The sequence below is a fragment of the Clostridium sp. NkU-1 genome (assembly GCA_001312405.1).
Window position 1 is genome coordinate 401,552 of record BBDR01000003.1, and the last position, 44,881, is coordinate 446,432.

Annotated in this window: 39 protein-coding genes, 2 tRNA genes and 13 pseudogenes; 47 read left to right on the forward strand and 7 right to left on the reverse strand. The window is 46.5% G+C overall.

What is annotated here, in order from left to right:
* Positions 1–140 precede the first annotated feature (140 nt).
* From JCM10519_RS07420 to JCM10519_RS27530, 24 genes and pseudogenes are all read left to right on the forward strand, one after another.
* Positions 141–2,072: a thiamine pyrophosphate-dependent enzyme gene (locus JCM10519_RS07420; RefSeq protein ID WP_054738435.1), complete on the forward strand. Its 1,932-nt coding sequence runs from the start codon at positions 141–143 to the stop codon at positions 2,070–2,072.
* A 92-nt stretch (positions 2,073–2,164) separates the two neighbouring features.
* Positions 2,165–3,112: an NAD-dependent epimerase/dehydratase family protein gene (locus JCM10519_RS07425; RefSeq protein WP_054738436.1), complete on the forward strand. Its 948-nt coding sequence runs from the start codon at positions 2,165–2,167 to the stop codon at positions 3,110–3,112.
* Positions 3,113–3,155: 43 nt separating this feature from the next.
* Complete coding sequence (locus tag JCM10519_RS07430; protein ID WP_347843446.1) at positions 3,156–4,142, forward strand: class I SAM-dependent methyltransferase; 987 nt, start codon at positions 3,156–3,158, stop codon at positions 4,140–4,142.
* Positions 4,070–4,348 (forward strand): hypothetical protein, encoded by a 279-nt coding sequence (locus JCM10519_RS27490; protein WP_347843447.1) that lies wholly within the window; start codon positions 4,070–4,072, stop codon positions 4,346–4,348. Before JCM10519_RS07430 ends, JCM10519_RS27490 begins: the two co-directional genes overlap by 73 nt.
* Positions 4,349–4,357: 9 nt before the next feature.
* Positions 4,358–5,005, forward strand: coding sequence for an alcohol dehydrogenase catalytic domain-containing protein (locus JCM10519_RS27495; RefSeq protein WP_347843448.1), 648 nt, complete (start codon positions 4,358–4,360; stop codon positions 5,003–5,005).
* Positions 4,897–5,424 carry a zinc-binding dehydrogenase gene (locus JCM10519_RS27500; RefSeq protein ID WP_347843449.1) on the forward strand — a complete coding sequence of 176 codons (528 nt, stop codon included), beginning with the start codon at positions 4,897–4,899 and terminating at the stop codon, positions 5,422–5,424. The genes JCM10519_RS27495 and JCM10519_RS27500 overlap by 109 nt, the downstream gene beginning before the upstream one ends.
* Before the next feature lie 4 nt (positions 5,425–5,428).
* A pseudogene (locus JCM10519_RS07440) lies at positions 5,429–6,437 on the forward strand (glycosyltransferase family 2 protein).
* Positions 6,427–6,561 (forward strand): hypothetical protein, encoded by a 135-nt coding sequence (locus JCM10519_RS27505; protein WP_347843450.1) that lies wholly within the window; start codon positions 6,427–6,429, stop codon positions 6,559–6,561. The pseudogene JCM10519_RS07440 and the gene JCM10519_RS27505 overlap by 11 nt, the downstream one beginning before the upstream one ends.
* A complete protein-coding gene (locus tag JCM10519_RS27510; RefSeq protein ID WP_347843451.1) occupies positions 6,551–6,685 on the forward strand; it encodes a hypothetical protein in 135 nt (44 codons plus the stop codon). Before JCM10519_RS27505 ends, JCM10519_RS27510 begins: the two co-directional genes overlap by 11 nt.
* 97 nt (positions 6,686–6,782) lie before the next feature.
* Positions 6,783–8,618, forward strand: a complete 1,836-nt coding sequence (locus JCM10519_RS07445) for a glycosyltransferase (RefSeq protein WP_347843452.1) — start codon at positions 6,783–6,785, stop codon at positions 8,616–8,618.
* 1 nt (position 8,619) lies between these two features.
* Positions 8,620–9,465, forward strand: a complete 846-nt coding sequence (locus tag JCM10519_RS07450; protein WP_347843453.1) for a glycosyltransferase family 2 protein — start codon at positions 8,620–8,622, stop codon at positions 9,463–9,465.
* A gap of 246 nt (positions 9,466–9,711) precedes the next feature.
* Positions 9,712–11,129, forward strand: a pseudogene (locus JCM10519_RS07455) (undecaprenyl-phosphate glucose phosphotransferase).
* 36 nt (positions 11,130–11,165) lie between these two features.
* Positions 11,166–12,659: an LCP family protein gene (locus JCM10519_RS07460; protein WP_054738437.1), complete on the forward strand. Its 1,494-nt coding sequence runs from the start codon at positions 11,166–11,168 to the stop codon at positions 12,657–12,659.
* 43 nt (positions 12,660–12,702) lie between these two features.
* Positions 12,703–13,449, forward strand: a complete 747-nt coding sequence (locus tag JCM10519_RS07465; RefSeq protein ID WP_347843454.1) for a hypothetical protein — start codon at positions 12,703–12,705, stop codon at positions 13,447–13,449.
* 181 nt (positions 13,450–13,630) lie between these two features.
* Complete coding sequence (locus tag JCM10519_RS07470; RefSeq protein WP_054738439.1) at positions 13,631–15,100, forward strand: trypsin-like peptidase domain-containing protein; 1,470 nt, start codon at positions 13,631–13,633, stop codon at positions 15,098–15,100.
* Positions 15,101–15,296: 196 nt separating this feature from the next.
* Positions 15,297–15,473, forward strand: a complete 177-nt coding sequence (locus JCM10519_RS27515) for a hypothetical protein (RefSeq protein WP_347843455.1) — start codon at positions 15,297–15,299, stop codon at positions 15,471–15,473.
* Between the two features lie 379 nt (positions 15,474–15,852).
* Positions 15,853–16,134 carry a DUF2325 domain-containing protein gene (locus JCM10519_RS07475; protein WP_054738440.1) on the forward strand — a complete coding sequence of 94 codons (282 nt, stop codon included), beginning with the start codon at positions 15,853–15,855 and terminating at the stop codon, positions 16,132–16,134.
* 11 nt (positions 16,135–16,145) lie between these two features.
* A complete protein-coding gene (locus JCM10519_RS07480; RefSeq protein ID WP_347843456.1) occupies positions 16,146–16,676 on the forward strand; it encodes a DUF3793 family protein in 531 nt (176 codons plus the stop codon).
* Between the two features lie 59 nt (positions 16,677–16,735).
* Positions 16,736–17,161: a flavodoxin gene (locus JCM10519_RS07485; protein ID WP_054738441.1), complete on the forward strand. Its 426-nt coding sequence runs from the start codon at positions 16,736–16,738 to the stop codon at positions 17,159–17,161.
* A gap of 276 nt (positions 17,162–17,437) precedes the next feature.
* Positions 17,438–18,844: pseudogene (gene clpX / locus JCM10519_RS07490) on the forward strand (ATP-dependent Clp protease ATP-binding subunit ClpX).
* Positions 18,845–18,921: 77 nt separating this feature from the next.
* Positions 18,922–19,320, forward strand: coding sequence for a signal peptidase II (locus JCM10519_RS07495; protein ID WP_347843457.1), 399 nt, complete (start codon positions 18,922–18,924; stop codon positions 19,318–19,320).
* A gap of 230 nt (positions 19,321–19,550) precedes the next feature.
* Complete coding sequence (locus JCM10519_RS27520; RefSeq protein ID WP_347843458.1) at positions 19,551–20,033, forward strand: CNNM domain-containing protein; 483 nt, start codon at positions 19,551–19,553, stop codon at positions 20,031–20,033.
* Entirely contained in the window at positions 20,023–20,370 is a 348-nt protein-coding gene (locus JCM10519_RS27525; protein ID WP_347843459.1) for a CBS domain-containing protein, read from the forward strand. The genes JCM10519_RS27520 and JCM10519_RS27525 overlap by 11 nt, the downstream gene beginning before the upstream one ends.
* Positions 20,371–20,414: 44 nt before the next feature.
* Positions 20,415–20,804 (forward strand): transporter associated domain-containing protein, encoded by a 390-nt coding sequence (locus tag JCM10519_RS27530; RefSeq protein ID WP_347843460.1) that lies wholly within the window; start codon positions 20,415–20,417, stop codon positions 20,802–20,804.
* Positions 20,805–20,923: 119 nt separating this feature from the next.
* Here JCM10519_RS27530 and JCM10519_RS07505 read toward each other — a convergent pair whose 3' ends face one another.
* Positions 20,924–21,283, reverse strand: coding sequence for a TIGR04086 family membrane protein (locus tag JCM10519_RS07505; RefSeq protein WP_054738442.1), 360 nt, complete (start codon positions 21,281–21,283; stop codon positions 20,924–20,926).
* A gap of 228 nt (positions 21,284–21,511) precedes the next feature.
* On the opposite strand from JCM10519_RS07505, the gene scfA reads away from it, so the two are divergent.
* The 4 genes and pseudogenes from scfA to yajC all read left to right on the forward strand — a co-directional run bounded on the left by scfA (position 21,512) and on the right by yajC (position 24,758).
* On the forward strand, positions 21,512–21,658 hold the full coding sequence (scfA, locus tag JCM10519_RS07510) for a six-cysteine ranthipeptide SCIFF (protein WP_002601553.1): 147 nt from the start codon (positions 21,512–21,514) through the stop codon (positions 21,656–21,658).
* Between the two features lie 134 nt (positions 21,659–21,792).
* Positions 21,793–23,186: pseudogene (scfB, locus tag JCM10519_RS07515) on the forward strand (thioether cross-link-forming SCIFF peptide maturase).
* 88 nt (positions 23,187–23,274) lie between these two features.
* Positions 23,275–24,413 (forward strand): annotated as a pseudogene (gene tgt, locus JCM10519_RS07520) (tRNA guanosine(34) transglycosylase Tgt).
* 48 nt (positions 24,414–24,461) lie between these two features.
* Positions 24,462–24,758, forward strand: a complete 297-nt coding sequence (gene yajC, locus JCM10519_RS07525; RefSeq protein ID WP_347843461.1) for a preprotein translocase subunit YajC — start codon at positions 24,462–24,464, stop codon at positions 24,756–24,758.
* Between the two features lie 145 nt (positions 24,759–24,903).
* Here yajC and JCM10519_RS07530 read toward each other — a convergent pair whose 3' ends face one another.
* Positions 24,904–25,635 (reverse strand): 3-oxoacyl-ACP reductase FabG, encoded by a 732-nt coding sequence (locus JCM10519_RS07530; RefSeq protein ID WP_054738443.1) that lies wholly within the window; start codon positions 25,633–25,635, stop codon positions 24,904–24,906.
* Between the two features lie 199 nt (positions 25,636–25,834).
* Between JCM10519_RS07530 and trxB the strand changes: the two are divergent.
* A pseudogene (trxB, locus tag JCM10519_RS07535) lies at positions 25,835–26,751 on the forward strand (thioredoxin-disulfide reductase).
* 112 nt (positions 26,752–26,863) lie between these two features.
* Here the strand turns inward: trxB and raiA are convergent.
* A pseudogene (gene raiA / locus JCM10519_RS07540) lies at positions 26,864–27,392 on the reverse strand (ribosome-associated translation inhibitor RaiA).
* A 637-nt stretch (positions 27,393–28,029) separates the two neighbouring features.
* On the opposite strand from raiA, the pseudogene secA reads away from it, so the two are divergent.
* The 5 genes and pseudogenes from secA to JCM10519_RS07565 all read left to right on the forward strand — a co-directional run.
* Positions 28,030–30,581 (forward strand): annotated as a pseudogene (gene secA / locus JCM10519_RS07545) (preprotein translocase subunit SecA).
* A 92-nt stretch (positions 30,582–30,673) separates the two neighbouring features.
* Positions 30,674–31,808, forward strand: a protein-coding gene (gene prfB / locus JCM10519_RS07550) for a peptide chain release factor 2 (RefSeq protein ID WP_347843462.1) whose coding sequence is annotated in 2 segments (ribosomal slippage) — positions 30,674–30,748 and positions 30,750–31,808 — 1,134 coding nt in all. Because the reading frame shifts where the segments join, the coding sequence is not laid out codon by codon here.
* Positions 31,809–31,937: 129 nt separating this feature from the next.
* Entirely contained in the window at positions 31,938–32,393 is a 456-nt protein-coding gene (locus JCM10519_RS07555; RefSeq protein WP_054738445.1) for an ACT domain-containing protein, read from the forward strand.
* Positions 32,394–32,399: 6 nt separating this feature from the next.
* Positions 32,400–33,624, forward strand: a pseudogene (locus tag JCM10519_RS07560) (homoserine dehydrogenase).
* A 78-nt stretch (positions 33,625–33,702) separates the two neighbouring features.
* Positions 33,703–34,899: pseudogene (locus tag JCM10519_RS07565) on the forward strand (aspartate kinase); the annotation flags it as partial.
* Between the two features lie 365 nt (positions 34,900–35,264).
* Here the strand turns inward: JCM10519_RS07565 and JCM10519_RS27535 are convergent.
* Entirely contained in the window at positions 35,265–35,540 is a 276-nt protein-coding gene (locus tag JCM10519_RS27535; RefSeq protein ID WP_347843463.1) for a hypothetical protein, read from the reverse strand.
* Positions 35,495–35,659, reverse strand: coding sequence for a hypothetical protein (locus JCM10519_RS27540; RefSeq protein WP_347843464.1), 165 nt, complete (start codon positions 35,657–35,659; stop codon positions 35,495–35,497). Before JCM10519_RS27540 ends, JCM10519_RS27535 begins: the two co-directional genes overlap by 46 nt.
* A 383-nt stretch (positions 35,660–36,042) precedes the next feature.
* On the opposite strand from JCM10519_RS27540, the pseudogene JCM10519_RS07580 reads away from it, so the two are divergent.
* From JCM10519_RS07580 to ispD, 9 genes and pseudogenes are all read left to right on the forward strand, one after another.
* Positions 36,043–38,183: pseudogene (locus JCM10519_RS07580) on the forward strand (Tex family protein).
* Between the two features lie 84 nt (positions 38,184–38,267).
* Positions 38,268–38,465 carry a hypothetical protein gene (locus JCM10519_RS27545; protein ID WP_347843465.1) on the forward strand — a complete coding sequence of 66 codons (198 nt, stop codon included), beginning with the start codon at positions 38,268–38,270 and terminating at the stop codon, positions 38,463–38,465.
* Positions 38,465–38,773, forward strand: a complete 309-nt coding sequence (locus JCM10519_RS27550) for a YcxB family protein (protein WP_347843492.1) — start codon at positions 38,465–38,467, stop codon at positions 38,771–38,773. Before JCM10519_RS27545 ends, JCM10519_RS27550 begins: the two co-directional genes overlap by 1 nt.
* Before the next feature lie 3 nt (positions 38,774–38,776).
* Positions 38,777–39,202: a tRNA (adenosine(37)-N6)-threonylcarbamoyltransferase complex ATPase subunit type 1 TsaE gene (tsaE, locus tag JCM10519_RS07590; protein ID WP_054738449.1), complete on the forward strand. Its 426-nt coding sequence runs from the start codon at positions 38,777–38,779 to the stop codon at positions 39,200–39,202.
* Positions 39,203–39,916: a tRNA (adenosine(37)-N6)-threonylcarbamoyltransferase complex dimerization subunit type 1 TsaB gene (tsaB, locus tag JCM10519_RS07595; protein WP_054738450.1), complete on the forward strand. Its 714-nt coding sequence runs from the start codon at positions 39,203–39,205 to the stop codon at positions 39,914–39,916.
* Positions 39,906–40,208, forward strand: a complete 303-nt coding sequence (locus tag JCM10519_RS07600; RefSeq protein ID WP_347843466.1) for a GNAT family N-acetyltransferase — start codon at positions 39,906–39,908, stop codon at positions 40,206–40,208. Before tsaB ends, JCM10519_RS07600 begins: the two co-directional genes overlap by 11 nt.
* Before the next feature lie 655 nt (positions 40,209–40,863).
* A pseudogene (locus tag JCM10519_RS07610) lies at positions 40,864–41,774 on the forward strand (ribonuclease Z).
* A gap of 10 nt (positions 41,775–41,784) precedes the next feature.
* Positions 41,785–42,823, forward strand: a pseudogene (tsaD, locus tag JCM10519_RS07615) (tRNA (adenosine(37)-N6)-threonylcarbamoyltransferase complex transferase subunit TsaD).
* 7 nt (positions 42,824–42,830) lie between these two features.
* The gene (gene ispD, locus JCM10519_RS07620) at positions 42,831–43,547 is read left to right on the forward strand and encodes a 2-C-methyl-D-erythritol 4-phosphate cytidylyltransferase (RefSeq protein ID WP_054738451.1); all 717 of its coding nucleotides are present in this window, start codon (positions 42,831–42,833) and stop codon (positions 43,545–43,547) included.
* A gap of 28 nt (positions 43,548–43,575) precedes the next feature.
* Here the strand turns inward: ispD and JCM10519_RS27555 are convergent, their stop codons facing one another.
* Together JCM10519_RS27555 and JCM10519_RS27560 are read right to left on the reverse strand one after the other, a co-directional pair.
* A complete protein-coding gene (locus JCM10519_RS27555; RefSeq protein ID WP_347843467.1) occupies positions 43,576–43,725 on the reverse strand; it encodes a hypothetical protein in 150 nt (49 codons plus the stop codon).
* Complete coding sequence (locus JCM10519_RS27560; protein WP_347843468.1) at positions 43,722–43,904, reverse strand: helix-turn-helix transcriptional regulator; 183 nt, start codon at positions 43,902–43,904, stop codon at positions 43,722–43,724. Before JCM10519_RS27560 ends, JCM10519_RS27555 begins: the two co-directional genes overlap by 4 nt.
* Before the next feature lie 118 nt (positions 43,905–44,022).
* On the opposite strand from JCM10519_RS27560, the gene JCM10519_RS27565 reads away from it, so the two are divergent.
* From JCM10519_RS27565 to JCM10519_RS07640, 4 genes are all read left to right on the forward strand, one after another.
* Positions 44,023–44,172, forward strand: coding sequence for a hypothetical protein (locus JCM10519_RS27565; protein WP_347843469.1), 150 nt, complete (start codon positions 44,023–44,025; stop codon positions 44,170–44,172).
* On the forward strand, positions 44,162–44,428 hold the full coding sequence (locus JCM10519_RS07630; RefSeq protein WP_054738452.1) for a hypothetical protein: 267 nt from the start codon (positions 44,162–44,164) through the stop codon (positions 44,426–44,428). Before JCM10519_RS27565 ends, JCM10519_RS07630 begins: the two co-directional genes overlap by 11 nt.
* A 188-nt stretch (positions 44,429–44,616) precedes the next feature.
* Positions 44,617–44,702 (forward strand) — tRNA-Ser (locus JCM10519_RS07635).
* Positions 44,703–44,747: 45 nt separating this feature from the next.
* Positions 44,748–44,836: transfer RNA gene (locus JCM10519_RS07640), tRNA-Ser, on the forward strand.
* Positions 44,837–44,881 lie beyond the last annotated feature (45 nt).

The window sequence follows — 44,881 nt, forward strand, 5'->3', positions numbered from 1 at the left end:
TGCGGACTAGAGGTCCACACTGCGAACAAGCAAGCTACGCTACGGACTAAAACAAAAAATAAACATTCCTCCAAAATACCCAACAGGTATACCTATAAGCCCAAGAGCACGGGCGGGGAAGAGGAAAGGAGAGAAAATCCATGAGAATGAAAGTATCCAACTACATCTCCCAAAAGCTGGTAGATTCCGGGATTACACAGGTATTTACGGTTACCGGCGGCGGAGCCATGCATTTAAACGATGCTTTAGGACATCAGGAGGGAATGCACTGCTTATATAACCATCACGAGCAGGCATGTGCCATTGCTGCAGAATCCTATGCCAGAATAGAAGGCCGCATAGCAGCGGTCTGCGTTACCACAGGCCCTGGAGGGACCAATGCCATTACCGGAGTGCTTGGAGGTTATCTGGATTCTATTCCCATGTTAATTTTATCAGGCCAGGTGCGTTATGACACAACGGCCAGATGGTCGGAAGTCGGGATCAGAGCCATGGGAGACCAGGAGTTTGATATAACAAAGGCTATTGACTGTATGACAAAATACAGCGAGATGGTGATTGACCCCATGAGGATCCGTTACACTCTGGAAAAAGCCATTTACCTTGCCTTATCCGGCCGCCCCGGCCCCACCTGGCTGGACATCCCGTTAAACGTCCAGGGCGCCTATATTGAAACAGATGGCTTGATCGGCTTTTCAGCGAAAAACTATGAGCAGGGCGGAGACGGCTGGGCTTGCGAAAGCGAAGCGAAAATAAAAGAGGATGAAGCAGGCTCCGGTGAAAAACGCCAGGTCCTTCCCCCAAAGATAACGTCAGATGTTGCCCGCACCATTTTAGATAAAATAAAATCTTCTTCCAGACCAGTAATCAATGCAGGCAACGGAATCCGCATCGGACAAGCCCATGAGGTATTCATGCGGGTAGCAGAAAAGCTGGGAATCCCCGTTGTGACAGGCTGGAACAGCCAGGACTGCATAGAGGATGAGCATCCTTTATATACAGGACGAGGAGGCGGAATGGGAGACCGTGCAGGAAACTTTGCCATTCAAAACAGCGATCTGGTTCTTTCACTTGGAAGCCGCTTAAGCATCCGTCAGGTAGGGTACAATTATACTACATGGGCCAGGGAGGCCTATGTGATCGTCAATGATATCGATCCTGAGGAACTAAAGAAGCCTTCCATTCATGCCGACATGAGAGTCCACGCCGATGTCAAAGATTTGCTGACAGCTTTGGAGAAGCTTCTGGATTCAGAATACCAGTCTTCCTCTAAACACCCTCTGTTTTCCGGCGGAAAAGGTCTTAATAACATGACCTGGAATGAGACCTGCCGGATGTGGAAGGAAACGTATCCGGTTGTGCTTCCAAAGCATTACAGCAATGGAGACAATGAGGAAACCAATGTTTACGCATTTATTAAGGAACTGAGCAGCCGGGTTCCTGAAAACAGGGTCACTGTGGTAGGAAACGGTTCAGCCTGCGTCGTTGGAGGACATGCCTATATCATTAAGAAGGGACAGCGGTTCATATCCAACTCAGCAGTTGCCTCCATGGGCTATGATCTTCCGGCTGCTATCGGAGCCTGTATGGCGGAACATGGAAAAGACATCATTCTGGTTACAGGTGACGGAAGCATTCAGATGAACTTACAGGAGCTTCAGACCATCATTCATCACCGTATGCCAATTAAGATATTTCTTATTAATAATGGAGGATATCATTCCATCCGCCAGACCCAGAAGAATTTCTTTGGGGAGCCGTTAGTGGGAATCGGGGTGGACAGTCAGGACTTAAGCTTTCCTGACATGGAAAAGCTTTCAGCAGCCTATGGCTATCCTTATGTTCGTGCATGCCATAACAGCCAGCTGGAACATGCTGTTGAAACGGCATTGTCCACGGCGGGACCGGTGATCTGTGAGGTGTTTGTAAGCAAGGATCAGAATTTTGAACCAAAGTCCTCTGCCAAGCGCCTGCCGGACGGAACCCTTACTTCCCCGCCACTGGAGGATCTGTCCCCATTTCTTTCTGATGAAGAGATGGACCGGAATATGATCATCTCTAGAATCAGGTAATCCTGCAGCATTGGCCGGATGCAGGAATGGAGTCATTCCTGCACCTGGCTTATTGCCGGCAGAAATAAAAACCAACAAGTGGAGGAAAAACGTTGAACGTTGTTGTAACAGGGGCCACCAGTTTTCTTGGAAGAGCATTGGTTGACCGGCTTTTATTAGAAAAAAACCAGGTATTTGCGGTGGTCCGTCCCGGTTCAAAGAATATGGGAAACCTTGCAATCCAGCGGGAGGGCCTTATTCGGATTGAGCGGAACTTAGAAGAGCTTCATGAGCTTTCCCAGGTAATCCATGAACCATGCCAGTCATTTTACCATTTTGGCTGGGAAGGCTCCGGAAGTGAAAACCGGATGAAAAGGGAGGTTCAGCAAAAGAACGTGGAGGATTCCTTAAAGGCTCTGGAAGGAGCCAGACGTCTTGGCTGCAAACGCTTCCTCTTCAGCGGTTCCCAGGCAGAATACGGAATTCACAGAGAAGCAATGACAGAAGAGACAGAATGCAAGCCTGTTTCCGAATATGGCAGGGCAAAGCTGGAATTTTCAGAAAGGGCCAAGTCACTGACCGAAAACTGGAGAAAAACAGGCGTATCAGAGATGGAATACATCCATACCAGAATATTCAGCGTGTACGGTCCAGGCGATCATCCCTGGTCCCTGGTGGAAAGCTGCCTTAGGGCATTTGGCAGGGGAGAGTACATTTCCCTGGGGGAGTGTACGCAAATGTGGAACTTTTTATATCTTGACGATTGCATCCGGGCGCTGATACTTTTGATGGAACAGGAGAAAGAATCAGTTTCCGGAATTTATAATGTGGCAGGACCGGAAGGGGAAAACCGTCCTTTGAGGGAATACATCCGGACCATGTATGAGGTTCTTGGTTTTCACGGAAGCTACAGCTACGGCAGAAGGGCACCCAATGCAGAGGGACCGGCAAATCTGATTCCTGATATAAAAAAACTGGAAAAAGCAACCGGATGGCAGCCGCTTGTGAGTTTTCCGGAAGGAATCCGGCGGACTTATCAAGCGGCCGCCATATCCGATTGATTCGTTAGTATACAAAAATATTGACATGGAGGAATTTTGTGGTATGAGAGATAGGATTTGTATTGTATGCGGCAGGCCGCTTGGGGAAAAGCCACTGATGACCCTTACGGATATGCCTGCTTCGGCTCAGGACATCCCGGCAAGGGAAGAACTGGAAGAGGAACAGGGAATCACCCTTTCTCTCCATCAGTGCCAGGCATGCGGTCTGGTGCAGTTTGATTGTGAACCTGTGGCATACTACAAGGACGTGATCCGTTCCGGCGGCTTTACCACCACCATGGTAAACTTAAGAAAGAGCCAGTACCGGCATTTTATTGATAAGTATCATCTGGAAGGAAAGAAGCTGATTGAGGCCGGATGCGGCCAGGGAGAATTTCTTTCTGTGCTGTCGGAATTCCCGGTAAAGGCTTATGGAATCGAAAACAGGGAAAGTCTTGTCGGTCTTGCAAGGGAAAAGGGACTTACCGTCTGGAAGCAGTTTGCAGCAGAAGGGGAAGTCCTTGCAGCCGATGACGGCAGCGCTGCCGGTCCCTATGACGGGTTTCTGTCCTTTAATTTTCTGGAGCACCAGCCGGACCCGGTGGGTATGCTCCGCTGCATCGCAGATAACTTGTCAGAAGAGGGCGTGGGCTTAATTACGGTTCCAAGCCTGGAGTATATCCTGCAGTATGACGGGTATTATGAACTGATCCGGGACCATCTTGCCTATTATACCTTTGATACCCTGCGCTATGCGGTAGAAATGGCCGGGTTTCAGGTATTGGAAGAGGAAATGGTAAACCGGGATACCCTTTCTGTCATTGTGAGAAAAAGAAAGCAGTCAGAAGGAAAGCTGAATGACAGAAAAAAAGGAACACCGGTGGACATATCAGGTCTTAAGGAAAGCCTGGACACCATTGGCAGGGAACTGGAAGAACTGGCCGGCAGGCTTAAGGACCAGGGAAAGAGCCTGGCAATATGGGGAGCCAGCCACCAGGCTTTACTCTGGCTTCTACAACGGTCATTGGCCGGTTTGCAAGATACATCATAGATTCCGCCCCCTTTAAGCAGGGAAAGTACGCCCCTGCCTCCCACCTTCCCATTGTACCGCCGGATCATTACCATAAGGACCCGGTAGATGCCATTTTGATTGTGGCTCCTGGTTATACGGATGAGATCGCGGGAATCATACAGGGAAAATTTAGCCGGAATGTAGAGATTCTGGCGTTAAAATCCAATCATTTGGAAAGGATATAAGAAAAACCTATGAAAGCTTTTGTTTTGATCGAACCTGGCAAGGTCGGCTGGTATGATGCGCCGGAACCTGCCATAACTCCTTATGGAGCCATTCTCCGCCCCATCGCGGTGACCCCCTGCTCCTCCGATGTCCATACGGTATACGGCGGAGGCTCGCGGAAGGCTCCCAACCTGATTTTGGGACATGAATGCGTGGCAGAGGTCCTGGAGACCGGAGAACTGGTCTGCGACTTTAAGGCCGGAGATCTGGTGGCGGTTCCTGCCATCACGCCGGACTGGAGAGCCTGCGGAATCCAGGAAGGGAATTTTAAGCATGCGTCTGCCCCCTTTTCCGGCCATCAGCTTGGAAGGACGGCGCCGGGAGTGTTTGCGGAGAAATTTTTAATTCCTGATGCAGATACCACTTTGGCGAAAATCCCGGAGGGAATCAGCCTGGAACAGGCCCTTATGTGCGTGGATGTAGTTACTACAGGCTTTACGGGAGCGGAATTTGCGGATATTAAAATCGGCGATACCGTAGTGGTCCTGGGGATCGGCCCCATTGGCTTATGGCGGTTGAAGGAGCACGCCATCTGGGTGCTGCAAGGATCCTGGCAGTTGGCAGCAGGCCCATTTGTGTGGAGCTTGCCAGGGAATTCGGAGCCACAGAGGTCTTAAGCTATAAGGATGGAAACCTGACGGAACAGGTCATGGAACGGACGGGAGGTCTTGGAGCTGACAGTGTCATCATCTGCGGAGGCGGGGATGAGGTCTTTGCCCAGGCGGTAGATATGGCTAGGTACGGAATCGGAACCATATCCAATGTAAATTACTATGGCGGAACCGGAAGCCTGCCTTTTCCCAAGTTTTCAGGCGGACGGGGCATGGCGGGAAAGACGATCCACACAGAGCTTGCAAAGGGCGGCAGAGTGAGAATGGAACGCCTATTAAAAATGGTCCAGTATGGGAGGATCAATCCAGAAAAGCTGGTGACTCACCACCTTTATGGCCTGGAGCAGGTTGAGACAGCTCTGCAGCTTATGAAAGAAAAGCCGGAAGATCTGATTAAAGTGATGGTTCGGATAGATTGGAAGTGAACATATGAAAACAATAAGCATCGTGATTCCCTGTTACAATGAGGAAGAAAATGTAAATGCCATGTACCAGGCGATTGACAATATATTTAAAACTGATTTGCCAGATTACACCTATGAGCTGATTTTTATTGATAATGATTCTAAGGACCGTACCAGGGAAATTATCCGGGACTTATGCTCTCAGGAGAAAAGGGTAAAGGGAATTTTTAACGCCAAGAATTTCGGTCAGTTCAATTCCCCTTATTACGCCATGCTCCAGACGGGCGGAGACTGCACCATTCTTATGGCTGCGGATTTCCAGGACCCGGTAGAGATGATCCCAAAGTATGTAAAGGAATGGGAAAAGGGCTATAAGATCGTCATTGGGATCAAGAAATCCAGCAAAGAGAATAAGATCATGTACTGGCTGAGAAGCTGTTACTATAAGACCATTAAGAGGCTTTCCGATGTGGAGCAGATCGAGCATTTCACCGGTTTTGGCTTATATGACCAGAGATTTATAAAGGTTCTCAGGGAGCTGGATGACCCTACGCCTTTCCTCCGCGGTATTGTGGCGGAGCTTGGCTTCCGGCGCAAGGAGATTCCATATGAGCAGCCCAAAAGGCGGGCAGGAAAGACAAGCAATAACTTTTACCGTCTGTATGATGCGGCAATGTTAAGCGTTACTTCTTACACCAAGGTAGGGCTTCGCCTTGCGACCATATTCGGGAGCATATGCTCCTTTGCCAGCATGATGGTGGCCCTTATTTATCTGGTCATGAAGCTGGTGTACTGGGACCGTTTTCCCGCCGGCATGGCTCCTCTTTTGATTGGCATGTGTTTTCTTGGCTCTGTGCAGATCTTTTTTTATAGGACTTGTGGGAGAATATGTTCTGTCCATCAATGCCCGTGTTATGAAGCGGCCTCTTGTGATTGAGGAGGAGAGAATCAATTTTACAGAAAAAGCGGAAGGCAGTTTGGATGAAGGGATACTTTTAATGACGGCATCCATGGAGAATAGCGATGAAATATAAGATAGATGTAGCAAGAATCCGTGAGAATTCAATCGTATTAAACGGCTGGGTCATTGGAAAGAGCCTTGACTCAGAGGCGGCGTTTGAAGTTTTGGACGGGCAGGAAAAAAAGCGTGGAATTTAAGTATGTGGCCGTACGCAGAGATGATGTGTGCCAGATCTATTTTAAGAAGGCGGCCGAAAAGGATTTAGGATTTGACATCCGCATTCCTTATATCCGGGAGAAAAACGAGGACAGGACCTGGTGATCCGGTGTGACGGGAAAACTGCCAGAGTGAAGTTAAACGCCGATATCATTGAAAGACAGAACAGCTCTGCCCATAAAAAAGCACAAAGCTGAAAAGCATGATGAATGTGCAGACCTTCCGGTCTGCCGTGGATTTCTGGAAGGAAAACGGCTTTAAGGCATTTGTGTTAAAATCCAGGCACAAGCTTCAGGGAATTGACAGTGATTATGATTATCCGGAATGGTACGCACTTACGAAAACCACGGATGAGGAGCTGGAAGCCCAGAGAAAGGCGGATTTTGACTATAGACCTAAGATGTCTGTGGTAATACCTGCTTATAAGACGCCGGAGCGTTATTTGTCAGCCATGCTGGATTCCCTCCTTGCCCAGACCTATGGGAAATGGGAAGTGTGCATTGCAGACGGAAGCCCAAAGGGAGAGGGCGTGGAACGGGTATTAAAGCGCTATGCCATAAAGGATGAACGGATTCGCTATGTGATTCTTGGAGAAAATAAAGGCATTGCAGGAAATACCAATGCTGCAATGGAAATGGCAACGGGAGATTTTATTGTCCTGGCAGACCATGATGATACCCTTGCACCGGATGCGTTGTTTGAGTGCGTGAAGGCCATTAATTCTGATCCGGAAATTGATGTGGTTTATACTGATGAAGATAAGCTTGACATTGACGGAGGAGAATTATTTGAACCTCATTTTAAACCTGATTTTAACCCGGATCTTTTGACAAGCGTCAATTATATCTGCCATTTGTTTGTGGTGAACCATGAGCTGCTCCTGGAGGTGGGAGGCTTTCGTGAAGAATTTGACGGAGCCCAGGATTATGATTTTATTTTCCGGTGCACGGAAAAAGCCAGAAAAATACACCATATTCCAAAGGCCCTGTATCACTGGCGCTGCCATCAGAACTCCACCTCAAGCAACCCGGAGAGCAAATTATACGCCTTTGAGGCGGGAGCTAGGGCCATCAAGGCCCACTATGACCGGGTGGGCATAGAGGTGCAGTCCGTGGAAAAAGGCATTGATTACGGAATCTATCATACTACGTTTAAAATAACAGGAACTCCCCTGGTTTCTGTCATCATTCCCAACAAGGATCACAGCGCTGACCTGGATTTATGCATTCGCTCCATCATGGAGAAATCCACCTATCAAAACCTGGAATTCATTGTTGTGGAAAATAACAGCACTGCCCCGGAAACCTTTGAATATTATGACAGGATCCAGAAGGAATTCGATTTTGTCCATGTGGTTACATGGGAGAGGGAATTTAACTACTCTGCCATCAATAACTTCGGTGTAGCCCATGCAAAAGGCGAATATCTCCTGTTTTTAAATAATGATACGGAAATGATAGGCCGCGAAAGCATCCATGAGATGTTAGGCTTCTGCCAGAGAGAGGATGTGGGTGCTGTCGGAGTCAGGCTTCTTTATTCCGATGATACCATTCAGCATGCCGGTGTGGTGGTTGGCTTCGGCGGCATTGCAGGGCATACCTTTATCGGACTTCACAAGGCGGAAAGCAGCTATTTCAATCAGGCCATGTGTGCCAGAGATTACAGCGCAGTAACAGCTGCCTGTATGATGAGCAAAAAATCCCTGTTTGAGGAAGCGGGCGGTTTTTCAGAGGATCTTGCCGTTGCCTTTAACGATATCGATTTCTGCATGAAGATCCGGTCCTTAAATAAGCTGGTGGTTTATGCTCCATATGCCCTGTTCTATCATTATGAGTCAAAATCAAGAGGGCTTGAGGATACGCCGGAGAAAGTGGCCCGTTTTAATCAGGAGATCAAAAAGTTTTCCCGGAAGTGGCCTGATATCTTAAGAGACGGGGATCCTTATTACAACCCCAATTTAACCCTGCGTAAATCCAATTTTGCCCTGCGGGATCTTCGAAAAGAAAAAATCGGGGAACCCTATAAGCTTGAGGTATGAGATGGAAAAGAAAGTAACGGTTATTATTCCTAATTATAACGGATTAAAATTTATGGAACCTTGTTTTAAGGCCCTTGAAGCTCAGAGTGATAAGAACTTTGAGCTTCTTGTGGTGGATAACGGTTCCACAGACGGAAGCGTAAAATGGCTGAAGGACAGAAACATTCCATCTGTTTTCCTGGAGGAGAACACGGGCTTTTCCGGGGCTGTAAATGTAGGAATCCGCCATGCAAAAACGCCTTATGTGATTTTGTTAAACAATGACACGGAGCCGGAACCTGATTATGTAAAGGAACTGGTCCGTGCCATAGACCGGTCGCCTAAGATATTTTCCGTCAGCAGCAAGATGATCCAGCTATACCATAGGGAGCTTATGGATGATGCAGGAGATATGTACAGCCTTTTAGGCTGGGCTTATCAAAGAGGCGTGGGACAAAGCAGCAAGGGCTATCAAAAGGCCCGCAGCGTTTTTGCAGCCTGCGCAGGAGCCGCCATTTACAGACGGGAAGTGTTTCAGGAGATCGGTGGCTTTGACGAGGCCCATTTTGCCTATCTGGAAGATATTGATGTGGGTTACCGGGCAAAGATCTACGGATATGAAAACCTGTACTGCCCCACAGCCGTGGTTTACCATGTGGGCAGCGGGACCAGCGGATCCAAGTATAATTCCTTTAAGGTCCGGCTGGCTGCCAGAAATAATGTTTATTTAAATTATAAGAATATGCCGGTTTTGCAGCTTCTGGTGAATCTGCCTCCCATTTTAGCCGGAACCTTTGTGAAGTACCTGTTTTTTTTAAGAAGATCGGCTTTGCTTCTGACTATGGGGAGGGGCTTAAAGAGGGATTAAGGACGGCAAAAAAATACCAGAAAGGTACCGTTCCGGATGTCTCATCTTGGCAATTATTTTCGGATTGAGGGAGAGCTGATTCTTGGAACGTTCCTCTATATATGGGAATTTTTACGAAGAAAGTTAAAAAATTTTCAGGTCATTTTAAGAATATTTTAATGGCATCATATTGACATATCATGTATAATATACGGGAATTATGGTGGAGAAGTATGGTGCAATGCACGAATGGAAGGTCTTGCTGCTATGATTAAGGATAATCAGAAAAAAATTAAATGGGTTTCATGTAGTACTGGATGGACTGGTCATTGTTATATCCTATGTATTTGCCTGGCTGCTGCTTTTGCTGGGAAACTGGCTGTTCAGCCTTATAAACAGGTTTTAGGTCCACAGTACTATTTTGCGGCGCTTCTTATTATACTGCCGACCTATCTGCTGCTTTACGGCATCTTTCATTTGTATGCGCCGAAGAGAGTTCAGGAGAGACGGTATGAGTTCGCCAATATCTGCAAGGCTAATCTTTTGGGAGTTCTGCTTTTTACCCTGATTTTGTTCCTGGTTAAGAAGAACCCATATTTTCGTGAGTTCTCTACCAGAATGGTATTTTACTTTTGCGTCATTAACATTGTTCTGGAGTCAATTGTCCGGAATTTACTCCGTACTGTGCTCCGTTCCATGCGCTCCAAGGGCTACAACCAGAAGCACATCCTTTTGATCGGTTACAGCCGCGCGGCGGAAGGCTTCATAGACAGAGTCCGGGTGAATCCCGAATGGGGCTATCAGTCAAGGGAATCCTTGACGACACAAAAGAATGGGGAACCGGATACAAGGGCATTCATGTCATTGGCAAGATTCGTGATCTAAATGAGATTCTTGGGTTAAACTCCCTTGATGAAATTGCCATTACCTTAAGCATCAGCGAATATGCAAATTTAGAAGATATTGTAGCATCCTGTGAAAAATCAGGCGTCCATACCAAGTTTATACCGGACTACAATAATATGATACCTACAAGGCCTTTTATTGAGGATTTGCAGGGTCTTCCGGTAATCAACATCCGCAGGGTGCCCCTTACCGATACGGTAAATGCCCTGGTTAAACGGCTGGTGGACATTTTCGGAGCTTCTGTTGCTCTGATTTTATTTTCTCCTGTTATGCTCCTGACAGCGGCTCTCATCAAGCTGACCGCACCGGGACCGCTGATTTATAAGCAGGAGAGGGTTGGCCTTCATAACAGGCCATTTGATATGTATAAATTCCGTTCCATGGTGGTGCAGGCTCCATCTGAGGAAAAAATGAAGTGGACGACCCCCCATGATTCCCGCGTGACACCTGTGGGACGTTTTATCAGGAAGACAAGCATTGATGAAATGCCCCAGTTTATCAATGTCCTTCGCGGAGACATGAGCTTAGTGGGGCCAAGGCCGGAGAGGCCTCTCTTTGTTGAGAAGTTTAAAGAGGAGATTCCCCGTTATATGATCAAGCACCAGGTCCGTCCCGGTATCACCGGCTGGGCCCAGGTGAACGGATACCGGGGAGATACTTCCATTACAAAGAGAATTGAACACGATTTGTATTATATCGAAAACTGGACCCTGGGATTTGATTTTAAGATTTTATTCCTTACCATATTCAAAGGGTTTATTAATAAAAATGCGTACTGATACTGGATACGACACGATTAGGATGAGGTTAAATAAATGAGAAATGAATTTGATGATGATGAAGCAGGCCGTGAGAATATCAGAAATAGAAAGCGCGGTTTCGATTCAAAACCAGATCCGTCTGATGATGATTATTACCTGGATGATGATTATGAAAATTATCAGGAACAGAAATACGGCAGATCAAATCAAGCGGCAGCCGGTCACGATTTAACGAAAAAGGCTGATGATGCATCTGTAAGGAGAAGCGGAGCTGGAGAAAGAACCAGGAGTACTGATAGGTCCCAGCCTTCATCTGGAAACGTCCAGGCAGCATTTAGAGGGCAATCCTCATCGGTCGCCGGTACAAGTAAAAATCAGGGCACAGCGGGAAGCCGCACTGCTTCAGGAAACAGCCAGGGAGCGCCGGGAAGCCGGACTGCTTCAGGGAATAGCCAAGGTACAGCAGGAAGCCGTGCTGTCTCAGGAAATAGTCAGGGAACAGCGGGAAGCCGCACAGCCTCAGGAAACAGCCAGGGAGCAGCGGGAAGCCGCGCTGTCTCAGGAAATAGTCAGGGAATAGCGGGAAGTCGAACTGCTTCAGGAAATGGCCAGGGAACAGCAGGAAACCGCGCTGTCTCAGGAAATAGTCAGGGAACAGCAGGAAGCCGCACAGCCTCAGGAAAGAGCCAGGGAACAGCGGGAAGCCGCACTGCTTCAGGAAACAGCCAGGGAGCAGTAAGAGGCCAGATTGTTATTGGTGACGGAGGCACAAGGCAGCAGCAGAGAGTGCAGGGACAGGACAGAGGTGTAGCTGCCAGCCGGTCAGCGGCGCAGGCTGAAAAAAAGAGAAAAGTAAGGCGTATCATTATTTTAGCGGTTCTGGAAATCTTTACACTGGCAGGCATTTTCGCTTATGCCTATGTGGCCAGATTGATGGGAGCCATTCAAAGGCCGGATGATTTTAATGAAAACCAGGTACGAAATGAAATCATGTCTCCGGAACAGAAAAAGCATATGACAGGTTACCGCACCATTGCCGTATTCGGCGTTGACAGCCGTGATGGCAATGTAAATAAGGGAACCAATGCTGACGTTATCATGATCTGTAATATAAACAGGGATACTGGAGAGATCAGACTGGTATCCGTGTTCCGTGATACATACTTGAACACCGGGAACGGAAATGTTTATAACAAGATAAACTCCGCCTATGCAACCGGAGGAGCCGCTCAGGCATTAGCTGCCCTTAATAAGAATCTGGACCTGGATATCAGCGAATACGTTACCTTTAACTGGAAATCAGTTGCCGACGGAATCAATATGCTGAACGGTGTGGATATTGATATCAGCAAAGCGGAATTCCGTTACATCAATTCCTTTATCACAGAAACCGTGGAGAAAACAGGTGTGCCGTCTGTTCATTTAAAATCAGCGGGCATGAATCACCTGGATGGAGTGCAGGCAGTTGCCTATGCCAGACTGAGAAAGATGGATACCGACTTCCAAAGAACAGAGCGTCAGCGTCTGGTCATTCAAAAAAACCTTTGAAAAGGCAAAGAAGGCTGATCTTGGACTGCTTAACAGAATCTTATTGATGGAAGTGGACCAGATCGGATCAAACCTTACCTTTAGTGATTTTACAGAGCTGCTTTTGGATATAAGCAAGTATCATATCGGCGAAACTGGAGGTTTTCCTTTTACCCGCGGCGATATGACAATAGGAAAAAAAGGGGACTGTGTAGTGCCACAGACTCTGGAATCCAATGTTTCCGAACTTCATAAGCTTCTTTTTGATAAAGAAGGCTATGAACCATCAGACGTGGTTAAGAAAATAAGCGCCAAGATTGCTGCTGATTCCGGCATGTATAAACAGGGAAGCAAGCCTGGGAATACTTCCAAGGACGATGAAGACAATTCAAAGAAAACTACGGAAGCGACTAAGCCGGAGAAAACCACGGAAGCAGAAGAATCTTCCGCTCAGGGAGATTCAACAGGAGCTACTGATGAGAACGGAAAGCCAGGAAAGCCTTCGGAGTCCTCGGAAGGCAGTACGGGTGAGACTAAGGAAACCAAGCCTGGAGAGACAAAGCCTTCAGAAACAACAACAGGGCCAACAAAACCAGGGCCAACAAAACCAGGGGAAACAAAGCCTTTGCCATCGACCAGTACGCCGGAGACGACCACAGCTCCACATGGACCGGGACCCGGTCAGACAACGGAAGCTAACGAGACAACGGCTCCCCAGACCACCTCAGCAGGACCGGGGGGATCAGGTGAAACAACGGCCGGCGGGAATTCTGAAGTTCCGGTGGTATCCGCGCCGCCAACCAATAATTGATCAGGTGAATGAATGATAAATACCCCGCACACAGGGCCTTGATATTTGAAAAGGCCGCTGATGCGGGGATTTTTTTCTTTTCACATAATCAATATAATTTTATCACAAAATGGTCACAATTCATTGATAGACTCTGATTATCAAAAGAAGTAAGAAGTATACGTGAAAGGAGATAGATTTTATGTATGACGAAAATGAAAACAAAGATACAGGCCGTATAAATCCTGAAGAGCATAAAGAAGAAACAGTTACCACTAATTTTATTATGAGGGAACCGGATTTGGAAACATCCAGCCCCCAGGATTCTGAAAGCAGCAGCCAGAACCAGGCTGACAGCTCTTATGAACCGCAGCAGAATATTCCTCATTACCAGGAATACCAGTATCACAGGGCAGCAGAACAAAATGTGTTCCAGGAGGAAGCAAAACCTGGAAAGAAAGGCGGCTTTGCAAAGAAGGCAGCAGCCCTTGTAGGAGCAGCCCTTGTTTTCGGAGTGGTTGCAGGAAGCACCATGGTTGGGATCAACTGGGCAGCAGGAGCTTATGGAAACAGAGGCTCAGTGGAAATCAGCCAGACAGAAACCATTCCTCCTTCTACGAATGAATCAGGAGTCCAGGCCACAAACACTTCAAACATTACCGCTGCCAACGATGTTTCAGCCATCGTAGACAAAGCCATGCCGTCTGTTGTTGCCATTACAAGCAAAATGGTTTATGAAAGCCAGACCTGGTTTGGCCCCATGCAGAGAGAAGGGGTGGGCAGCGGCTCCGGTATTGTAGTTGGAAAGAACGATGATGAACTTTTAATCGTAACCAATAACCATGTAGTACAGGGAGCAGAGGAACTAAAAGTTGCCTTTATCGATGGGGAAGCCGTAGATGCTTCCATTAAGGGAACGGATGCGGACAGCGACTTGGCAGTGATCGCAGTACCGATAAAAAATATTTCTTCTGACACATTGACAAAGATTGCCATTGCCTCCCTTGGAAATTCCGATAACCTGAAGGTAGGTCAGGGAGTTGTTGCTATCGGCAATGCTCTTGGCTATGGACAGTCCGTTACGGTTGGTTATGTCAGCGCACTTGACCGTTCCGTACAGACCGAAGATGGCACAAGCCGCGATCTTCTTCAGACTGATGCAGCCATTAATCCCGGCAACAGCGGCGGTGCTCTCTTAAATATGCGGGGCGAGGTGGTTGGAATCAATTCTGCCAAATATTCTTCTACAGAAGTAGAGGGAATGGGTTATGCAATCCCTATTTCCAAGGCTCAGAATATCATTGATACCCTGATGACCAGAAAGACCAGAACTCAGGTTACCGATGCAAACCAGGGATATCTGGGAATCCAGTGCAAGAACATTGACGCAATCACAAGCCAGCAGCTTGGTATGCCTCAGGGGGTATTTATCTATAAGATCGTGGAAGGCGGAGCAGCCTCCAAGTCTGATCTGCGGGAAAAGGATATTATCACCAAATTTGACGGCCAGGGGATTAAGACCTATGATGACCTGACCAACATGCTTAAGTATTACGAAGGCGGAACCACTGTGACCCTTACGGTCCAGTCACTTGAAAACGGGCAGTATGTTGAAAGAAATGTAGATATTACTCTTGGCAAGAGGCCGGCAGAGGCTGCGCAGCAGGGTTAATAGTAAAAAAGTCTCTCCATGCTCATAGATTGGGCCGGGGAGATTTTTTTGTACATAAAAATGGCATGGCTGTCCATCTGACGGCAACCGTACCTAACGGAAATTCAATTTTCGAAAGTAAGTTTACACCTTTGGATTTGTATACGGGCTGATCTATGAATTATTTCAGCAATGCAGCGAGCAGGGCTGTGAATTCATGCTTTTTGTAACCAATAAAGCAAAACAGGAAAAACTGGGATTTCTGCAGCGATGTAAAAAGAAAAATATAAGCGGTGTGGTGGTGAGCGGATTACGGACGGACGATTCCTGTTATCATGAAATTCTTTCCAGCAATATCCCCTGTGCCCTGGTTGATATGAGAGTGGCGGCATAGGCTTTGATGACATCTCCATTGCCGGCTATATGTGCAGGGGGATTATAACCATACGCCAGTCCCCAGCCGCCATGGAACGGGCCAGATGACAACAGCCAAAGCCAGGAACGGGGGAGTTTAGAAATATTACGCTGTCTATTAAAAAATGCTTGACAAATACAGGCGTTTCCAGTATTGTAATATATAGTTAGTTAATGCTAACTATATAATTAACCAGCTGTCCTTCTTCTTACCGGATATATAAAGTGAGGAAGCTGTTTGCCCTTTTAATAAGAGGGATATGGTGTATGTTTTCTTTCTACTAATTCACAGCGCCTTAAGGCGCATATATTTTAATACATAGTTAGCTTAGACTAACTCGAGAATTGGAGGTAATTGCATGAGCGTAGTGATCGTTGGAGGAAATGAGTGCATGGTACGCCAGTATAAAGAGCTATGTCAGGAGTACAGCTGCTGTGCAAAGGTCTTTACAGAACTAAAGGGCGGGCTGAAAAATAAAATCGGCAGGCCTGATCTGATGGTTCTTTTTACCAGTACCATGTCGCATAAGATGGTGCGCTGTGCCTTAAGTGAGACAAAGGGGATGAATACCATAATCGCCCGTTCCCATTCCAGCTCCATGTCAGCTTTGAAAAACATTTTAAAAGAACACGTTGGATAGGAGGGAACAACATGTCAGAAGAAATGCTGATCCGGCATTGCGCCCCAACTCTGGCCGGGATAAAAACCGGAAGTATGTTTTCCTGTCCCTGCCGGTCCCAGGAAGAAATTCAAAATGAGGTGAGAAAGTTAAACCGTGTGCTTGCGCCAAAAGGGCTCCGGGTTTTGCCGCTGCGCTATTTTAAACAAAGGGCTTTGATCTATATTTACCGTCCAAGCCATTTAAAACGGGATCTGGAAGATGGATATGCTGCCGCTTTGCTGAAGCAATACGGATATTCCTTTGAAAACTCCCAGCGCTGTGTGGTCCAGCTTGTGAACAGGCTGCGCACCTGTTCCGGGTTTCCCCACGAAATCGGTTTGTTTCTTGGTTATCCGCCGGAGGATGTTCAGGGTTTCATCGACAACAAAGCCTGTCACTGTAAATGCATCGGATGCTGGAAGGTCTACGGTGATGAGGAAAAGGCAAGGCAAACCTTTAACCGCTATAAAAAAATGCACCGAAACCTATTATGCGCAATGGTCAAAAGGCACCGCTGTTGAACGGCTCGCAGTAGCCGTTTAATATAAAAAGAACGATTGAGAAAGGTTGGTTATATTTTATGAGTAAAATCGCAGTAGTTTATTGGAGTGGAACTGGAAATACTGAGGCAATGGCAGCTGCCGTCCTGGAGGGAGTAAAGGAAAAGGGGGCAGAAGGGGTCGTGCTCACTCCTTCTGAATTTGATGCTTCCATGATTGATTCCTTTGACGCCATTGCATTTGGCTGTCCTGCCATGGGGGCAGAGGTTCTGGAGGAAAGTGAATTTGATCCCATGTTTACCGCCTGCTTATCTAAGCTTGGGGGTAAAAAGGTGGCGCTGTTTGGTTCCTACGGCTGGGGAGACGGCGAATGGATGCGTTCCTGGGAGTCGACTTGCGAAGATGCAGGCGTGAAGCTTGTTTGCGACAGTGTGATCTGCAATGAGGCGCCTGACGGGGAGGCAACAGCATCCTGCAAAGCACTTGGTGCAGCCCTGGCAGAATAGGGAGGCAGATCCGGAGAGGAAGCAGTTACATAAAAAGCAGAAAAACCAAAATTCATTTAAATGCGCTGAATATTTATCCTTTCAATATTCAGCGCTATATTTTTGCATATTGGTATGCTGTCATACCGCTAAAAACCAACTCATTAAAAAAGTCTAAATTCCTGGCCTGTACTTGTAAGAGACTTTTAAATGCTTTATAATAATCTGGTATGCGGTGCATAATTACAGATAGAAGGAGAGTACAATTTGGACGAGAAGGATTTTCCTGAAGAGAAAATAGAAGATACAGCTGCCGCCGGCTCTGACAGCGGCAAAAAGAAAAAAAGACGAAGATGAGTATGAAAAAGTCTGCTATGTCTGCCGCAGGTCGGAGAATGTGACAGGACCCATGGTTTCCATGCCCGGAGGCATGAATCTGTGCCATGATTGTATGCAGAAGGCATTTGATTCCGTAACCCAGGGTGGATTTGATATAACAAAGATTCAGAATATGCCTTATATGAATTTGAATTTCAGCGATTTAGGCAGCCTGAACGGAAAAGACCTTGAGATACCTAATAAGCAGAGAGTCAAAAAAAGGACTGAAAAGGAGCCGGAGCAGAAGCTTAATTTAAAGGATATTCCGGCGCCTCATGTGATCAGACGGAAGCTGGATGAATATGTCATCGGCCAGGAACAGGCGAAAAAGGTGATTTCCGTAGCAGTTTATAATCATTACAAAAGGGTTTATCTTGCAAATTCCAAAAAGGTGGATGAGGAAGGGAATGTACAGATTGAAAAATCCAACATTTTAATGATCGGCCCAACGGGAAGCGGGAAAACCTACCTGGTTAAGACCCTGGCAAAGCTTCTTGATGTTCCCCTGGCGATTGCCGACGCCACTTCTCTTACAGAAGCCGGATACATTGGTGATGACATAGAGAGTGTGGTTTCCAAGCTGCTTACAGCAGCTGACAATGATGTGGAAAAGGCGGAACGGGGTATTATATTTATTGACGAGATCGATAAAATTGCAAAAAAAGAAGAATACCAGCAGCAGGGATGTAAGCGGGGAGTCTGTCCAGCAGGAGCTTTTAAAGCTCTTAGAGGGGAGCACCGTGGAGGTTCCGGTGGGTTCCAACCAGAAAAATGCCCTCACCCCAATGACTGCGGTCAGCACCGAGAACATTCTTTTCATCTGCGGGGGAGCGTTCCCTGACTTAGAGGATATCATAAAGGAACGGCTGAAGGAAAAATCATCCATTGGTTTTTCAGCCGACTTAAAAGACCAGTACGAGAAGGACCCCAATATCCTGTCTCACGTGACTAATGAGGATTTGCGCAAATTCGGTATGATTCCGGAGTTTTTAGGCCGTCTGCCCATTTCCGTGACCCTGGAATCTTTGGATAAGGAGCTGTTGGTCCGGGTTTTAAAGGAACCGAAAAACGCCATCTTAAAACAGTATAAAAAGCTTTTGGAGCTTGATGAGGTGAAGCTGGTATTTGAGGATGAGGCATTGGAATGGATCGCGGAAGAAGCTCTTAAGAAAAAAAACAGGAGCAAGAGCCTTAAGAGCCATTATAGAAAATTTCATGCTTGATATCATGTATGAGGTTCCCAAGGATCCTAACATCGGATCAGTTGTTATAACAAGAGCGTACTTAGATAAGAACGGCGGACCGCTCATCCAGATGAGGTGTTAATAAAGCGGGAATTTATGGGTTAGGGATAAAAAAAATACAAAAGAGTGGAGATAATAAGGACGGAAGGAGTGTTGGTCATGGTATTTATTGGTATCATTGCATTGCTGGCTGCACTGGATCTTTTAATAAAAAGCGCCATTGAGGATCAGGAAGAAGCATGCTTTCCCAAGGAACTGGAGGGAAGCGGCGGAAAAATTATGCTGCATAAGAATCATAATGCCGGTTTTTCCTTCGGCTATTTTAAGGAACACCGGTCCATGGTGCAGATGGTTCCCCTGGCAGTTGCTTCCTTTATCGGAGGAATGTTAGTAAGCCTTCTTCAAAGAAAAGGGAACATTTTGGAAAAACTGGCCCTGTCCGTTGCCCTGGGAGGTGCGGTCAGCAATCTGTACGACAGGCTGGTCCGTCATTATGTAGTGGATTATTTCAGCATTCAATATGGAAAGCTTAAAAAAAGTAGTGTTCAATCTGGGTGACTTATTCATTTTTCTGGGAGCCGGAATTGTACTTGTGGTGGAAATCATAAAGGCTTTTAAAGAACGGTAAGATGTAACACCCTGCGGGTATCCCTTTACACCCGGTAAAACGGGGTGGCACTGCCCGGAAACCGTGGCAGAAAATACGTAAAAAGCGGCTGTCTTCTTGACATGGCCGCTTTTCTATTGTAAAATCAATGATAAAATATTACAAAACAGGAGTTGATTTTTTGGATTCGAGTGACTATATACAGTTGCTTACGTTATTTTTATTAGTTGGATTATCAGCATTCTTCTCATCGGCTGAGACTGCGCTTACTACGGTGAATAAAATCAGAGTACGGAATTTAGCGGAGGCAGGCAATAAGAACGCCATTACGCTGACTAAGATTTTAGAAAACCAGGGTAAGATGCTCAGTGCGATTCTGGTCGGTAACAATGTGGTAAACTTAACAGCCTCTTCCATGTCCACCACACTGGTTATGAGCATTTGGGGCAATAAGGCCATAGGCATTGGGACCGGTGTTCTTACACTAGTCATTCTGGTATTCGGCGAGATATCCCCGAAAACCATTTCTACCTTGTATTCCGAAATAATAGCTTTAAAATATGCAAAAGTGATCTATGCTTTTATGATTGTCATGACACCGGTCATTTATGTGATTCATATCCTTTCATCAGGTTTTTTTGCGCTTTATCCATGTGAACCCTAACCGAAAGCAGGAGCCTATCACAGAGGATGAGCTGCGTACCATCGTGGATGTGAGCCATGAGGAAGGCGTCATAGAATCAGAAGAAAGAAAGATCATTAATAACGTGTTTGATTTTGGTGATTCTGTGGCACGTGATATTATGATTCCCCGTATTGACATGACCCTTGTAGAGGTAAATGCTGCCTATGATGAGCTGATCGATATTTTCCGCCAGGAAATGTACACCAGGATTCCGGTATATGAGGAAACCAGTGACAATGTGATCGGAATCATCAATATGAAGGATCTGCTTCTCGTGGACAGGACAGATGATTTCAATATCAGGGATTTTTTTTAAGAGAGCCGCTCTATACATACGAGTATAAAAAAACTGCGGAACTTATGTTGGAGATGCGCCAGACCTGCAATAACGTTGTCATCGTTTTAGATGAATACGGAGCAACGGCAGGTATGATTACTCTGGAAGATTTACTGGAAGAAATCGTGGGAGAGATCCGGGATGAGTATGACGAGGATGAAGAAAATGAACTGGTTGAGGTGGAACCCTTTGAATATCTGGTAGAAGGATCCATGAAGCTTGATGATTTAAATGACAGGCTGAATCTTGAACTGGAGTCTGAGGACTATGATTCTATCGGCGGCCTGATCATCGGACAGCTTGACAGGCTCCCGGAACAGGGAGAAGAGGTTGTCTGCGGCGGAATCCGCCTTGTTGTGGACGAGCTTGATAAAAACAGGATCGATAAGGTTCGGATGTATTTGCCTCACTAAGTGTTCCCCTCGCCAGTGTTTTTGTGGGTATTTGCTGATTTGCCGGAGGGACAGAAAAGGAGGGAGAGGGAAGCTGATTGCTTCTGCTCTCCCTTCTGCGTTTCCCGGGAACCCTCCCGTCAGCTTAGCATTCCCCCCGCGGTTCCGCTGACTGCGCAGATGGCCATGGTGGTGAGGAGCTGGTTCATGGAGCCGTTTAAGCCTTTGTTTAATAAAAAGGATACGGCTAAGAGCACCAGGAAATATAGAAGCCCCAGCAAAAGGCCCCAGAAGAATCTACGATGCCGTATGCTCTTTCCCATTAAGACCCCGCCAAAGAGACAGGCGATGATATAAACCGCATTGACACCCAGGCGTATCTGTCCTTCCTTCAGCCGGAATCTATAGAGTGCTAAGGCCAGGACCACCAGCAGGATTCCGGTCAGTATGTAGGTGATAAGAAGGTTTCTTAGCGTGACCTGAAGCTTTGATTTTTCCATTTAACTACTCCTTATATCTTGTCTTCTGGTTCAGTATATTCTATGGGTATGGAGGATATTCTTGGATGTCCTAATAATAAAATTGATACCGCCTGTTTTCTCTGGATATAGATGATAGCCCGAAGAAGCTGGCCAATTCCCCTGTTCCCTGGGGCAATTCATCTTGCACTCGCCTAAAACATGTGGTATAATCTCAAAGAATTAGGCAAATACAGGAGGTGTAAGTATATGAAACACGTGAAGACTTTAAATTCCAGTACATTAAAAGAGTCCATGAAAAAAGGCGGCTGCGGCGAATGTCAGACTTCCTGCCAGTCAGCATGCAAGACATCCTGTACAGTAGGAAACCAGAGCTGCGAGAACAGCAACCGTTAATAATTTTAAACTGTATAGAATAGCCATAAGGCAGATGAGCAGATGCCCCTACGGTCGTGATGACGGTAGGGGTTCCTTCGCTTGTCTGCCAAAAACCAATAACAGGTTAATCTTTTCAATTAAGGAGAATACAAGTGATTCATCAATATATCAGCAATGGCTTCCATATTATTATGGATGTCAACAGCGGTTCTGTTCATTCTGTGGATCCGGTCATGTATGATGCCGTAGAGATCGCTGCAGGAATGGTTCCGGAGATGGAAGAGGCCGAGCCCCTTCCTAAAGAGGTTGGAGAAGAAGTGCGGACCAGCCTTTCTGAAAAATACGGAGAGACAGAAGTAGAGGAAGCCCTGGAGGAGATTCAGTATCTGATCGATAAGGGAGAGCTTTTTACAAAGGATATGTATCACGATTATGTGATAGATTTTAAAAAGCGGCAGACAGTGGTAAAGGCTCTTTGCTTACATATTGCCCATGACTGCAACCTTGCCTGTAAGTATTGCTTTGCAGAAGAAGGAGAGTACCATGGCAGACGGGCGCTTATGTCCTTTGAAGTGGGGAAAAAGGCCCTGGACTTTCTCATTGCCAATTCCGGGAACCGAAGAAACCTGGAAGTAGACTTTTTTGGCGGAGAACCGCTGATGAATTGGGACGTAGTAAAGCAGCTTGTTGAATACGGACGGAAAAAAGAGAAAGAATATAATAAGAACTTCCGTTTTACCATGACCACCAACGGTGTTCTGTTAAACGATGAGATCATGGAGTTCTGTAACCGGGAAATGAGCAATGTGGTCTTAAGCCTTGACGGCCGTAAAGAAGTCAATGACAATATGCGTCCCTTCCGCAATGGAAAAGGCAGCTACGAGCTGATCGTTCCCAAATTCCAGAAGTTTGCCCAGCTTCGGGGAACCAAAGATTATTACATCAGAGGAACCTTTACCCGTCATAATATGGATTTTGCAAAGGATGTCCTGGAATTTGCGGATCTTGGCTTTACAAGTATGTCCATAGAGCCTGTGGTAGCACAGCCGGAAGAGGAGTATGCCATCAGGGAGGAAGACCTTCCCCAGATCTTAAAAGAGTATGATGATCTTGCTGTGGAATACATTAACAGGCAGAAGGAAGGAAAAGGGTTTAATTTCTTCCACTTTAATATTGACTTAAACCAGGGCCATGTGTGGCAAAGCGCCTGTCCGGCTGCGGTTCCGGAACCGAGTATCTGGCGGTGACTCCATGGGGAGATTTCTATCCGTGCCACCAGTTTGTGGGTGAGGAAAAATTCCTTCTTGGCAACGTGGACACAGGCGTGACTAATTCAGAGATCCGTGATGAGTTCAAGCTTTGCAATGTTTATGCAAAGGGCAAGTGCAGGGACTGCTTTGCAAGGTTTTACTGCAGCGGAGGCTGTGCGGCTAACTCCCACAACTTCCACGGAAGCATCACGGATGCTTACGATATCGGCTGCGAAATGCAGAAGAAGCGGATCGAATGCGCCATCATGATCAAGGCGGCTTTGGCGGAAGAATGAGAATACAAAAGTAACTGATAATCGTTAATATCCTACGGATATTACCTTTGTACCCCAAAAGCGTGGGCAGAAAAAGGGAAAAAAACAGATGAATTATAAGATCGTTGCAAAGGATGGACGCGCAAAGCGGGCCGAGGTAACCACTGTTCACGGCACCATCCAGACCCCGGTATTCATGAACGTGGGTACGGTAGGAGCCATTAAAGGGGCTGTTTCCACAGATGATCTCCGTGAGATCAGAACCCAGGTAGAACTGTCCAATACCTATCATCTTCATGTGCGCACCGGCGATAAATTAATCAAAGAGTTTGGCGGCCTTCACCGGTTTATGAACTGGGACCGCCCCATTCTTACGGATTCCGGCGGCTTTCAGGTATTTTCCCTGACCGGATTGAGAAAAATAAAGGAGGAAGGCGTTTACTTCCAGTCCCATATAGACGGCCACAAGATTTTCATGGGCCCGGAAGAGAGCATGCAGATTCAGTCGAACCTGGCATCTACATTGCCATGGCCTTTGACGAATGCCCGCCTCATCCGGCCACAAGGGAATACATGCAAAACAGCGTAGACCGTACCACCAGATGGCTGGAACGGTGCCGTGCTGAAATGAAAAGGCTTAATACCCTGCCTGATACTTTAAACAGGGACCAGCTGTTATTCGGCATTAACCAGGGCGGAACCTTTGAAGATATCCGTATCGCCCATGCAAAAACCATATCTGCCATGGACTTGGACGGTTATGCCTTAGGCGGACTGGCTGTGGGAGAAAGCCATGATGAGATGTACAGGATATTAGATGAGACGGTACCATATCTGCCGGAGAATAAGCCGACCTATCTGATGGGAGTGGGAACTCCCGCCAATATTTTAGAGGCCGTAGACAGGGGCGTGGACTTTTTTGACTGCGTATACCCGTCAAGAAACGGCCGCCATGGTCATGTATACACCAATCATGGAAAAATGAATTTATTCAACACCAAACATGAGCTGGACCACAGGCCGATTGAAGAGGGCTGTGGGTGTCCGGCCTGCCGGTCCTACAGCAGGGCCTATATCAGGCACCTTTTAAAGGCAAAAGAAATGCTTGGCATGAGATTATGTGTATTGCATAATTTATATTTTTATAATACAATGATGGAAGAGATCCGCGACGCAATTGAGAACCACAGTTATGGGGAATACAAGGAGCAGAAGCTTGGCCGTATGATGGCAGGTCAGACCTCCTAAAATAGGGGACAAGCAGTAGGCGGATCGTTATATAAGGAGGAAATGGTTATGTTATCAGCAACAGGCGGTACCATGGGCGTGGGCTTTTGGGTCATTTATATCGCAGTGATCTTTGGCTTCATGTATTTTATCGCAATCAGACCCCAGAAAAAGGAGAAAAAGAAACAGCAGGAGATGTTTGCAAACATTGCAATCGGAGACAGCGTTTTGACCTCCAGTGGTTTTTATGGTGTCATCATTGATATGACAGATGATACGGTTATTGTAGAGTTCGGCAACAATAAGAACTGCAGGATTCCTATGCAGAAGACTGCTATCGTTCAGATAGAAAAAGCGCAGTCTTAAGAAATCAGGGCACCCGGAAAGAGGTTTACTTTTTCCGGGTGCCTTTTTATAGGGAAAACCCAGAGCTCCGGTGAGGGAGCCTGTTTTCATGGCGCCAGTATACACCAGGGGTTTTCCAACATATGATTTAGTAAGGGGTATTAATTTAAAGCCAGCCTCCGTCAAGGCCGATGATCTGCCCGGTCAGATAGGAATTTTTATAGCCCAGGTGGTATACTAAATCAGCTACCTCCTCTGCTTTTCCCAGCCGTCCGGCCGGGATCCCATCGATGAGAGCGATTAATTCATCCTCCTCCAGAAACTGGTTCATTTCCGTATCAATGGCACCGCAGGCAACGGCGTTGACCTGGATATTGCTTGGAGCCAGTTCCTTGGCAAGAGCCTTTGTAAAAGCGTTAATGCCGCCTTTTGTAGCGGAATAAGCGACTTCGCAGGAGGCACCGGATATTCCCCATACAGAAGATATGTTAATGATCTTTCCTTGCTTTTTTTCTACCATTCCGGGAATGGCCAGCTTGCAGCAGTTGAATACTGACGTTAAGTTGGTGCGGATAATCCGGTCCCAGGCATCCGTGCTCATATCCTGCAACAGGCCGATGTAGGATATGCCGGCATTATTAACAAGGACATCCAGTGTACCAAACTGCTTGCGCACCTGTTCAAAGAGCGCCTGGCACTGGTTCATGTCCCCCATGTCCCCCATGCAGGAAAGACAAGATACCTGATATGCTTCCAGCTCTTTTTTTACTTGTACAAGTCGGTCCTCACTGTGAAGGCAGTTGATGACCACGTTGTATCCCTTTTTAGCAAATTTAACGGCAACAGCTTTTCCGATTCCCCGGGAAGCTCCTGTTATAAGTACTGTTTTTCTAGGCATAACATCACCCCTCCTGTCGATTTATGATATATTTATTCTATCAAATCGTCAGGAATAATGCAACGTGGTCGGATAAAGGACTATTTGCATTTTTGGTGATTTTGTTACAGACCAGGCATTGCATACTTAAGGGCTGGTGAGATATAATGAAGATAGAAAACTTAATATCAGATAGAATAGAGAAAGCAGGTAGATAAATATGAATGAGATTTATGATGTGGTGATCATCGGCTCCGGGCCCGCGGGGCTTTCGGCAGCGGTTTATGGTAAAAGGGCTGAGCTTAAGATGGTAGTGATTGAAAAAGAGGTGGCAAGCGGCGGGCAGGTCCTTAATACTTATGAAGTGGATAATTACCCGGGGCTGCCTGGAATTAACGGCTATGATCTTGGAATGAAGTTCCGGGAGCATGCAGAGAAGCTGGGAGCAGAGTTTTCCACAGACGAGGTTCTTCGGATCGAAGCGTCTGACGGGGAATTTACCGTAGTAGGAGAAGAGAGGGCCTATGAGACAAAGTCGGTCATCATCGCTACCGGAGCCAGCACCGGAAGCTGAGCGTAATCGGTGAAGAGGAGCTTACGGGCATGGGGGTTTCCTACTGCGCTACCTGTGACGGTGCATTTTTCCGCAATAAGGTGGCGGCAGTGGTGGGCGGCGGCGACGTTGCCATTGAAGATGCCATTTTCCTGGCCAGAATGTGTAAAAAGGTATACTTAATTCATAGGAGAAATAAGCTGAGAGGGGCAAAGACTTTGCAGACCCAGCTGTTTAACCAGAAAAACGTGGAAATCATCTGGGATACCGTGGTAGAGGAGATCGAAGGCGGAGACCAGGTGGAATCCCTGACCATAAAGAACGCCAAAACCGAGGAATCGAAAAAGCTTGCGGTAGACGGAGTGTTCATAGCGGTAGGAATCAACCCGCAAAGCGAAGCATTTAACAACTTAGTGGAGATGGATCATGGCTATATAAAGGCAGGTGAGGACTGTGAAACCAATATTCCCGGAATCTTTGCAGCCGGCGATGTGCGCACCAAGCAGCTTCGCCAGGTTTCCACAGCTGTTTCTGACGGCGCAAATGCCATTACCAGCGTAGAGCGGTATCTGACACGGATTTAACCGAATCAGGCAGGGCCGAGGAGGGTCTGACCTGTTGGTCATTGCGGATATCCGCTTGACATAAACCATAAAAAAGCAGCCGGACAATTGTCCTGGCTGCTTTTTGCATATTCTAGAATTCTGGTTCAATAAGGCCGAAGGAGCCGCCTTTTCTTTTGTAAACCACATTGACTTCATCTGTATCCGCATTTAAGAATACGTAGAAGCTGTGACCAAGAAGCTCCATCTGAACACAGGCTTCTTCCGGATCCATGGGCTTTATGGCAAATTTCTTTGTCTTAACGATCTCTATATAATCGTCTGTCTGGGTTTCATCTTCCAGAAAAGCTTTGGAAAAGGAGGGAACATTCAGCTTTTTATCGATTAACTTGTTCTTATATTTTTTTCAACTGGCGTTCCAGGATCTCTTCTACAAGATCAATGGAAACGTACATGTCAGTACTGGATTCTTCTGCTCTGATTATATGTCCTTTCACTGGAATAGTCACTTCGATTTTTTGTATTTCTTTCTGCACGCTGAGTCTTACTGTTGCTTCTGTGGCAGGAGCGAAGAAACGGTCCAACTTTCCAAGCTTGTCCTCGACTGCCTCGCGTAATCCTGGTGTTACCTCAATATTTCTCCCTGTAATTGTAAAACGCATAAGTCATCAGCTCCTTTTTCTTGAGATGGTTATAGTATAGCATATTTTTGAGAACAATTCAATTACATTGTAAAATTATAAGATAATTGTTGGCAATTTTTTTGTAAAATGTCTCTACTTATTATTTTGTCTGTTTATTGAAAAACTATAGATGGGAATAAAAAAAAGTCAAGGGAAAAAGAGTATTTTCCGTCGAAAAAGGAAATTTTATGACATATATACAAAAATGTCCCAGGTTAATAAGGGGATGGGAAATATGGGAATCTGTGGAGAAAAAATGTGGATAATGTGGATAACTCGGTGTATAACTGTTTTTCCCACTAATTATGGGATTTCATCGTGGGGATAAAGCTGGGGGAAAAATACACAATGGGATGTGGATAATGTGGAAAAGCGGAGAATCGAACAGGTTTTTTGTGCAATGTGTCAGATTGACCATAAATTTTTCCAGATTTGCCGTTGATTGCTGTGGAAAAAGGAAGGACCTGGTAATAATAGGCCCTGTTTATTACCAGAATGTTAATTTTTTTTATGAATTCGTTGAATTAAGAAGGAGTTAGTGCTACAATATACGAGATTGTATCGTGTATATCGTTAAGAAGAGTAGGAGAATGAAATATGAACTTCGTTCAAAAAAATATTTGGAACTCATAGTGAAAGAGAATTGAAATTAATAGACCCTATTGTGGATAAGATAGAAGCTCTGCGTCCGACCATGGTTGCACTTACGGATGAGGAGCTGCGGAATAACACAAGGCTCTTTAAGGAAAGGCTTTCATCAGGCGAGACTCTTGATGATATTTTGCCGGAAGCTTATGCAACGGTGAGAGAGGCAGCACGAAGAGTTCTTAATATGGAACATTTCCGTGTACAGCTCATTGGCGGAATCGTTCTTCATCAGGGACGTATTTCCGAAATGAAGACAGGTGAAGGTAAGACCCTGGTATCTACCTGCCCAGCTTATTTAAATGCTTTGGCAGGCAATGGAGTCCAGATTGTAACGGTCAACGATTACCTGGCAAAACGAGATGCTGAGTGGATGGGAAGAGTTCATGAGTTCCTGGGACTGACTGTTGGGGTTGTGCTCAACTCCATGAATTCTGACGAAAGACGTGCCGCATACAACTGCGACATTACCTATGTAACCAACAACGAGCTTGGTTTTGATTATCTGAGAGATAACATGGCCATCTATAAGGAACAGATGGTTTTAAGAAATTTAGACTTTTGTATCATTGATGAGGTTGACTCCGTATTGATTGATGAGGCAAGAACACCTCTTATTATTTCCGGACAGAGCGGCAAGTCCACAAAGCTCTATGAGGTTTGTGATATTCTGGCCCGCCAGTTGGAAAAGGGCGAGGCTTCCGGGGAATTTTCCAAGATGGCAGCATTATGGGAGAAGAAATCACGGAAACCGGCGACTTTATTGTGGATGAAAAGGACAAGGTTGTCAACTTGACCGAACAGGGTGTGGATAAAGTAGAGCAGTTCTTCCACATTGAGAACTTATCTGATCCCCAGAACTTAGAGATCCAGCATAACATCATTCTGGCCCTTCGCGCCAATTATCTCATGTTCCGGGATAAGGATTATGTAGTAAAGGATGACGAAGTACTGATCGTTGATGAGTTTACCGGACGTATCATGCCCGGCAGACGTTATTCCGACGGACTCCATCAGGCGATTGAAGCCAAGGAGCACGTAAATGTGCGCAGGGAGAGCAAGACTCTTGCCACCATCACCTTCCAGAACTTCTTTAATAAGTACAATAAAAAGGCCGGTATGACCGGTACCGCTCTTACAGAAGAAAAAGAATTCCGTAATACCTACGGCATGGATGCCATTTCCATCCCGACCAACCGCCCTATTGCCCGTATTGACCAGGAAGATGCCGTTTATAAAACAAAGAAAGAGAAATTTGAGGCGGTATGCAATGAGGTGGAGATCGCTTACGCCAAGGGACAGCCTGTCCTGGTAGGTACCATCACCATTGAAACCTCTGAAATGTTAAGCAATATGTTAAAGCGCCGGGGCATTCCCCATAAGGTGCTGAATGCAAAATATCATGAGCTGGAAGCTGAAATCGTAGCGGATGCAGGTGTGCATAAGGCTGTGACCATTGCAACCAACATGGCAGGCCGTGGTACGGATATCAAGCTTGACGACGAGGCAAAGGCAGCAGGCGGCTTAAAGATCATTGGTACAGAACGTCATGAATCCCGCCGTATTGATAACCAGCTGCGCGGTCGTTCCGGACGTCAGGGTGACCCGGGAGAATCCAGATTTTACATTTCCCTTGAAGATGACCTGATGCGTCTGTTTGGTTCCGAACGTCTGGTAGGCATGTTCAATGCCCTTGGCGTGCCGGAAGGAGAGCAGATCGAACATAAGATGCTCTCAAATGCCATTGAAAAGGCCCAGATGAAGATTGAGACAAACAACTACGGCATCCGTGAGAACCTTTTAAAATACGACGAGGTCATGAACGAACAGCGTGAAGTGATCTATGATGAGAGAAGAAAGGTTCTGGATGGAGACAATATGCGTGATTTCATCTTAAAGATGGTAACGGATATTGTGGAAAATGCGGTAGATCTTTCCGTCAGCGACGACCAGGCGCCGGAGGAATGGGATTTGAGCGAGCTTAACAGCCTTCTTCTCCCCATCATTCCGCTGCAGCCTGTTACTCTTCCGGAGGATAAGAAGATTAGGAAGAATGAACTGAAGCATATGCTGAAGGAAGAAGCAATTAAGCTGTATGAATCCAAGGAAGCAGAATTCCCTGAGGGAGAGCAGATCCGTGAAATCGAGCGGGTTATTCTCTTAAAGGTAATCGATAATAAATGGATGTCCCATATTGACGACATGGATCAGCTGCGTCAGGGCATCGGCCTGCAGGCTTACGGACAGAGAGATCCGCTGGTGGAATATAAGATGAGCGGATATCAGATGTTTGATGAGATGGCTGCGGCCATCCGGGAGGATACCGTAAGAATCTTATTCCACATCCGCGTGGAGCAGAAGGTGGAAAGAGAGCCGGCTGCAAAGGTGACTGGAACCAATAAGGATGAAAGCTCACCAAAGGCACCGGTAAAGAAAGTGGAAGCCAAGGTATATCCCAATGATCCGTGTCCATGCGGTTCCGGTAAGAAATACAAGCAGTGCTGCGGACGTAAATTAGTATAGTATTTTTATAAAATTGGAGTTCGCACCCTTTTTAAGGACCGGACTCCAATTTTGTATAGATAAATAATTCAATTCAGAAAGTGGGTGACACAGTGGTAGAGTTAGATCAGTACAAATACGAATTATCAACATTCGAAAAACCATTAGTGGAAGTGAGGGATTCACTTTGACTTAGATAATAAGTTAAAGAGAATCGATGAGCTGGACAAGTCCATGGAAGAACCGGGCTTTTGGGAGGATCCTGAAAAGTCAACAAAGATTGTACAGCTTGCAAAGAATTTAAAAGATACGGTTCAGACCTATAAGGACTTAGAACAGCAGTATGAAGATATTGGCGTGATGATCGAGATGGGAAATGAGGAAAATGACCCCTCCCTGGTTCCGGAAGTTGAAGAGATGTTAAATCATTTCAAGGAAAAGCTGGAAGAAATGCGCATCAATACTCTGCTGGCTGGAGAATATGACGGCCACAACGCCATCTTAAAGCTTAACGCAGGCGCGGGAGGAACCGAATCCTGTGACTGGTGCGGCATGCTGTACCGTATGTTCTGCCGTTGGGCGGAGAAAAAAGGCTTTTCTTTGGAAGTCCTTGACTACCTTGACGGGGATGAAGCTGGCATTAAATCTGTTACGGTACAGATCAACGGCCCCAATGCCTATGGGTATTTAAAGTCAGAGAAGGGTGTTCACCGTCTGGTGCGCATCTCTCCGTTTAATGCCGCGGGCAAACGTCAGACCTCCTTTGTATCCTGTGATGTTATGCCGGATATTGAAGAGGACTTAGATGTGGAGATCAACGAAGAGGACCTTCGCATTGATACCTACCGATCCAGCGGTGCAGGCGGGCAGCATATCAACAAAACCTCCTCGGCCATCCGCATTACTCACCTTCCTACCGGAATTGTGGTACAGTGCCAGAATGAGCGCTCCCAGTTCCAGAACAAGGATAAGGCCATGCAGATGTTAAAAGCAAAGCTTTATATGGTGAAGCAGCAGGAAAATGCGGAGAAATTGTCCGGTATCCGTGGCGATGTGACAGAGATCGGCTGGGGTAACCAGATCCGTTCCTATGTCCTTCAGCCTTATACCATGGTCAAGGATCACAGGACCAATGCGGAAACAGGCAATGTGGGAAGCGTTCTGGATGGTGCTTTGGATCAGTTCATGTACGCCTATTTACGCTGGCTGAGCACCGGGGCAAAATCCGGAGAAAGCAGCGCAGAATAGAGGATTTCCCCTGTATTTTTTTAAAAACCGAAGAAAATAAATAGAAAAATAGTTGCATACCCAGACTAAATATGATAATATCTTCCCTATGAGCACAGATGTATTTCCGATGCGGACACAGAAGGGAAGATATTTTTATTATGGAAGAAAAAAAGTAAATATTTTGTGGTAAAGCAAAAGGCTGTACCTGAAGTATTGCTGAAAGTAGTTGAGGCAAAAAAACTGTTGGAATCGGAGCGCGTCATCACCGTTCAGGAGGCGACTGACCGGGTCGGTATCAGCCGCAGCTCTTTTTATAAGTATAAGGATGATATCTTTCCTTTTTATGATAATACGAAGGGAAAAACCATTACACTTGTGATGCAGATGGATGATGAACCAGGCTTACTGTCCGACCTGCTTCATGTAGTAGCTGTGTACCGCGCCAATATCCTCACCATACACCAGAGTATTCCGGTCAATGGGGTGGCCACCTTGACATTAAGCGTGGAAGTCCTTGAAACTACCGGTAATGTTTCTAAAATGGTAGAGGATATAGAAGAAAAAGATGGGGTCCACTACGTTAAAATTTTAGCCAGGGAGTAGAGAGATATGAAGAATATTGCAGTTATGGGCTATGGTACCATTGGATCAGGTGTGGTAGAGGTTTTGGAAAGAAACAAGGAGATCATTGCCAAAAGAGTGGGCGATGAGGTCCGTGTGAAGTATGTTCTGGATTTAAGAGAATTTCCAGGGGATCCTGTGGAAGATAAGATCGTTCATGATTTTTCCATCATTGAGAAGGATTCTGAAGTGTCCATGGTGGTTGAGACCATGGGAGGATTAAATCCCGCTTATCCCTTTGTGAAGGCGAGCCTGATGGCAGGCAAGCATGTGGCTACTTCCAATAAGGCTCTGGTGGCGGCACACGGCACCGAGCTTTTAGAGATTGCCAGAGAGCAGAATGTGAACTTCTTTTTTTGAGGCAAGTGTAGGCGGCGGCATACCCGTTATACGTCCTCTTTATACTTCTCTTGCTGGCGAGGAGATTGAAGAGATCACAGGCATTTTAAATGGAACCACCAACTACATATTGACAAAGATGGACAAAGCAGGGGAGACCTTTGAAGCGGCCTTAAGAGAGGCTCAGGAGCTTGGCTACGCGGAGCGGAACCCGGAAGCCGATGTGGAGGGACACGATACCTGTCGAAAGATTGCCATTCTGACAGCCATGGCAACGGGACACGAGGTCAATTATGAGCATATTTATACAGAAGGGATTACAAAAATAACGGATGTGGATTTCCGTTATGCCGATGCAATGGGAACCTCTGTAAAGCTGTTTGGCTCAAGCCGGATTCAGGACGGAGCGGTCCATGCATTTGTAGCCCCGGTCATGATCGGAAAGGATCACCCGTTATATTCCGTAAATGATGTTTATAACGGAATTCTGGTAAAAGGAAACATGTTAGGCACCTCCATGTTTTATGGAAGCGGGGCCGGAAAGCTTCCGACAGCCAGTGCTGTGGTGGCGGATATTATTGAAGCCCTTAAAAATCAAGGCCGCCATGTGGAAATGGGCTGGGATAGAGAATGCCTTACCATTTCAGCTATGAACAGCTTTTCCTTCTGTTACTTTGTAAGGCTTAAAGGGATTGCTGAAAAGCGTTTGAAAGAAGTAGAGGCGGTATTTGGCAAGGTAGAAGTGGTGGAACTGGACCATATGGACGAATTTGCAGTTCTTACGGAAACCATGACCGAAGAAGAATACGAAATAAAAGCGAAAAAGCTGCCGGGAATCAGGCAGCGCATCCGCGCAGAAATCGTAACGGTGTAACAGGTTTATGAGCATACAGCAAAGCGGATCAGAATATCCGCTTGACTTTTCGCCAGGAGGCATCAATGTTAGTAGTGAAAAAAATTTGGCGGTAGCTCCGTCGCAGACAAGGAAAGAATTTTTAATGTGGCAAAGCGCTGCATTGAGGAATATGAAAAAGGCAATCAGGTGGTAGTGGTCCTGTCGGCTATGGGAAAGACAACGGATGGTCTTATTGAAAAAGCCCGTGAGATTAATCCTAATCCTCCCAAGAGAGAGATGGATATGCTGTTAGCTACCGGGGAACAGATCAGTGTTGCCCTCATGGCTATGGCAATGAATTCTTTGGGAGTTCCGGCCGTTTCTTTAAATGCGTCCCAGGTGGCCATGCACACCACCTCTGCCTACGGAATGGCCAAATTAAAGCGGATCGATACAGAACGGATACGGCATGAACTGGAGGCCAGGAAAATCGTGATCGTCACAGGCTTTCAGGGGGTTAATAAGTACGATGACTTAACAACCCTTGGCCGGGGAGGCTCCGATACAACGGCCGTGGCCCTTGCAGCAGCCCTTCATGCGGATGCATGTGAGATCTATACGGATGTGGATGGTGTATACACAGCAGACCCCCACATTGTTCCAAATGCCAGAAAGCTCCCTGAGGTTTCTTATGATGAAATGCTGGAATTCGCTTCCCTTGGAGCAAAAGTGCTCCATAACCGGTCTGTGGAGATGGCAAAGCGTTATGGAGTTCAGTTGGTTGTTCTGTCAAGCCTGACCAGGGCAGAAGGTACAGTTGTCAAGGAGGAAACAAAATTGGAAAGAATGCTGGTTAGCGGTGTGGCCGCAGATAAGAATGTAGCCCGTATTTCAGTGATCGGGGTCAGGAATACGCCTGGAATTGCTTTTAAAATCTTTAATCTCCTGGCAAAACACAATATTAATGTGGATATCATCATTCAGTCCATCGGACGGGAAGAGAGAAAGGACATCTCTTTTACGGTGGCAAAGACTGATTTAAAGGATACCATGGATCTGTTAAAGGAAAATATAAAATCCATTACAGCCCAGGATATCACGAGCGAGGAAGGTGTGGCCAAGATTTCCATTATCGGTGCAGGGATGACAGGCAATCCCGGAGTAGCGGCAAAGATGTTTGAGGCCCTTTCAAACGCCAATGTGAATATCAAGATGATCGCCACCTCTGAGATCCGGATAACGGTTCTCATCGATGAAGCAGATGTAAACCGTGCCATGAGAACGGTCCATGATGCTTTTGATCTGGCGGATTAAACAAAGGTGAAAAAAATGAACTGGTTAAAAAAAATATTTGGCTTCGGGCTTCCCTGTCTGTTCCATTCCTAACCGGGCTTTATTGCCCTGGCTGCGGGGGAACCCGGGCCGTCCGGGTCATTGCTGCAGGGGGACCTGCGGATGAGTTTTCAGTATCATCCGCTGGTCCTTTATGCTGTCTTTGCGCTGTTTTTGGAATTGTTTTTATGGGCTTTTGCAAAGGGCGGAGAAATCCCCTGGAATATAGAAAAAGAGCCAGGATACTCATCCTGGCAGGAGCCGCTATTACTGCGGTTAATTGGATTTTTAAGAATTATATGCTGGTCTTTAATAGCGTGGATCTGCTGCCTCCATTTAAGTAGCCCTTATTCTCCGGAAGGAGAGGTGGCTGAAAGGGCTTGGGCGGCAGTCTCAAAAACCTGTCTGAAATAATGGCCCAAAGGTGTGTTGGTATCCATGGTGTCATAAACAAAAATAATAAACAATGCCATCATAAGGCCGCAGACCGCGGAAATAACAGACAGGATCAGTCCAAGCTGGGCCTGCTGGGTAAAGGGTTTTCCCTGTCTGGAAAGCACGGCGCATGCGATACCGATCAGGCCGAGAAACAGGCCGGCAGGCAGACTCCAGATGCTGAACACGGGAAGCAGTCACTGGCAAGTCCAAAGCCGCCAAGAAGAACGGACCAGAAGGCCAGAAAAGAGCCGGTTGGGCGGATCTGGGGCAGCATTCCGTTATTGGTGTTATGGTTTTCTTCCATTCGTAATTTACCTCGTTTGCATATTATTGGAAGTAAAAAGCATTTCTGATAAGTCATATTATGAAAGCAAAAAGATGTTTTCATAATCGGATGGACGGCAGAAAAACACTGCCTTTTATCAGAAATCAAAAAAACGATTTCTAATAAGATATATTGTGAAAACAAAAGGCTGTCTTCAAAATCGGATGGCTGGTGCTGAAAACTGCACTTTTTATGAGAAGTTCAAAGGATATTTCTCATAAACCATACTTATTGTATGATTGTAGCACGAAAAGGCTTGCATGTCCAGACGGGTATTGCATAAGACAGGCTGATGAATTATAATAGTAAATTGAATAAAGCTTGATAGAAAAGTGCAATTATGAAAAAATAAGGGGATCACCATGGATATAATTAAGGCATTACAAGAAGAACTTTCCATTGCCCGCGGACAGGTGGAGGCAGCAGTTAAGCTCATTGACGAAGGAAACACCATTCCGTTTATTGCAAGATACCGGAAAGAGGCTACCGGTTCCTTAAACGATGAGGTCCTGCGAAACCTGGATGAAAGGCTCCGCTATCTGCGGAATTTAGAGGAACGGAAGGAACAGGTCCTTTCCTCCATCAGGGAGCAGGAGAAGCTGACGCCGGAGCTGGAAAAAAAAGATTCTAGAAGCTCAGACTCTGGTAGCTGTGGAGGATTTATACCGTCCCTATAAGCCCAAGAGGAGGACAAGAGCCACCATTGCCAGGGAAAAGGGACTGGAACCCCTTGCTGACCTGATCATGCTTCAGATGATAAAGACTCCCTTAACAGAGGCGGCGGCAGAGTACGTTTCCGAAGAAAAGGGTGTTTCTTCCCCGGAGGAAGCCATAAACGGGGCAAAGGACATCCTGGCGGAGCGGATTTCTGATAATGCGGAATACCGTACCTATATAAGAAATGCCACCATGAACCAGGGAAGCCTTCAGGGAACGGCAAAGGATGAAAAGGCAGAATCCGTATATGAAATGTATTACAATTATGAGGAAACCATTAAAAAATCCGCAGGCCACAGGATTCTGGCTTTAAACCGGGGGGAAAAAGAAAAGATTCTTACGGTAAAAATACTTGCCCCTGCAGAGCAGATTTTACGGTTTCTGGAAAAGCAGGTGATTGTAAGGGACAACTCCTGCACCACGCAGTCTTAAGAGAGGTGATCTCGGACAGCTATGACCGTCTCATAGCCCCTGCCATTGAGCGTGAGGTAAGAGGTACTTTGACAGAGCAGGCAGAGACTGGGGCAATCCGGGTGTTTGGAAAGAACTTGGAACAGCTTTTAATGCAGCCTCCCATTGCAGGACGGGTGGTCCTGGGCTGGGACCCGGCATTCAGGACAGGCTGCAAGCTGGCAGTTGTGGATGAGACAGGAAAAGTCCTTGATACCGTGGTCATTTATCCCACAGCACCCCAGAACAAGGTAGAGGAAGCAAAAGCTGTTTTAAAGAGGCTGATCAAAAAATACCATGTTTCCCTGATTTCCGTTGGAAATGGAACTGCATCCAGGGAATCGGAAGCAGTGATCGTGGAATTGTTAAAAGAAATACCGGAGCAGGTTCAGTATATTATTGTAAACGAGGCAGGGGCCTCAGTTTATTCCGCCAGCAAGCTTGCCACGGAAGAATTCCCTGAATTTGACGTGGGCCAGAGAAGTGCTGCTTCCATTGCAAGAAGGCTGCAGGATCCTCTGGCAGAGCTGGTTAAGATCGACCCCAAATCCATTGGAGTAGGCCAGTACCAGCATGATATGAACCAGAAGCATTTAAGCGAGGCTCTTCAGGGCGTTGTGGAGGACTGCGTGAATAAGGTGGGAGTGGATTTAAATACGGCTTCTGCTCCCTGCTGGAATACATTTCCGGCATATCAAAGCCCATTGCAAAGAATATCGTGGTTTACCGCGAGGAAAACGGGGCATTTACCAGCCGGAGCCAGCTTTTAAAGGTTCCAAAGCTTGGGCCAAAGGCATACGAACAGTGTGCAGGCTTTATGAGGATCCAGGGAGGGAAGAACCCCTTAGACGGAACCAGCGTTCACCCTGAAACCTACGAGGCGGCTAAAAAGCTTTTGAAAAAGCTTGGCTATGAGCTGACAGAGCTGGCTCATGGCGGCTTAAGCGGAATCGGTAAAAAGATCCTGGATTATAAAGCGCTGGCAGCTCAGTTGGAAATCGGCGAGATCACCTTGCGGGATATTGTGAAAGAACTGGAAAAGCCGGCAAGGGATCCAAGAGACCAGATGCCTGCCCCCATTCTCCGTACTGATGTAATGGAGATGAAGGATTTGCAGCCAGGCATGGTCTTAAAGGGAACCGTGAGAAATGTCATTGATTTCGGCGCTTTTGTAGATATCGGCGTCCACCAGGATGGCCTTGTCCATATTTCCCAGATGTCGGATAAATTCATCAAGCATCCCTTAGAAGCGGTCAGCGTTGGGGATATTGTTGAAGTCAAGGTCATAAGCGTTGATGTGCAGAAGAAGAGAATCGCCCTGACCATGAAATTATAAAAGAAGTTTAATTCGTCTGGCGGCTTGCCAAAAAGAAGAAAGCTATGCCAGAAGCTGTGCCAAGTGCACAGAAGGGAGGAAAACGTGGAAGAGAAAGACCCGATTAAAATAGAAGTAAAATTGACGGCAAAGGATTTGTGGAAGTTTTCCATGTACCATTCCTATCAGGGGCTGCAGGGGCTTTTTAATATTATTTTCAGCGCTGCTGCTGTTTTTCTCCTGATTACCACATGGAGTTCCAATTCCACCCCTTACCGGGTGCTGCTGATCGTTTGCGCCTGATGTTTACGGTCTGGCAGCCGGGCATTCTTTATTTAAAGGCTCTTAAGCAGGCAAAGACTCCTGGGATCCAGAACCCCATGACCCTTACCTTTGGTGAGAATGGGATTCTGGTTTCCCAGGGAGAGGAAAGCATGGAAATCGCCTGGGAAAACATTGGAAAAGTGGACCGCGTTAGGGATATGATGATCCTGTATATGGACCGGGTTCACGCCTATCTGCTGCCTGATTCCGTTACGGGAGAGAAAAAGGCGGCTATCCGCGGGCTTATCAAAGAAAAACTGCCTCCTGAAAGGCGAAAGAGGATATAAATTATGGTAATAGAAAGCTGGAAACCAGAAGAAACCTATGAATTTGGGAAAAAACTGGGAGAGGAAGCGAAGCCTTCTTCTGTATATTGCTTAAACGGGGATTTGGGAGTAGGAAAGACCGTATTTACCCAGGGGTTTGCGTCAGGCCTTGGAATCAGGGAGCTGGTAAACAGTCCCACCTTTACCATTGTCAACCAGTATGAGGAGGGGCGCCTGCCTTTCTACCATTTCGATGTGTACCGGATCGGTGATATCAGCGAGATGGATGAGATCGGTTATGAAGACTGTTTTTACGGGGAGGGAGTAAGCCTGATTGAATGGTCCAATTTGATTCAAGAGCTTCTTCCTGACCATGTAATAACCATAACCATTGAAAAGGATTTGGAAAAAGGGTTTGAGTACAGGAAAATAACCGTGGAGGGAATGTAAATGAGGATACTTGGAATTGAAAGCTCGTCTTTGGTAGCTTCCGTTGCTGTAGTGGAGGACGAGGTACTGACTGCGGAATATACGGTGAATTTTAAGAGGACCCATTCCCAGACCCTTCTTCCCATGCTGGATGAAATAGTAAAAATGATAGAGCTGGATTTAGAGACCATTGATGCCATTGCAATCTCCGGGGGCCCTGGTTCCTTTACCGGGCTTCGGATCGGCTCTGCTACAGGAAAGGGCCTTGGCCTGGCTTTAAAGAAACCTCTGGTTTCTGTGCCCACCGTGGATGCCATGGCTTATAACTTATATGGAAGCGCCTATCGGGTCTGCCCTATCATGGATGCCAGAAGGAACCAGGTATATACAGGCATCTATGACAACAGGGACGGATTCTCCGTGATTAAGGAACAGTGCCCCATGGACATTGAAGAATTGGTGGAAGAATTAAATGCAGCGGGAGAAAAGGTGATTTTTTCAGGAGACGGAGTTCCTGTATACAAAAAGCAGATACAAGAAAAGATGAAGGTTCCCTTCCTGTTTGCCCCGGCTCATTTGAACCGGCAGCGGGCGGCAGCAGTTGCGGCTTTAGGCAGCCGGTATTATGAAGAGGGAAAGACCCTTACGGCAGCGGAGCATGCCCCTGATTATTTGAGGAAGCCCCAGGCGGAGCGGGAACTGGAGGCAAAAGGGGGAGAATCCCATGGTTCATGAAATGAGGCCAGAGGATGTATCTGGAGTCGCTGAAATAGAACGGCTCTGTTTTTCAGACCCATGGCCCTTGGAGTCTGTCAAAAAGGGCCTGGAAAGCAGCCTTGATACCTGGCTGGTACTGGAAGAAGAGGGGGACGTTTTAGGATACTGCGTTTTCCGGGTCATTGCCGGGGAAGGAGAACTGCTTCGGATCGCTGTTTTGCCTGCTTACAGGGGGAGGGGCCTTTCTAAGAAACTTATGGACCGGCTGGTGGAATATTCCAGAAAAAATGGGGTGACATCCTGTCTTTAGAAGTCCGGGAAAGTAATAAAAAGGCCAGAAACCTTTATAGATCCTATGGTTTTGAAGAGGAGACGATCCGGAAAAATTATTACCTTAATCCCTGCGAAAATGCTGTTATCATGTGGAACCGCCGGATATGAAACATTTACCACTAAAAATAAGGGGAAACACCGTTTATAATGTAGGGGTATCCAGTATGGATGCCCTTTTTCCTGTTTTCGTATGACGCAAAACGGAAACAGGGCCTGACTGGTAAGTGCGAAAAAGGAAATACTGCGGGTATCCCTTTATGCCCAACAGCATGGGCAATTAAGTGGAAAGGTGAGAGGAAGATGAGAAAGTACAAAAACGGTGGTCAGCTTGAAACAGTTGTTTGCAACTGCTGTGGCAAAAAAAATTATCGTGTCAGAAGGTATTGCCAGGGAGGGAGTAATAAGCGTCAATCATACCTGGGACTTTTTTTTCCGAGAAGGATGGGGAGATCCATCATTTTGATCTGTGCGAGGAATGTTACGATGCCATGATTCAGGAATTTAAGATTCCTGTTGAAGTGGAAGAACAGCTGGAATATTTATAGTTGCTAATTGCCTCTGCTTTGTGATATGATTTTATGAGGCGGTTTTTTTCCGCCATTTATTGATAGAAACCAAAGCGAGGAAATTTTATGTTGGATATATGTTTACTCGGAACCGGAGGAATGATGCCCCTGCCATACCGGTGGCTGACAGCCATGATGGCCAGATGCGGCGGCAGCGATCTTCTCATTGACTGCGGAGAAGGAACCCAGATTGCGTTAAAGGAAAAGGGCTGGAGCCCGAAACCCATTGACATCATTTGTTTCACCCATTATCACGCCGACCATATCAGCGGTCTTCCGGGACTTCTCCTGACCATGGGCAATGCGGAAAGGACAGAACCCCTGACTCTTATGGGGCCAAAGGGCCTGGAGCGTGTGGTGAGTGCTCTTCGGGTCATTGCGCCGGAGCTGCCCTTTGAACTGAAATTCATTGAGCTTGACCAGGTTCGGGAACAGGTAAAGATCGGGCCATATGTGATCGATGCTTACCGGGTGAACCACAATGTTGCTTGTTATGGTTATTCCATTTCCATTCCAAGGACAGGCCGGTTTGATGTAGACCGGGCCAATGCCGCCGGAATACCCCAGAAATTCTGGAGCCGTCTGCAAAAAGGAGAAACCATTGAAGAGGCAGGAAGAACCCTGACTCCTGATATGGTCTTAGGTCCGGTAAGACGAGGGCTTAAGGTTACCTATTGTACGGATACAAGGCCGGTTCCTGTAATTGCGGAATATGCAAGGGAGGCGGATCTTTTTATCTGCGAAGCATGTACGGTGAGGAAGGAAAGGAAGCAAAAGCCAGAGAATATAAGCATATGACTTTTTATGAGGCAGCCAGGCTGGCAAAGGAAGCCCAGCCTAAACAGATGTGGCTGACCCATTACAGCCCCTCCCTTACCAGGCCAGAGGAATATATGGAGAAAGTCCGGGAAATCTTCCCCCGCGCAAAAGCGGCAAAGGATGCCTGGACATTGGAGCTGGAATTTGATGAGGAGTGAGGGAGCGGCAATGAAAAAGAATCATACAGAAGAAGATGTCTATATACTGGCGATTGAAAGTTCCTGTGATGAGACGGCGGCTGCCGTAGTTAAGAACGGAAGAGAGATCCTTTCCAATGTGATCTCCTCCCAGATCGCCCTGCATACCCTCTATGGGGGCGTTGTACCGGAAATCGCATCCAGAAAGCATATTGAAAAAAAATAAATCAGGTCATAGAAGCAGCCCTTCTGGAGGCAGGGCTGTGCCTGGAGGATATGGACGCCATAGGCGTTACTTATGGCCCGGGCCTTGTGGGAGCGCTCCTTGTAGCGTTGCTGAGGCAAAGGCCATTGCTTATGCTGCAGGCAAGCCGTTAGTGGGTGTCCATCATATTGAAGGACATGTATCGGCCAACTTCATTGAGCATCCGGATCTGGAGCCGCCGTTTTTATGCCTGATCGTATCCGGCGGCCATACCCATCTTGTCATTGTAAAGGATTACGGTGAATTTGAAATCCTGGGCCGTACCAGGGATGACGCGGCAGGAGAAGCATTTGACAAGGTTGCAAGAGCAGTGGGCCTTGGATATCCGGGAGGCCCGAAGATTGACCGGGCGGCTAAGGAAGGAAATCCCCATGCCATCAAATTCCCACGGGCAAAGGTGGAAGGGAACATTTACGATTTCAGCTTTAGCGGCCTAAAGTCTGCGGTATTAAACCACATCAACCATGCAGGCATGATGGGAGAGGAAATCAATGTCCCTGATTTAGCGGCCTCTTTCCAGAATGCGGTCGTGGACGTGCTGGTAAGTCATACGGTAGAGGCAGCAAAGGAATATGGATTTAAAAAGGTTGCCATAGCCGGTGGTGTGGCTTCCAATTCTGCCCTGCGGCAAGGGATGAGCCTTGCGTGTGAAAAAGCCGGTATTGCCTTTTACTATCCTTCACCCATTTACTGCACTGATAACGCAGCCATGATCGGCACAGCAGCTTATTATGAGTACATTAATGGATCAAGGGCCGGTTGGGACTTAAATGCAGTTCCCAATTTAAAGCTGGGTGAGAGGTGATAGACGGATGGAACGAAAAGGAAGAACGGCAGCGGTCATATTGGCAGCAGGAAAAGGGACACGCATGGGGACTCAGGTGCATAAGCAGTATCTGGAGCTCTTTGGGAAACCTCTGCTGTATTATGCGCTTCGTGCCTTTGAGAACAGTTCGGTAGATGAGATCATCCTGGTGACCGGTCCGGAAGAGTCGGGGTATTGCCAGGAGGAGATCATAGAGAAATACGGTTTTAAAAAGGTGGCTGCGGTTACAGAAGGTGGAAAGGAACGGTATCATTCCGTATACGAAGGGCTTAAAGCAGTTAACAACTGTGAATATGTCCTGATCCATGACGGAGCCAGGCCCTGTGTGACGGCCGAGGTCATAGAGGCAGCTTCCGATGCAGCCAGAATGTATAAGGCATGTGCGGTTGGGATGCCTGTAAAGGATACCATTAAAATTTCCGATCATGATGAATTTGCCGCCATGACACCGGACCGGAACAGTCTGTGGCTGATTCAGACTCCTCAGGCATTTGAATATGAACTGGTACTTCGGGCTTATGAAAAGCTTATGTCATCGGAGCAGTATCAGGGGGGAGTAACGGATGATGCCATGGTGGTAGAAACCATGACTCAGGAAAAGGTGAAATTAATTCGGGGCGATTATGCCAACATAAAGATTACAACACCGGAGGACATGGAAATTGCCGAAGTGCTGATAAAAAGAAAACAACGGGAAAAATAAAAGGAATGCTGTAAGTGCAGCTTCCTTTTTATTTTTTCCCTCCTGATTTTAAAAGATCCTTTACAATCAGATGAAGGTGGTCAAGCTGCTCCCGGTTTAAATGTTGTGCATCCTCTATTAGTTCTTTTACTTTTGACGGGCTGCTGATGCTGTGAGAAAAAAAATTCGGCTGGTTCAATGTCCAGATACTCGCATATATAGAAAAAAACCCATCATGGACGGAAGAGCCAGTCCATTTTCTATTTTATGGATATATGTGGGATTCTGCCCAAGAGACAGACTCATATCACGTGCAGACACGCCCTTTTGAGCTCTAAGCTCTGAAAGGCGTTTGGAAAAATTGAAATCTATATACATAGGTAGCTCCTCCTGATTCCATAGTATTGCATTATATGAAATATATGTAGTAAATAATGCAATCCATCACTTGACATGTTGCATTCATTACAATATTATTAGTTATATAAAGTATTTAATGTATGATTATACAGAAAAGTCCGCCATGCGGGTAAGCGGCTTCCAATGTTACCGGCGGCTGCATAAGAAGCAACACCTGCGGGTATACCTTTATGCCCAGAACGCATGGGCAGGAAAGATGAAAGAAGGTACGGTAGATGAAAACTGATGATAACAGGATAGAGAAGGGCAAAAACGCCGGGCTTGGGCTTTTGGACCGAATAGCGGCGAATTCTGGCTGCATGTACCTGTCAGATTTAAGAAACTGTATTTCTATAAGATGCTGTCGTTTTGTTGTTGCCGAAATACCGGCAGAAGATTATCCAGTAAAAGTATGGGAAGATGCGCTTAGTTATATGACCGGCACAGTAGAAGATTTTAAGACAGCTGAAGAAGCAAAACAACGGCTTTTAGAGTATTTTTAAGACTTAGGGATATAATTTGAAAAAAATGTAAAAATGTGTTGACAGAACAAACAAACAATGATAAACTATCCAAGTTGCAGCTGATAAGTACAGCAAACAAGCAATATTGGTCTCCAAGAGATTTGGAAAAAAATAGAAAAAGTGCTTGACAAAAGCATGGACTTCTATTAAAATATAAAAGCACATTTGGAGAGGTATCGAAGTGGTCATAACGAGGCGGTCTTGAAAACCGTTTGTCCGCAAGGGCGCGTGGGTTCGAATCCCACCCTCTCCGTTGGCAGGTTTTTAGCCGCTAATAACATAAAAGAATCAGCTAACTGCAGAAGTACCCAAGTGGCTGAAGGGGCTCCCCTGGAAAGGGAGTAGGCCGTTAGTAGCGGCGCGAGGGTTCAAATCCCTCCTTCTGCGTCAGCATCGAAGAAACGAATGTTTCTGGCAGATGCACAGCACTTT

Bases quoted from the DNA above. Each gene is read 5' to 3' on its own strand.
- JCM10519_RS07420 (WP_054738435.1), top strand. From the start codon at position 141: ATGAGAATGAAAGTATCCAACTACATCTCCCAAAAGCTGGTAGATTCC.
- JCM10519_RS07430 (WP_347843446.1), top strand. From the start codon at position 3,156: ATGAGAGATAGGATTTGTATTGTATGCGGCAGGCCGCTTGGGGAAAAG.
- JCM10519_RS27490 (WP_347843447.1), top strand. From the start codon at position 4,070: ATGGGGAGCCAGCCACCAGGCTTTACTCTGGCTTCTACAACGGTCATT.
- JCM10519_RS27495 (WP_347843448.1), top strand. From the start codon at position 4,358: ATGAAAGCTTTTGTTTTGATCGAACCTGGCAAGGTCGGCTGGTATGAT.
- JCM10519_RS27500 (WP_347843449.1), top strand. From the start codon at position 4,897: ATGGCGGTTGAAGGAGCACGCCATCTGGGTGCTGCAAGGATCCTGGCA.
- JCM10519_RS27505 (WP_347843450.1), top strand. From the start codon at position 6,427: ATGAAATATAAGATAGATGTAGCAAGAATCCGTGAGAATTCAATCGTA.
- JCM10519_RS07445 (WP_347843452.1), top strand. From the start codon at position 6,783: ATGATGAATGTGCAGACCTTCCGGTCTGCCGTGGATTTCTGGAAGGAA.
- JCM10519_RS07450 (WP_347843453.1), top strand. From the start codon at position 8,620: ATGGAAAAGAAAGTAACGGTTATTATTCCTAATTATAACGGATTAAAA.
- JCM10519_RS07460 (WP_054738437.1), top strand. From the start codon at position 11,166: ATGAGAAATGAATTTGATGATGATGAAGCAGGCCGTGAGAATATCAGA.
- JCM10519_RS07470 (WP_054738439.1), top strand. From the start codon at position 13,631: ATGTATGACGAAAATGAAAACAAAGATACAGGCCGTATAAATCCTGAA.
- JCM10519_RS27515 (WP_347843455.1), top strand. From the start codon at position 15,297: ATGCTTTTTGTAACCAATAAAGCAAAACAGGAAAAACTGGGATTTCTG.
- JCM10519_RS07475 (WP_054738440.1), top strand. From the start codon at position 15,853: ATGAGCGTAGTGATCGTTGGAGGAAATGAGTGCATGGTACGCCAGTAT.
- JCM10519_RS07480 (WP_347843456.1), top strand. From the start codon at position 16,146: ATGTCAGAAGAAATGCTGATCCGGCATTGCGCCCCAACTCTGGCCGGG.
- JCM10519_RS07485 (WP_054738441.1), top strand. From the start codon at position 16,736: ATGAGTAAAATCGCAGTAGTTTATTGGAGTGGAACTGGAAATACTGAG.
- JCM10519_RS07495 (WP_347843457.1), top strand. From the start codon at position 18,922: ATGGTATTTATTGGTATCATTGCATTGCTGGCTGCACTGGATCTTTTA.
- JCM10519_RS27530 (WP_347843460.1), top strand. From the start codon at position 20,415: ATGTTGGAGATGCGCCAGACCTGCAATAACGTTGTCATCGTTTTAGAT.
- JCM10519_RS07505 (WP_054738442.1), bottom strand. From the start codon at position 21,283: ATGGAAAAATCAAAGCTTCAGGTCACGCTAAGAAACCTTCTTATCACC.
- scfA (WP_002601553.1), top strand. From the start codon at position 21,512: ATGAAACACGTGAAGACTTTAAATTCCAGTACATTAAAAGAGTCCATG.
- yajC (WP_347843461.1), top strand. From the start codon at position 24,462: ATGTTATCAGCAACAGGCGGTACCATGGGCGTGGGCTTTTGGGTCATT.
- JCM10519_RS07530 (WP_054738443.1), bottom strand. From the start codon at position 25,635: ATGCCTAGAAAAACAGTACTTATAACAGGAGCTTCCCGGGGAATCGGA.
- JCM10519_RS27540 (WP_347843464.1), bottom strand. From the start codon at position 35,659: ATGGAAGAAAACCATAACACCAATAACGGAATGCTGCCCCAGATCCGC.
- JCM10519_RS27550 (WP_347843492.1), top strand. From the start codon at position 38,465: ATGTTTACGGTCTGGCAGCCGGGCATTCTTTATTTAAAGGCTCTTAAG.
- tsaE (WP_054738449.1), top strand. From the start codon at position 38,777: ATGGTAATAGAAAGCTGGAAACCAGAAGAAACCTATGAATTTGGGAAA.
- tsaB (WP_054738450.1), top strand. From the start codon at position 39,203: ATGAGGATACTTGGAATTGAAAGCTCGTCTTTGGTAGCTTCCGTTGCT.
- JCM10519_RS07600 (WP_347843466.1), top strand. From the start codon at position 39,906: ATGGTTCATGAAATGAGGCCAGAGGATGTATCTGGAGTCGCTGAAATA.
- ispD (WP_054738451.1), top strand. From the start codon at position 42,831: ATGGAACGAAAAGGAAGAACGGCAGCGGTCATATTGGCAGCAGGAAAA.
- JCM10519_RS27560 (WP_347843468.1), bottom strand. From the start codon at position 43,904: ATGTATATAGATTTCAATTTTTCCAAACGCCTTTCAGAGCTTAGAGCT.
- JCM10519_RS27565 (WP_347843469.1), top strand. From the start codon at position 44,023: ATGTATGATTATACAGAAAAGTCCGCCATGCGGGTAAGCGGCTTCCAA.
- JCM10519_RS07630 (WP_054738452.1), top strand. From the start codon at position 44,162: ATGAAAACTGATGATAACAGGATAGAGAAGGGCAAAAACGCCGGGCTT.